Here is a 57,671-nt window from a genome sequence, read left to right on the forward strand (position 1 = left end):
CTGCGGTAGCCAGCGGGGCGTGGTATGTGGCTAACCGCGACAAGCGGGCGGCAGACGCAGAGAAAAAAACCGCGGAGCCGGCCCCGGATTTAACCGGCGTGATAGACCGGTCGTTTGATAACAAGGCGCAGCAAAACGCCATTATCCAGGGCCAGATGTCCCAGAACGAGATGAAAAAGGATTTTGAGGAGCTGAAAAAAGAACTCCAGATGCTCAACAAGAGCCGCATGGATGACCAGAAGCGCCTGGGCGATCTGGAGCGTGAAAATGCGCAGCTGCGGGAGAAACAGAATGCGCAGGCAAATACGCCGGTGGCACCGCCGGCGGGCTGCCCCACGGGGGAGCCGCGCCCGAATACCGTGAACGTGCCGCCGCCGACCCAGTTCTATCCGGGCGGGCACGCCTGCGGCCACCCAGGTGAGCTACAACACGATGCCGGCGATGCAGGCGCAGAGCGGGATGGATACGACGACCTTCAGTTATGAAGCCCCGGTTAAAAATGCGTTCCCTTATATCCCGTCCGGCAGCTTTGCCAAGGCGATGGTGATCGAGGGGGCGGATGCCAACGCGGCTGTGACCGGCCCACAAAATACCGCGCCGATGCAATTTCGTCTGACCGGCCGTGTGCAGATGCCCAACGACAAGGTGTATGACCTTACCGGCTGCTTTGTGAATGCGGAAGCCTACGGGGATGTCTCCAGCGAACGCGCCGAGGTGCGCACCCGCAGCATCAGCTGCAACATTGGCGATGACGTGATTGACCAGAAAATTGCCGGGCACGTGAGCTTTATGGGCAAAAACGGCATCAAGGGCCAGGTGGTAATGCGCAACGGAAAAATCCTGGGCTGGGCATTTGGTGCTGGCGTGCTGACGGTATCGGACAGGGAATGCAGAGCGTTGGCTCAACTGCTGTAGGCATTGGCGCTACTGCCGATGTCAGCGGGGGAGATGTGGCCCGCTCCGGTCTGGGCGCGGAGCCAGCCAGGCGGCAAAGACGCTGAGCGAGTACTACATCAAGCGTGCAGAGCAGTATCACCCCATTATCCCGATTGGGCTGGCAACGAGGTGACCGTGGTGTTTCAGGACGGCTTTCAGCTGATGACGTTGGCTGAACAGAGTGCCGCAAAGCGAAAAACCAAAAGCGCGGCGCAGGAAGCCAGCATGTCGGCTGCTGAAATTAAGCGCGAAGCAGTCAAGCAGGTAGACCAGCTTAACCTGGGATGTGGTGCCCACGATGCCGCCGATGGCGCAGAACTGAGGAGTCATGATGAAACTGATTGCGTTTGCCGTACTGGCCGGTGTCACGGCTGTGCTTACCGGGTGTGCCGGCGTTGACAGTGAGTTCGAGTGTAACGCCACCACGTCTGATCGCTGCATGACGATGGAGCAGGCCAATGAGAAAGCGCGTCTGGCCACCGAGGGCGCAGCGGGAAAGCCGGCTGCGACCGCGCTGCCTACCCTGGTTAACCCGCCGGGGCGGTGCGCCCGGTAAGCCGTCCGGTCGCCTATACCCGGCCGGTCTCGCCCGCAGCGCCTGTAGTACATCCGGCACCGGTATCGACGCCGGCCCGCGGCCGCTGACCCGCGTGAGTTCGGCCCACTTCAGCGCACCGCCCTGCCGGCCCCCAGCTGCGCCCCCGCCGCTGCCATGATGCGGCGAAGTACGTCCGGTGCGCACCGCCGAGCGCACCGCCAATGTCTGGATAGCGCCGTATGTCGATACCCAGGATGTGTTTCACCAGCCCGGCCGGGTCTCGTTTGTCCTGACGGCACCCGCCTGGCATATGCCGGCCGTTATCGAGTAAGGGAGCGTTATGGAGCGTATTGTAGGCGCGATCAACCGACTGATTGCCGGTTTCCAGACCCCGGACGGGCCGTTCAGGCTAACCGCACACTGGGGCAGATGAACTACCCAAGCTCAGCAGCATGTTGCCGTACCGCTTTTACGACAGCACCACCGGGCTGTTTATCAATAAAACCACCGTGGGTTTATGCTGGAAGCCCAGCCGCTGATTGGCGCGAATGAGCATATTGTCAAAGTGCTTGATGATCTGGTGCGTACCAAACTGCCGCGTGGGACGCCGATTACGTTTCACCTGATGTCGAGCAAAGCGGTAGGCCAGCAGATTGAGGACGGCTAAAAGACTTTCGCTGGGCGGGGAAACACGCCGAGCGTTTTAACCATATCACTCGCGCCTATTATCTGCGGGCGGCCCAAAACCAGTTCAATAGCCCTACCGGTCTGCCGTTGACGCTGCGCCACTACCGGCTGTTTATCTCTTTTTGCACCAAGCAAAAACGCCGTGATGATACGCAGAAGACGGAAGTGATGCACCTGATGAAGGTGCTCCGCGCCACGCTGGAGTCCGCCAAGATAAGCACCCAGGTGGTTGAACGGGAAGCGTTTGTCAGTGTGTTGTCTGAGATAACCAATCACAACCCGGACACGCTCACCCCGCCGGTCGTCAAAGTGAATGACTACGATGAACTTAACCGCCAGTGCGTCGATCGCACCCTGGATCTGATGGTGACACCGGACAACCTGTTGCTGGGGCTGTCGCCACCGGGCAAACCGGCGACTACCGCCCGCGTGATGAACTTTATGGTGGAGAGCAACCCGGACATCTTTATGCTCTGGCAGGGCGGCGACAACATCAGCAACCTGCTTAACCCGGATTTGACCATTGCCAGCCCTTTGTGATGACTTTTACGCTGGAAGCGGAAGACCAGGTGAAACGCAGCGGGAAGCCACCGGGCGTTATCTGGATCTGGATAAAAAGGCCAACAGCACGTACGCCAAGCTGTTTCCGAGTGTGATCAATCAGGCTGCCGAATGGAAGGCGCTGCGTGAGCGTCTGAACGGCAACCAGTCCTGCGTGGTGCGCTACTACTTCAACATCACCACGTTCTGTCAAAACAGCGATGAGGCGGCGCTGGTCTGTGAACAACAGGTTATCAATACCTTCCGTAAAAACGGCCTGACCCTGTATTCACCCAAATATATGCAGATGCGTAACTACCTGGCGATGTTCCCCTTTATGGCCGGGGAAGGGCTATGGGATGACATTAAGTCCAGCGGGCGACGTGCCGGGCAGAAAGCACGCAGGTGGTGAACCTGCTGCCGGTTGTGGCGGACAACCGCCTGGGGCGCAGCGGCCTGCTGGCACCCTCTTACCGTAATCAGCTGGCGTTCCTGGATCTGTACAGCGAGGGCATGGGCAACACCAATTACAACATGGCAGTGACCGGCACCTCAGGCGCAGGGAAAACCGGGCTGGTGCAGCCCATTATCCGCAGCGTGCTCGACTCCGGCGGGATCTGCTGGGTGTTTGATATGGGCGACGGCTACAAGTCATTTTGTGAAAACGTGGGCGGCACTTACCTCGACGGGCGCACACTGAAATTCAACCCGTTTGCCAATATCACCACTATCAGCGAGTCGGGTGAGCGTATCCGCGACCAGCTGGCGGTGCTGGCCAGCCCCAACGGCACGCTCGATGAGGTGCATGAAGTGCTGCTGCTGGAAGCCGTGATGGCCGCCTGGCAAAGCAAGCAGAACAAAGCACGTATCGATGATGTTGTGGATTACCTGAAGGATGCACGGCGAAACATAGCCGGTGACCAGTCTGAACGCATTGTGGGGCGCATGGATGAAATCATTAAGCTGCTGGGACATACTGCACCGACGGCATTTATGGGGATTATTTCAACAGTGACGAACCCTCGCTGCGTGATGACGCGCGGTTTGTGGTGCTGGAGCTGGGTGGGTTGCAGGACAAGCCCGCGCTGCTGGCCGCGGTGATGTTCTCGCTGATTATCTATATCGAAGACAAGATGTACCGCTCCCCGCGCACGCAGAAAAAGTGCTGCGTCATTGATGAAGGCTGGAAGCTGCTCAACTTCAAGACAGCCAAGGTGGGCGCATTCATCGAAACCGGCTACCGCACCGTGCGGCGCCACTTGGGGTCGTTTATCACCATCTCGCAAAACATCAAGGACTTTGCCGCAGACGATGCATCCAGTGCCGCCAAGGCGGCCTGGGGTAACTCCTCCTTTAAAGTCATCCTGAAGCAGGATGCAGCCGAATTCAAAGCCTATAACCAGCGCGATCCTGACCAGTTCGGTGAAATAGAGCGGCGCATGATAGGGCAATTCGGCGATGCGAAAGACCAGTGGTTCAGTTCATTTATGCTGCGCATTAATGACATCACCTCCTATCACCGGCTGTTCGTTGATCCGCTGAGCCGGGCGATGTTCAGTTCCCAGGGCAAAGACTTTGAGTACATCCGGGCGCTGCGCGAAAAGGGCACCGATATCCAGGATGCAGTGTATGCGCTGGCAAAGCGTAACTTCCCTGATGAGATGGAGGAGCTGGAAGCATGGCAGATGTAACCCATACCCCGCAGACCGATATGCAGCTGCCGGAGACGGCAACCGCACCGGCATCACAGGCAGAGCCGGCTGCCGCCTCTCGGTCAAAACGTGCCCGTTATCTGAAATGGGCCAGAGTAGGATTCTTAGTTACAGCATTCACAGCACTTAATGCCGGGATCTCGCTGTGGCTTGTGCAGGCACATTCGCCGACCGTGGTCGCGTTCAATATGAAAGGCACGCTGGATGCGTTTATGGATCAGTCTGCCAAAGCCTCGCTGAGCGATGCCCAGGGTGCCGCGCTGGCGAGCCGCTTCAACACGGCCATGACAGAAAGCCTGACCGCGTACCAGGCCGATCATCAGGCGCTGATCCTGGTGCAGCCGGCAGTCGTCGGCGGTGCACAGGACATCACGGCGGAAATCCAGCACGACATCGCCCGGCGTATGCGGGGTGCCCAATGAAAATGTGGAGGGTTTTCCTATCAGGCATCCTGTTGGTTACCGCAACGGCGCAAGCCAAAGATCTGGGCACCTGGGGCGATTTGTACCCCATTACCGAGCCAGATTTACTGACCACTATCCACGACCGTCTTGAAGCGATGGAGGAGAGCGGGGAGCTGGCCAAAAAACAGGATGAGTTTAAACAGCGGGTCATCGAGCACACGTTACGGCCCACCCCGGTGAACGGGCTGGCGATTGCGCAGAAAGACCGCACCTGGTTTGTTGACCCGACCTTTACCGTCTCCCGGGACATCAAGGATGCCCGCGGCGTGGTGTTTGCGCACCGCGGCCAGAAGGTGAACCCGCTGGAGAGCGTACCGTTTGTGCAGACGCTCTATTTTATCGATGCCGATGATGCGCGCCAGGTGGCCTGGATGCGGCACAGAAGCCTGCGACCGACATAGTGAAGGTGATCCTGGTGAAAGGGGACATTCGTGAGGCGACAAAGGCGCTGGACACGCGCATTTACTTTGATCAGGACGGGGTGCTGACGCAGAAATTCAACCTCAAAGCCGTGCCAGCCCGCGTGACCGCCGCCAAGGACGGGAAGCGCCTTCAGGTGGATGAGTTTGCCGTGGAGGGACAGCCATGAAACGCCTGATGTTGTGCCTGGTGCTGATGTTTGGCATGAACTCGCTGGCACAGGCCGCTGACCCGGAATGCGAGGGGCGGTTTGTGAACCCCATTACGGATGTCTGCTGGTCGTGTATTTTTCCGTTGTCTATCGGCAGTGTGGCGGTGTCATCCGGGAGCGTGCCGGACACGGCCAACCCGTCCAGCCCCATCCAGATTTGCCCGGTAGGCATTTTATACCGTGTGGGGCTGGCGATTGGTTACTGGGAGCCGATGGCGCTTACGGACGTGACGCGGTCACCTTACTGCATGGTGAACCTGGGTGGTTTCAACCTGAACGTCGGGAAAATCGGCACCGGCACGGCCGGCCAGAGTGACAAACCCACGGCCGGCGCGTTCTATCACGTCCATTGGTACAAATACCCCGTGACCTACTGGCTCAACATCATTACCTCACTGGGTTGCCTGCAATCCGGGGACATGGATATCGGCTATCTGAGTGAACTTGATCCGATGTGGAATGACAGTTCGCTGTCGCTGATTATCAGCCCGGAGTCGATGCTGTTCGGCAACGTAATAGCACAGGGGGCGTGCGCGGCCGATGCGCTGGCCAGCGCCGTCAACAAGCCGCTGGATTACCTGTTCTGGTGCGCCGGCTCCCACGGCAGCATGTACCCCTTTACCGGCTACACCTCCAACGAATTCAGCCCGCTGCAATCCTCGGTGCTGCTCTCTGAGCGTATGGCGTTCAAGCTGCACCGCCAGGGGCTGATCATGAACTCCATCGGCAGGACACGGCGGTGTGTTACGAGTACCCCTCACCGATTATGCCCAAAGAGCGCTGGCGCTATCAGATGGTGAACATGTACCCGGATGTGGCCCAGTGCCACCCGGTAGGCCAGACCGTGATGCGTTGGGAAGCCGGTCATAACCCGCCAAACAGCCGCAAAAACTTCGGGTATCTAATGTGGCGTAAACGTAACTGCGTCTTTTTATAGGAGGGAGACATGAAACACATTTTCGGTGTGATGGCAGCGGGCCTGGTAGTCAGCAGTGCATGGGCGGCTCCCTCTGAAACACAGGATTTTATCAACCAGCAGATCAGTGCCGGCGAGTCAGTGCGGGAACATGCGCCGGCCCTGAACTTCTCCCCGGCCCCGGCCACCCCGTTGAGCGGACAGGACGGTGCCTGGTTGAACAGCCTGAAACAGCGCCGGCAACAGATGCAGGCCGCGGGTGGCGAGGAGAAGCCGGTGCCCAAGGCGCTCTACTTTGTGTCGTTCTCTATTCCACCGGAAGGCGTGAAGACGCTGATTGAGGATGCGGCACGTTTTGGTGTCCCAGCCACCTTGCGCGGGCTGATTAACAACGATTTCCGCCAGACGGCGACCGCGATTTTTGATTTGGTGAAAGAGGATAAGCGCGGTGGGGTGCAGGTCGATCCCACGGCGTTTACCACTTACGGCATCAAAGCGGTGCCAGCCCTGGTGGTGATTTGCCCCGGCACCTATGACCGGGTGTCAGGGAATATCCGTCTGGCGCAGGCGCTGAAAAAGGTGGCGGAAGAGGGCGAGTGCGCAGATGTGGCAAAAGCGCTGTTAACGGCGGCAGGTGAAGAATGAGGACGGTGGCCGGGGTGATGATCATGCTAATGCTTGCTGGCAGCAGCCGGGCCAACGGTGACTATGACGCGGGCAGCCAGTACGCGGGTAGCGTGCAGAACAAAGGCACCCAGGCGCTGAGCAATTTTAAGCCAGCCGACACTCTGCCGAACTATAACGCCAGACCCAGCGAGAGCGGCTACTACGGCGGCGTGACCACGCCCAGCACCAACCTCGATACGCAGGGTAACCAGGTGCTGACCAACAGCGAGGCGGGGAAGGCGGTGACCAGCTCGATGCTCAATAATCCGGCCGAGGCGATTTCGATGGACGCGCCATTTATTGCCGCCGGCACGGATGCGCAGAGCACAGCGGAGAGCGTTACCAACGGCACCTTTGATAACTGCACGGCGGCGTCCGTGAACAAATCGGTCTTCACCAACTATGTCTGTGAGCGCGATACCAATGTGTCCCAGACCTGTACGCGTACCGCATCCATCACCGGGCATTACGAAGATTCGACCGAACTGCGCACGCTCACTATTGACTCGTCCTCACTGCGTTTTGTCGTGACCAACGGGCAATTCATGGTGTCCTACCCGATGCTAGCTGGACAGGTGATGAGCGCCAGTATCAGCTATTCCTGGAAAAACCTGGCATTTGGTAATTCGGCCTGGTTTATGACCGTCACGGCCCTGGGCCAGCGCGTGGCAATGAACAATGAGAGCGGCAGCGCGAGTCTGCCCATCGGCCAATCCTTTGCCGAAGGCGAGGGCATGCCGATTGTCGTGCTTAACCGGGCCGGGGATGTCGCCAGCACCGCCACTATCTGGCAAAACAAAAACATGAAGTACCACTTTGTGCTGACTCTGATGGTACGCGTCGCCACAAAAGCCTGGGTGCCCACGGTGGCCTGGTCTGAAAACTGCCCATTCGATAAAGCACAGGGCGCGCTGACCAGCACGGAATGCACGGTTGCCGGCGGCGATCGCAGCGTGGTGGTCGATGGGAAAACGTACACGGTACACAGCGACTGCTGGGGCTATACGGATACCTACCGTACCCAGACTGCGGATGAAGGTAGCTGCGCGCCTTATGTCAATAACGCCGCCTGCACACTGGCTACCCGCCAATGTGCGTACTCACTTGACGGCTTTTGCCTGCATGAGAACGCCACCTACTCGTGTGAAACCAAGGTCTCCGGCAGCGGCATGCTATGCGGCGGGCAGTTTTTCTGCACGGACGGCTCCTGTGCGCAGGTTGCCTCCGGCAATACCAATGACTTCAAAACCGCCATTTCCCAGCTGGCCGCCGTGGCCGCCGCCGGCAAGGATGTGGCTGAGCTGAACGGTATCAACGTGCGCGCTTTTACCGGCAACGGACAGTCCTGTCGCAAAGCGTCAGCCGGTTTTAACAACTGCTGCAAAGGCGGGGGCTGGGGCAGTGATGTCGGGCTTGCCCACTGCAACAGCGAAGAAAAGGCTCTGGGGCAGGCCCGTGAACGGTTACTGACAGTAGATGTGGGTGAATATTGCAGCACCAAGGTGCTGGGCGTATGCGTTCAGAAAAAGCGCGCCTATTGCGTGTTTGAATCCAAGCTGGCGCAAATCGTCCAGCAGCAGGGCCGGCAGTGGCAGCTGGGCATCGGGTTCGGTGACCCGGAGTCACCTGACTGCAACGGCATCACGGTTGAGCAGTTACAGGCCATCAATTTTGAGAAACTCGATTTCTCGAATTTCTACGCTGATCTGGAAAACGGCTCGGCTATTCCTGAAGACAATGCGCTGATTGAGCGGGTGAAATCGCAGATTGCCGCGAAAGTGGAGGCCGGGACGCAATGAAAAAGACGCTGTTAATGCTGCTGGCGTTGTCTCTGCCCGCCCACGCGCAAGATGCCCCAGACACGACGCTCACCGACCCGCAGGGCTGGCACTGGTACAACGAGCCGCAGGAGGAAGAGGAGCCGGAGGCAACCGCCCCCTCACCGGCACCGGCGATGTCTGCGATGGAGCAAATGGCTGACCTTCAGAAGAAAACCAAAGAGTCGCTGGCGATAGCCATTATGGAGCCGACCGTGGAGAACTTCGCACGCTTTAAGCGCTATCAGGATTTCTGGACGGAGCAGGCCGGCAAATTCAGCATGGTGGCCCAACAGTCGATGCTGGCGCACCCGGAGCTGGACTACAACCTCAAATACAGTCACTACAACGGCACGGCGAAAACCCAGCTGGCCGCCGATCGGGCACAGGAAAAGACGGCCATTGCACAGATCGCCTCCCGGTACGGGGTGTTTTTCTTCTACCGCGGCAAAGAGCCGATGGATAACCAGTTGGCGCAGGTAGTGAAAAGCTTCAGTGAGAGCAACGGCATCGCGCTTATCCCGGTGTCGGTTGACGGCATGCTGAGTTCGTCTTTGCCCAATAGCCGGTATGACAGCGGGCAGGCGCAGCGGCTGGGCGTGTCGTTTTTCCCGGCCATGTTCCTGGTTGATCCCAAAGGAGAGCGCATCCAGCCGCTGGCCTATGGCTTTATTTCACAAGATGACCTGGCCCGGCGTTTTTTAAACGTCGCCACCGGTTTCAAACCTAACTTCTGAGGCGCGGATGATGAAAAAAAGCCTGTTAGCCCTGTTGTTGCTGTCTTCACTGGCCCATGCCTCTACCTGGGAGGAGATCGCCGCGCTGGACGCGGAAAAAAGCGCTGTTTCAGCACAGCCGGCCGCGCCCGCCTCAGTCTCTACCACCGCAGCCCGACCGGCCCGCTGGCTGCCGCTGTCCAATGGTCAGCGGGTAAACTTGGCTAACTGGAAAGTCGTGGTGTTTATCCAGTCCAGCTGCCCCTACTGCCATAAATTCGACCCGGTGTTAAAGGCCACGGCTGAGCAGCATGGCTTTGAGGTGATGGCCTTTTCACTCGATGGCCAGGGGGACCCGACGTACCCGTCTCCGCTGATGGCCACGCCGGAGGTCATGAAAGAGTTCTTTGCCGGGCTACCGGTCGCGACCCCGACGACATTTCTGGTCAACGTGAACACGATGGCCACCTTCCCGCTGTTGCAGGGCGCGGTTGAGCAGCCGATGTTTTTAAGCCGGCTTGATGAGGTGTTTCTGTTTGCCCTGCAAGGAGGCCAGCAATGAAAACGTGGAAAGGCATGGTACTGGGGGCGCTGCTGGTCACGCCGGCGGCGATGGCCGATGTGAACAGCGACATGAATACCTTTTTTGGCAAGCTGGGCTTTGAGAGCAACACCTCCTCGCCACAGGTCTGGCAGGGGCAGGCCGCCGGCTACGCCAGCGGCGGCTCGCTGTATGCGCGCAGTTCGGTCAAACAGGTGCAGCTTATCTCGATGGCGCTGCCGGATGTGAACGCCGGGTGCGGCGGCATCGATGCCTACCTGGGGTCGTTCTCATTTATTAACGGCGAGCAGTTCCAGCGTTACGTGAAGCAGATCATGAGCAATGCCGCCGGCTATTTCTTCGATCTGGCCTTGCAGACCACGGTGCCGGAGATGAAACAGGCCAAAGATTTCCTGCAAAAGATGGCCTCGGACATCAACAGCAGCAATATGTCTTCGTGTCAGGCGGCGCAGGGTATTGTCGGCGGGCTGTGGCCGCGTACCCAAGTCGCCCAAACCAAGGTCTGCCAGGACATCGCCGGCGAATCCAACCTGTTCTCTGACTGGGCGGCGTCACGCCAGGGCTGCACGGTGGGCGGGGAATATAACAGCGTCACGGATAAGGCCGGTGCGGCAGAGAAAGATCAGGTGCTGAAAAACAAAAACCTGATCTGGGATTCCCTGGAGAGTAACCGGGTGTTTGACGGCAACCGCGAGCTGAAAGAGTTTGCCATGAGCCTGACCGGGACGCTGATTTTCAACAGTGAAGGCGGCATTACCCCGCTCTCCCCGCTGACCACCAACCAGGACATTCTGACGGCGATGATGAACGGCGGCAGCGCCAAAATCTATGCCTGTGATACCAGTGATCTTTGCCTGAACCCCACGCTGAGCACGGTCACCATCAGTGCCGCCAATGCGCTCAACGGCCAGGTGCGCGCCATGCTCACCAGTATCCAGAGCAAAGCCATCACGGATGAGGCGCTGACGGAGAAAGAGAAGGGCTTTATCTCGTCAACCAAGGTGCCGGTGCTGAAGTATCTGGTAGACCCGCAGTCACTGGGGGTGGCGAACACCCTGCTTTACCAGCTGGCCGACTACATTAGCTATGACATCCTGATGCAGTATATGACGGAGATGATCCAGCAGGCGCGGGTGATGCTGGCTGGCAAAAACTATCCGCAGCCGGCGATGGATGTGCTTCAGGCAAGCCTGACTGAAGCGGGCCAGAATATTGCGCAGATGCAGACCCGCGTGCAGGTGCAGCAGGACGCGCTGATGGTGGTTGACCGCCAGATGAACTACATGCGCCAGCAGGTTTCCAGCAACCTGCTTACCCAGTATCAGGACAACTACCGCTTCGGGGGCTACTAATGGATACCATCTACACTATTTCCGGCGGCGCATGGTATCGCGACTCGCTCAATGCGGTCGCCACGTTTATGCAGAGCAGCGGATGGGAAACCATTGCCTCGATTGCCGGGACGCTTTCTGTGGTGGCGACCGCTATCGCGTACATCAAAGGGCGTGACCTGATGCTGTATATGAAGTGGATGGGAGCACTGGTGCTGGTCACCAGCGTGCTTATCAACGTCAAGCGCCCGGTGCAGATTATCGATTTGTCCGCGCCCACCGAGGTGTATCAGGTGGATAATGTGCCGGTCGGTATAAGCGGGCCATTCAGCCTTATCACCTCTATCGGGCATAACCTGGTTGAAGCGTATGAGTTGGTCTTTCACCAGCCGGATGCACTGAGCTACAGCAAAACCGGGATGCTGTTCGGCGCGGATTTGATGGGTAAGAGCACGGATTTCCTCTCCACCAATCCGCAGATCACCGCGCTGTTTTCCAGTTACGTCCAGAACTGCGTGGTGGGTGACATAATGCTCAATCACAAATACACCCTGTATGAGCTGATGAACACCACCGACCCCTATTCACTGATTTTCTCCCGGCCCAGTCCGCTGCGCGGCGTGTTTGATACCACCGGCACGTTCCAGACCTGCGAGTGGGCTGCCGCCCAGCTGCAACAGGTCATGGGGCTGGATACGCAGGCCGGCGGGGAAACCTACAGCTACTACGTGCGCCGTCTGATGGGCGGCCGCCCGGATGCGACCCCGCTGTTTGCGGAGCTGATGGGCGACAGTTACAGCTACTTCTACGGGGCGAGCCAGACCGCCAGCGATATCATGAAGCAGAACGTCACCATGAGCGCCCTGCGTAAAGGTATTTCCAGCGTGGCCTCCCGCAGCGGCGATACGGCAAGCCTGGTTAATCTCTCAACAGAAACCTCGTATTCCAAATTGCGCATGAGTCAGGCGACGGCAGCCGACATTGCCACCCGCCAATTACCTATCATGCAGACGGTGCTGATGGGCATATTGATTGGGATGTTCCCAATAGTGATCGCACTGGCGCTGATTAACGTGCTGACGCTGAATGTGCTGATGGGCTACGTCTACAGCATCGTGTATCTGCAAAGCTGGCCGTTGCTGTTTGCTATTCTCAACAATGCCATGAACTTCTATTTGCAGTCCGATACCGCGCAGATGGCCGTAACGCTCTCCAACCTGTCCCGGCTTCAGCAAGTCTATTCTGACATCGGCACCACGGCAGGCTGGCTGGCGCTGTCTATCCCGTTTTTGGCGGCTGGTATTGTCTTTGGGATGCACAAGGCGGTGTCGCAGGCGGGCAGCTACCTGGGGTCAGCGATGCAGGGAGCCTCGACCCAGTCGGCCTCGCAGGCGGTGGACGGCACCTGGGCGTTTAATAATATGCAGACCGATAACGTCAATGGCTTTAAATGGGACACCAACTCGTCGTTTGCTAATGGGCAGATGACGTCACAGACCGGCAGCGGGGCGATGAAGACCATTACCAATGACGGCAACTCGGTCTATAACGCGGCTCCGGCCATGTCGAAACTGGCAACTGACATCAACTTCGGACATACGGCGAGTGCAACGGCCCAAAGGCTAGCCAGGGAGAGCCAGGTGGAAGCGGAAAGTTCACTGTCTGGCTTTAACCATACCAGCAATACGGCTTATAACCAGGCGAAACAGTTCTCCAGCCAAGCCGGCAACAGCTCTACGGTAACCAGCGGTGCAGACAGTTCACAAGGAACATCAGAGACTCAGGGCGTAAACCAGATGCTTTCCGCAGCGCAAAGCTATGCCGAACGTAACCATATCAGTGAGTCCCAAGCCTGGAATGAGCTTATGGATAAAACAAGTCGTGGTCAAATTGGTGCGGGCATACAGGGAAGTGTCAATTTTAACTCTGATCGACATATTCTTGGAAAGATTGGAGGGTTAGCGACTGGTGTTGCTGGACAAGCTGATGTTCATGCAAAAGCAGATTTAACAAAAAGCAGTGGTTCTTCTGATAACACAAGCAACTCTGCAAATCGTGCAAATGATAATTCAGCCGATCACTCCACCCAAGAGGCTAAAGACTTTAAGCAAGGAATGGATGCCGTGCAGAGTTATCGTACTAACCAATCAGGTAGCCATGCTAATAACCAGGCTAATTCCTTGCTCGAACAATTGGGTACAAGTTTTAGTGTAGCTGATAGTCAGTACCAGCAGTACACAACCAGTCTAAACCGTAGCCATGAATACAGTCAGATGGCATCAGCATCTGATACAACTAGTGCTTCTGTTCAAGGAAATTATGCACAAGAGTTTGTGCATTATGTACAGGAAAAACGACCAGAACAGGCAGATCAGATTCTGACAAACACTGAAAATGAAAGTATACGTAGTGAACGCGAACAACTTGCTGGTCAGTTTATGGAGGAAAAAATGCGAGGTCGAGTTGAAGGGCAATATAACTCAGATCGTAATAATTTGAATGATGGGTTGGCATCAGTAGAACAACCTAGTATGAATAATATCTCCAGCGCTTACCAAAAAGGTGAAGACGAAATCAATGAGCGGGCTAGCTCTTCTAATATTCGAAGTGATAGTGCTACTCAGGTAGATGCATTAGTAGATAAAAGTAATGAGAAGATTGCTAACTCTAATTCATATATCGATGAGAGCAAGCATGATATACAGGCTGAAAAATCCGGTTTGAGTGCAGCACATGCTATGGCTGAAGGGGGGTTTAATAAAAGCTATGGGAAAGCGATGGCAGACCAGGGTGAGGAAGATCCACAACTGAAAAAAGCAAAAGATCAGATTATCACTCAGTCTGAAAAACTTAATAATGAATGAAAGGGGGTGCTATGAAAATAACTAATGAAATTATTGAGAATGACATCAAAGAAATAATCATTTCTCTTTCGAAAGAGAAGGTTGAAGTTCCTGCTTTTTTAGAATGCATTAAGTTTGGTGGCGGAGTAATGGTGGGTATGACAGTTTGGCAGTTTTTTGTTGCTTATCCGCATATGAGCGGTGGCAAGATGGATAGGTTATTTGCATGTGCAAGCATAGGGTTCACCCTAGTGCTAGGACTCATTGTTTTCTTGTCGTCTTTTTCATTATCCGCGAAGTATCTGTCTATCCCTAAAAAAATTAGAGATCAAAGTGTAATTATTAAAATGTTAAAAAACAAAGTTTTAATTTTTTCACTGGCGTGGGCGTTGGTCAATGTCATTGTGGGGGTTTCATCAATAAGCCTTCACTTAGATCCTATGTTTGGCTCTAGTGTAATTCAGTTGATCACATTGCTTTTATTCTATTTTTTATTTTTGTTAGATATCAGTAGGTATGATATCTCCATTCTTAGCGCTCTGATAAAGAGATGGAGGGGTGGGGAATCTTTAAAGAGCTGACGCCAAAATAACCTAAATTTTCCATAAGATTGGGTTTGTGCATAAATCTGCACAAGCCCTCCCTTTGCCTAAGGAATGTAAATATGAGTCTTAAAGCCCGTGATGTGACTCAGGGCGGCCAGGTCACATTTATGCGTATGCGCATGTTTTTAGAAATAAATAACATTATTTCCTATTGGGCCATTATTCTTCTGGCGCTGTTGACGGTAGGCTCGTTGTTAATGCGCATGAGTATGCAGAATATAAAAAATGGCGCTATGTACTGGTGGGTAAAAAGCCTGCACCCTATGATGCGGCATATGACCCATGAGCCAACTTACCAGCTCGATTATTACGGTAAAACCCTCAACTATACCGGCACGCAAATACTCAGTGATGCGTACACCACCTATTGTGGAACGATGTTGATCCAAGAATTGGTGATCAGCGCATTGATTGGATTTGCCATTATTACCGCGGGCGGGATGCTTTTTTACTGGTATTTAGGCCATACCGGCAAAAAGCAGAGCCAGGATGAAATCCTGGGCGGCCGGGTGTTGAGTGAAGATCCCAAGGCCGTTGCCAGCATGATGAAAAAGCAGGGCAAAGCATCTGATATCAAAGTCGATGCACTGCCGATCGTTAAAGACAGTGAAATCCAAAACTTTGCCATGCACGGCACCGTGGGTTCGGGTAAATCACAGCTTATCCGCAAGTTCTTGGAACAGTGCCGGGAGCGCGGCGATTTGGTCATTATCTATGACAAAGGCTGCACCTTTGTGCGCGAGTTTTATGATGAAAAGACCGACATCATCCTGAACCCCTATGACACCCGTTGTGCCAACTGGGATATGTGGGCCGAGTGCCCGACGCTCTCTGATTTAGAGACCGTTGCTAATACCCTTATCCCAATGGGTGCGTCTGAAGACCCGTTCTGGCAGGGATCAGCGCGCACCATCTTTGCAGAAGGCACCCATCGCCTGCGCAATGACAAAGATCGCTCCTACAACAAGTTGCTGCGTACCCTGCTGGCGATCAACCTCGACCAGCTGCGCCAGTTCCTAGCCGGCACACCCGCTTCAACCCTGGTAGACGGTAAAATTGAAAAAACCGCTATCTCTATCCGCAGCGTACTCACCAACTACGTCAAGGCGATGCGCTACCTCCAGGGCATCGAAAAATCCGGCAAGCCGGCCTTCACCATCCGTGAATGGATGAAGGGCGTTAAAGACGGTGAGAAGAATGGCTGGCTGTTTATCACCTCCAATCAACGCCATCATGAGTCCCTGAAGCCGGTGATCTCCATGTGGCTCTCGATTGCGGCCAACAGCCTAATGTCGATGGGCGAGAACCGCCACCGCCGCGTCTGGTTCTGGTATGACGAGCTGAAATCCCTGCATAAGTTGCCGGGTCTGCCGGAAATCATGGCTGAGGCCCGTAAGTTCGGCGGCTGTTTTGGCCTGGGGTTCCAGTCTTACCCTCAGCTTGAAGAGGTGTATGGCCGCCAGGCGGCTGAAGGTATGTTTGACCTGCTGAACACCAAATTTTTCTTCCGTTCACCCAGTGCCGGCGTGGCGCAGTTCGTGGAGAAAGAGCTGGGCGAGACCGTGCGGCTGAAATTCAGCGAGCAGACCAGCTTTGGTAACGACAAAGTGCGTGACGGTTTAAGTTCCGGCAAAGACGAAGAGCGCGTACCGGTTGTCTCGTACAGCGATGTGCAAAACCTCCCTGACCTTGCCTGCTTCATTACTCTGCCGGGGGCTTACCCGGTGGTGAAAATGCAGCTGAAGTACGTGAGCCGCCCGGACGTGGCGGAAGAGTTTATTGAGCGTAAGGTGCAGGACAGCCTGGATGAGATCATCGAAAAAGAGCTGGAAGTGCGTGACAGCGACAGTGCGCTGTTCAACGGGCTGTTTACGGCACCAGCTGCGGCAACCGAGCCGGCTGAGGCAGCGCAGTCTGCGGCTCAGCAACCGGCAATACCTGCCGTAACCTCCACGGCCGCTCCGACCGTTGAGGAACCGCAAAAAGTATCCGTTTCCCAAGGCGCACTCTCTTCCCCCGCTATTGAAGAAAAGGTGAAAAAGCCTACCCGTCAAAAAACTGTCCCTGCAAAAACAAAGAAAAACTCTGCAACAGCAGCAACAGCAGCAACAGCAGCAACAGCAGCAACGGCAGCAGCCACTGCGGCTACAGGGAGCACGGGAGGAAGGGAGAATGAAATGTCCATGAGCCGCCCGGATGGGGTCACGGAGGATGGCGAGATCGTAGATGAAAATGCCTACGCCTCCTACCTGGAAATGATGGACGGGGAAGAAGAACAGGGGGGGACGACGACCACACGCAATGCGCGTACACAGGAAGCCGTGCGCCGGGAAGAGGTCAACATTAACCACAGTCGCCATGAGCGTGAATCGCATTCCATTGACATGGAGGATTACCTGCCATGATGAGCTTCAGCACCATTAAATCTGCCGGCGGTGCCGCCGGCTATTACAGCGACAAAGATAACTACTACGTGCTAGGCAGCCTGGAGTCCCGTTGGGTAGGCGAAGGGGCAAAAGCGCTGGGGCTGGAAGGCCGGGTAGAGAACCTCGATTTAACCAAGGTACTGTATGGCCGCCTGCCGGACGGCAATTCGCTATCACGCATGGTAGACGGCAAAGAGACGCACCGGGCAGGGTATGATCTGACGTTCAGCGCCCCGAAAAGCGTCTCCATGATGGCATTGATTGCCGGTGATGAACGCTTTGTCGCGGCGCATAACCGGGCCGTTGAGATTGCAATGAAAGAAGTGGAAGGGCTAGCCAGTGCCCGGATCACCGATAACAAAGTGATGAGCACGGAACTCACCGGCAATATCGTGGCGGCGCTCTTTAACCATGATACCTCCCGTGATCTTGACCCCCAGCTGCATACCCATGCTTTGGTGGTCAATGCCACCTTTGCCGAAGGCAAATGGCGGGCGCTGGCCAGCGATACCAAAGGCAAAAGTGGTTTTTCGGAAACGGTACTGGGCAACCAGGTAGCCCTGGGGAATATCTACCGCCATGCCCTGCGGGAACGCGTAGAGGAAATGGGTTTTAAAACGCATGACAGCGGCAGGAACGGTCTGTGGGAAATGGATGGGGTGCCGGTAGAGCCGTTCTCTCAGCGCAGTCAAAGTATCCGCGAGGCAGCCGGTGAAGAGGCATCGCTTAAGTCCCGTGATGTGGCGACGATGGACACGCGTAAAGCGAAAGTCGCCGCCGACCCGACATTGCTAAAAGCGGAATGGGAAGAAAAACTGAATGCCACCGGGTTTGATCTCCGTGCCTATCAGGCGCAGGCCAAAGACCGTGAGCAGGCAGCACCGCAAGCGGCAGCCCCATCCGCTCATGCGCTGTCTGGGACGCCCGGCAGCCAGCCGGTGCCCGTACCCGTACCCGGTACGGCCAATCCGGCCAAATCGGTTGATATGCAGACGGCGGTGAGCAATGCCATTTCATTACTCAGTGATAACAAGGTGCAGTTTACTTACTCAGACGTGCTGGCAAAAACCGTGGGGCAGTTGCCGGCTGAGCCGGGCGTGTTTGTAGCCGCCCGTGCCGGCATCGACCGGGCGATTGAGCAACAGGCCCTTATCCCGCTGGACAAAGAGAAGGGCATTTTTACCTCCAATATTCACCTCCTGAATGAGCTGAGCATCCACACACTGGCCAAAGAAATTAAAACCAACCATAAGGTGCTGACATTCCCAGAGCGGGCCACCGAACGAACCGCGCCCTATTCCGATGCGGTCTCGGTGCTGGCGCAGGACAAATCGCCGATTGCTGTGCTGTCCGGGATCGGGGGAGCCTCTGTGCAACGAGACCGGCTGGCCGAGACGGTAGGCATGGCGAAAGAGCAGGGGCGTCACGTCTCGGTATTAAGCGCCGATAACCGCAGCCAAACATTTCTGGCGCAGGATACGCGGCTGGCCGAGCACCTGTTACCGCGTTCAGCCCTCAGTGCGGAGATGAGCCTGCCGGTACAGAGCACGCTTATCGTTGACCAGGCTGAAAAGCTGTCGCTTAAAGATACCCTGCTGTTGCTGGAGCACGCGCAGAACCAGTCGGTCCAGCTGCTGTTTATGGACACGGAAAAACGCAAAGGCACCGGGAATGCCCTGTCAGTGCTGAATGAGGCCGGTGTAAACCGCTATCGCTACTACGGCAGCACCCAGGCCACGGCACAGGTTATCAGCGAACCCGATAAACGGGTGCGCTATCAGGCCCTGGCGCAGGAGTATGCCGCGCTGAAAACAACCGGCGAGCCGGTACTGGCGCAGGTCAACGGCGTGCGAGAGCAACAGACGCTGACCGCCTCTATCCGGGATGCGCTGCGGGAGAAAGGCGCGCTGACCGGCGAAGATAAGGCCGTGAATGTGCTTCAGCCGGTGTGGTTAGACAGCAAGACCCGCCATCAGCGCGACAGTTACCGGCCGGGCATGGTAATGGAGCGTTGGGACAGCGAGGCTAAATCCATGACGCGCTACACCATTGACCGGGTCACCGAGATGTCCAATACCCTGACGCTTAAGGACGCCCAAGGCCAAAGCCGGGTAGAGAAAATCAGCAAACTAGACAGCCACTGGAGCCTCTATAAAGCCCAGACGCTCAGCGTGGCCGAAGGTGACACCTTGCAGGTGTTGGGGCGTGAGGAGAAAGGGGCGTTGAAAGCGCGTGACCAGGTACAGGTCACCGGCGTGTCAGACACTGGGTTAACGGTAAAGCACAACGGCACTACGCTGACGCTGGATACGTCGCGGGCGCTGAAACTCTCGCACGGCTATGTAGAAAGCCTGGGGGCCACGGTGGGCGACACGCACAAGGTACTGGCGGCGACCGCCGCGAAAGACCTGAGTGAAGCCGGCCTGAACGGGCTGGCACGCAGCGGTGAGTCCGTGAGCCTCTATACCGCCCTGCCGCAGGAGAAAGCGGAGGCACGCCTTGCCGGCAACCCGCTGTTTAAGATTGCCAGTGAGCAGGTGAAAACCCTGGCCGGCCGCGACGATTTAGACAGCGCCATGCAATTCCAGCGTGACAGCCTCTATACGCCGGTTGAGCAGTCAGTGCGCCTGGGCACCGGGCGGGCCATGCAGGAAGACATCGTGTTCAGCCGGTTGGATTTAGTCGGCGGCTCCCTGGGCTGGACGCCGGGGATCACGCTTGAGGCGGTAAAAGCTGAGGTCACCCGACAGGAGAAAGTCGGCGACCTGATTGTGGTCAGTAACAAGGCGCTGAAAGGTGACGGGCAGGTGAAGTATGTGACGCGGGAAAGCTATGAGATGGAAAAGGCTATCCTGCGTACCATTGCCGAAGGCAAAGACAGCGTGGAGCCATTGATGGCCGCGATCCCGGCCAACACGCTTGATGGGCTGACGTCCGGCCAGCAAGCCGCCACCACCCTCATCTTAAACAGCCCCGACCGATTCCTGGCCATTCAGGGGTATGCAGGTGTGGGGAAAACCACGCAGTTCAAGGCGGTGCTGGGTGCGCTGGAGACCCTGCCTGAAACAGATCGCCCGGAGGTGATCGGTCTCGCGCCCACCCACCGGGCCGTGCATGAGATGCAGGATGCGGGCGTCAAAGCACAGACCCTGGCCTCGTTTTTGTATGAAACCCGCCAGAAAGCGCAGGGAGGCGAAACCGTGCGTTTTGACAACACGGTGTTCCTGATTGATGAAAGCTCCATGATCGGCAACCGGGATATGGCGGACGCGTACAAGCTGATTGCGCAGGGCAACGGGCGGGCGATTGCCAGTGGGGATAAAGCCCAGCTTCAGGCCATCGACAGCGGTGCGCCGTTCACGCTGCAACAGCAGCGCAGCGTGGCGGATGTCGCCATCATGAAAGACATCGTGCGCCAGACGCCGGCGTTGCGCCCGGCGATTTACAGCATGATAGAAGGCCAACACGGTCGGGCCATCGGGGAGATACGCGCCGTTACGCCGGCGCAGGTGCCGCGTGAGGCCGACGCCTGGGTGCCGGATGCATCGGTCATGGAATTTAAGACGCAACAGCGGGCGGATAAAGAAGACCGCCTGCTAGGAACTCTCGGGCCGGCATCGGATGAAAAAAAAGAGGCGGAGGCTGCCGTGTCCGGGCGGCCAACGGATGTCATTGAGGCCATTACACAGGACTACACCGGCCGCACGAAGGCCGCCCGCGAGAACACGCTGATTGTGGCGCACCTCAATGCTGACCGGCATGAGATCAATAGCCGGGTGCATGAGGCGCTGTTTGAAAAAGGGGCGCTGGGCAGCCTGGAAAAACAGGTCGATATTTTAGACCCCGTTTCTGTGCGCACCAACGAACTGCGTTCGGCAGCCGGCTGGGCCGGGCACCAGGACAAAAGCGTGTTGTTGGATAACACCTACTACAGCGTTGGTAACACCGACCTGAAAGCGGGCACGGTTATGCTGCATGACCAGGAGGGGAACACGCGCCTGTTGTCGAACTTTGAAAACAGCACCCAGGATATCTCACTCTTTGAGAACTATGCGCTGAAGGTCAGTGTCGGGGACAAAGTGCGCTTTACCCGGTCGGACAAAGAGCGGGGGCACACTGCCAATACCCTCTGGGAAGTCAAGGCGCTGGACGAGAAGCAGATCACGCTCACCAATGGCACGCTGGAGAAGACGCTGATGCCGCAAACCGAGACGGCAGACCGGCATATTGACCTGGCCTACGCCATTACCGCCCACGGCGCACAGGGTGCCAGCCAGCCGTTTGTGATCGCCCTGGAAGGCACCGAGGGCGGCCGCCGGCAGCTGGCGACCCAGCAAGGGGCTTATGTGGCGCTGTCGCGTGCCAAAGAACACGTTCAGGTATACACGGACGGGCTGGATAAGTGGCTCAAACAGGTTAACGACTCGCCGTCACGCCGTTCGGCGCACGATGTCCTGCATGAAAAAGAGGACTACTCGCGGGGCGTCGTGGACAAGCTCCTGGCCACCGCCAAGCCGTTATCTGATACCGGCCTGGGGCGCAACCTGCTGAAAACCAGCGGCCTGGAGGGCGACTCTCAGGCCCGGTTTATTGCGCCCGGCCGTAAATACCCGGCCCCGCACCTCGCGTTACCGGTGTTTGACCGCAACGGGCGGCAGGCCGGGGCCTATCTCGATGAAATCACACAGAGTGAAGGCGGCCTTGCAATGGCGGGCAAGCCCCGGCTTATCGGCAGTAACGAGGCGCAATTTGCCGCGTTGCAGCACAGCCGGGGCGGAGAAGTGCGCATTGCCGGCAGCATGGAGGAGGCGCTGACCCTGGCCCGGCAATACCCGGACAGCGGCATTCTGGTGCGCCTTTCCGGCGAAGGCGAACCCGTTAATCTCAAGCGCATCCTTGGCGGCAACACCGTGATTGACCCGCACGCGCTGGATAAGGCCGGCAAACCCCAGGAAGACCCCCTGCCGTTTATCCCGACCGAGGAAGTCCGTAAAGCCGAGGAAGAGGCGAAGAAAGCCGAGGCGGCAGTGAAACAGCAGGCCTCCCAGAAACCTGATGACCCGTTTGCCGCCATCAAAGCGGCCGCCGGCAAACCGGCGCAGGAGAACGATGAGAAGCCGTTCCCGGAGATGCTGCGTCATCCAACGCACGATCCCATGCGGGATGCTGTGCGGGAAGTCGCCAAAGCACACACCATGACCGAGCGTTTGCATCAGGTAGAGCGGGAAATCGTAAAAGAAAAAACGTTGGGCGAGTGATTCACATCAGGCGGGGCCGCCACCCGCCTGAAAATAACAAACGCAGCATTAACAACGATGTAAACCGGTAACCAAATATTGCTGTGCAGGGCCGGAATATGACGTAGCTCAAAAACACGTCAAAAAATGCAGGGAAGATCAGGAAATTATACGCAGTAGGCGGGTAACGGACAGCGTTTTTGAACTTGGCAGAACAGAGACGACTGAGTATTATCTATTGCAGAAATAGGAAAGCCCCCCGGCACACTGGTCTGTATCTTGGCGGAACGTACCAGGGCGACGGAGGGCTTAGGCATAAACCTTGAAGGATTATAGCGCATGAAAGCTCTAAAACAACACCATTCTGCCATAAGTGCAGGATGGGGTGATTGAACAGACTCAATCTTTAGCCTTTTCAGACCGTCCTGAGACGCACCCTGACCGCAAAACGCGGCGAGGGATAGCCAATGCGCTGCGTCGGGGCCTGCCTAAAATCCACCGCCGGCACACGCCTGAATTTACCGGCACCGTGCCGCGCGGTGCCGCCGCCAAAATGGTGGCTCGTCTCAAAAACCATGACTGGACGCGGAATCATGATTTGATCACGCTGCGCCAGCGCGGCTATATCCCCTATACCCGGCGAAACGATCCGACGTTTGTGCCCAAGCCGATGCGTATCACCGCCCGCCGTGAAAGCCGGGAAGCGTTGACCGCGCTGAGCCTGGCGTTGGCGGCCAACTGTGATTACAACCCGGAAAGCGATTACGCCTTTGAGGTGATGTGCTCGTTTGAGGATATTGCCAGGGCGATGGGCGTGCTGCATGTCTACGAAAACGGGCGCAAAGCCTATGACGTGGCGCTGAACGCGCTGTCGGTGCTGGAGCAAATGGGCACGCGGGATAACCCCTATATCGTGGTGAAGCACGATCAGGACAGTGACACCGGCCAGAACAAGGCAATGCGCATGTGGCTGGGGCCGCGTTTCTTCACCTCGCGGGGCATAGCACTGGAAGACGTCCGCCATACCCTGCATCAGTACCGCCAGTGGGCGATTAAAAACGGGCTGTCTGAGACACTCAAGCAACGGTATCAGCGCCACCTGATGAATATGGCGCGGCACGGCATCGATATCGTGCGCAACCACGCCCTGAAAAAGCTGCTGATCAAACTGCGCCGGCAGGTGGTCAGCCCGGAACTGCTGCATGTGAAGGAAAGTACCGTGGTTGACCTGGAGCGCGAGCTGGCAGTACGCCAGGGGCAACGTAAGCCGCGTAAAGCCCGGCCGTTCTGGGATGCGTTTGTGCGCTGGGAGCGCACGGTGGCCCCGATCGAGAGTAACCGTCTGCAAGCGGCGCTGGCCGCAGAGCATCCGGGCCTGAAGCAAAAAGATGCCGAGAGCTTCTACCGGCTGTTGCTGGAAAAAGCCGGGATACGATAACGCCCTCTGATACCCGCCTCGATAACCTCCCGCGCCTGCCGCGGGTTTTGTGCTGCCTGATGGGCAAAAAAGGCTGCGTTTTAAGCGTTTTATTGTCCTCCTGCTTTCACAGAATTACCGCAAAAACGGAACTTCAGACAACGGCCTTATCCAATGTCGTCCTGTTGATGATAAAGCAGCCAGTTAATTTCGAAAGCTTGTTGTAACTAAGGTTAGTTTCGAACGTTGCTCCATAACAAAACATGTCCTTTAAAAAGGAGGTAGGACGGCGTTGCCCTGTCCTGCCGTCCAGGGCTGCTAAAGTTCCTCCCGACGCGTTGCGCCGGGCAACACCAGGTGTGACAAACTACCCTCAGGTAAGATGAATGCCTCGCGGAAATTCAATGCCACTGCGCCCGTAAGTGCCGGCACGCCGTCACTAACGTGCCGTAAAAGATTTCCCGCACTCCGTGCGACAAATCAACGGCACAAGGCCGCAGAAAAGCTCCTGTGCTGCTGACAGGCCGCTAGGCTTAGCAGGGCAGGGGGGTGAAGGGGGATCTGTACAATTGCAGCCGCCTGCGGCGGGCCTCCGCCGGCATGAAACCTCTGCGTTATCTCTTACCGGGGTTGCCGGCTTCCTTTGTTCGGTGCCACACTGGGACTCCTCACTGTTATCAGAAAAGGATGCACCCATGACAGACACGTTTGAGCAGGCCGAACAGAAGACCCTGAAATTCTGGTTGAGTGCCCAAAAATCAGCCGGGAAAAAGAATATTCAACCCAAAGGATTTGTTATCCGGTTCCCGAACGGCGAGCGAGATCTCTTTTATAGCGCACAGGGTGAGTGGCTCGCCGATCTTACCCAGGCAAAGAGTTTTGAGCGGCTGGAAGAGGCTGGGGCGTTGTGTGACCAGCTTCAGGAAGACCCGGACCAACTCCCGCAAGGCGAGATCAATCCGATAATGGCCGATTTCGGTATCCTGCCGCACCTGGACGTGATGTTCTGGGGAATGGCGAGTGAGCGCGCCAACTACCTTCGGGTTCTCTGGTAAAAAGCAAAGGCCGGCATCGCAGAACGGGCGTCCGGCTGTGCAATCAGCCGGCCTGGGCTTATTTTTCGGGCGATGACCAATAACGGCGCGACATCACCAAACAACCGCCGGCAGTAAGCGTAGCCCTGCTCCGGCGACTTACCACATGGGTAGCTTTAAAGGAGGCTTGGCGTATAGAAATGCCTTTGCTATTAGTTTAGATTTTAATTGATATTAATGTTATCTGCCAGGCTTGATACAGGTGATAATGGCGGAAATAAATCAAGAGGGAAAGTGATGACGATAAATATCCCAAAAACTTTGTATAAATACAAAAGTTTTAGTGTTGATAGTCTTGATCTTCTTGTAAGTGATAATCTGTATTTTTCTGACCCAACGAAATTCAATGATCCATTAGATTGCAATCCCTCATTACGAGATGATATCAATAATGTATCTAAGCTGAATAGAATACTTCATACTTTAGTTAAAGACAACCATGAAAAAGAACTTGGAAAGGCCGCTGCAAAAATAAAATACAAAGGCCCTAAGACCCTAGAAAAAATAGAAAAACTAAGTGAAATTGAAGCTAAAAATTTAATTAACGAAATATCCGTTGATGTCAGTTTATTCGGTGATGACCATTGCGAAAGCATAACTTACCTTATTAAAGAATATCTCATGAGTAATTATGCCGTTGGCGTTCTTTCATTGTCGGAGAATTATAACTGCCCGTTAATGTGGTCGCATTATGCTGATCAACACAAAGGATTTTGCATCGGATATGAAATCTTGGAAGATAGGTCTGCTGTGATTCATCCAGTAGATTACAGCGGAAACCGTTTTATTACAACAAGTCAGGTCTATGACATGCTGTTCGGTATTAGCAATAGCATCAAAAAAACCGCTAAGGAAGAAATTAAAAAAGTAATCCTGCTGAATAAAGCCCGGCCTTGGGAATATGAAAAAGAATACAGGGTTATTGGTGAACAAGGCTTGCAGCCATCTTCATTCCGATTAAAAGATGTCACATTTGGTCTGCGTTTTAACGAATCAGCTATGTTTTCTGTTATGAGGGCGCTAGAGCAAAGAACAGGAGATGTTAACTTTTACAAGGTTTCCATTAGTGAAAAATCTTTTGATTTGGAACGTAAGATTATTAGTTTAGGCAATGAGGAGTTTGTGCTATACCCGAGAGATAATCAAGGGTTTCAATGTCAAGATGAAGATTTAGAATAATTTCCTGTTCATGAAAATAGCCATAGTATTAAATATCAAAACAAATTTTTGCATATAATATCTGTGACCAATCGCCGACTAAGAAAAAGTATATTTTGGATTATAGATAGCTAACGAGTTTTTGGGAATGTGCTCTAATAGGCTTACGACTGCTTCTTGTTCATAGTAAACAATGGGATATACAGTTTCCTAAGGCTTTGATAGCCTATTGCCGCCTATGTAGCGGAGTTCCCGATATGACTGAAAAACGCCCTATCCTGACCCTGAAACGCAAAAAACCGCCTGCGGCTGACGCGGCCACGCCAGCGGCTGCATCTGTCACAGTGAAACACCGCAAAACCCTGCCGCCGCTTGAGAAGAAAATGCGCGTTCAGGAGCCGGCCCCCACGCCCGCTCAGAAGAAAAAGAACAAGCCTAAAGTTCTGCGCCTTCTTGACCATGATGAAGCCCTGTCTACGCTCTGCGCTTACTGGCCTGCCCTGTTCTCTAAAGACGAGGTCAAACTGCTGGCCCTGCATATCTTTGGTGATCTGCACCAGGCGCAGATTGACCGAAATTTACCACTCTCCGGCAAGCAGCTGCGCCGCTGCATCAAAACCTACGTCCTGTCACCGGCCTACCTGCACGCCACCCAGGCAGGGGCAACACGGTATGGTATCGACGGACGGCCAGCGGGTCAGGTCACCGAAAAAGAACAGGCGTGGGCCGAGAAGCAGCTGGCAAAAAGCGCGGCCCAGGCTAACGCTGCGGTAACAGAAGGGCAGGCTTAATCAGCAAAAAAGCCCAACACTGGGGTGATCTCTTGGTTAACGCGTCCGGTCAGCTCCAGAAAGCGCCGCCACAGGCCGTAGGGGATAGGCTGATCGCCGTTCCTGAAGGCCCGGATACGCCTGTCTCCGTTTTTGGAATGCAGGCCCAAAAGGTGCGCAATTTTTTCATCACTGCGGTATTCAGGAAACGTCAGTTTAAATTGCTCAAACCATGTATTGATAAGATCGGCATGGGGCGGCTCCCAGCCATTTTCCTGGGTCGCGAGGTGTGCAGTACCATAAGGGGCTGCATCAAAGCCCGGCAGGGCGTCATAGTGCGGCGCAGAGAGGTTTTTGCGCAGCAAGGCGCAGCTTTCCTCAACACGTTGCTGATAGACGTACATTCGCTGCTCCGGGAGTCCCGGCAGATCAATTTCCATAACTTCACCTCAAAAAGAACCCTGCCTATCCAGAGACAGGCAGGGCGATGTTTTACTGACGATACCCGTGCCGGCGCTCCAGTGTTCTGAGTAACAGATCAAGCTGGATACCAGTCAGGGCAGGAATACGCACCGGCCGGCGTTTGGTGTTTCGCTTTACCAGATGCTTGCTGGATGCAATAATTTCATTCTGCGTCATGGAGATTCCTTCGTAATTGGCGCGCACTCAATACAACGTTGCCGCGTTGTACTGGGCGTGAGGGAGGGGGGCTGGCCCCCTCTCCTTAGCGCTGGTTCAGACCGATAGCTTTCACGTCTGAAACCCGGATGTTTACCAGACTCAATGTCCCGGTCGCCAGTGGTTCCCACCTGCCCCGTTCGTGAAGATGCATCAAGCAATACCTCAGGTAATCTGCCAGCACGATATCTGTCCGCATCACCTTAATGCCGATGTGTTCACGGTTGAACTCGCAAGACACACTGCCCACCGTTTTTAAAGAGCCTCGCCGCACTAACCAGAAATCTGCCTCAGGAAAGTCCGTGCGAATGGTAGCCACATCTGAAAGTTTCATTCGATCCCTTATCGGGGGCATAGCCCTCTCAGGAACGAGCGGCTTTCAGCGCCACCGTGAGATATATAATAGGATAAAATATCCTAATTTGCTACATTTTTAGTCGTATTTTGAGTGTTTTTTAAGGCTGAAATGCGCATTGGAGGTGGGTGCGTTGTCCACAAATCCACATGAGAAATAGCCAGTGAAGCCAGCGGCCAGCAAGCCGGCTGGCGAACGAGAGTGCCCAGGCTGCGTATGCAGCCTGGGTTCGATTGTGGAGTTGTGGGCAATGTTAGCGAGATATTAATGACGGTTTTACTCAAAAAAGGTAGCTAATTCGCAAATCTCAAAATATGAAATCTTATTCAATCCATTATCTAAATTAAACTTACGCATAAGAGTAAAAGTTGTAGAATAACACTCATCAGCCTGACTTGGCCCTGGTATTACTTCTGACATCTTGCTCGGTTCGTTATTCCTAATGAAATGCTTTATGTCTGCAAATATATAATCTCTGCACTTATCTAATCTGTAACCAGGGAAGGTTCTGATAGAAGTGTGTTTCAAAACAACTGAAATATAATGAGCAAGATCAATTTCGCTTGTCCACTGTCCTTCATATATTCTTTGATTATGATAGCCATCAAATTCTTCTAGTATCTCATTTAAGCTATCATATTGCGAGTAAGACCATTTTAATTTAATATTCTTACTTTTAAAATCTACAATGGCATTTCCATCTAGAAAAGCAAAGATATTTTCTCCTCTAGCCAGTCGATTGTATTGATAACTAGAAGTAGAATAAAGACCCATTAAAAACAAAAGTGTAATAAGGTCAACTGGTCTCGTTTGATGTAAAAGGACTGATTCTACTCTATCATACCAAAGCGTGACAGTTCTAAGATTCATTTTAAATCCATCACTGATGATTGTCATAAATTCAATAATGTCATCAATTCTAGAGTTATTGTTCTTTAAGTATATGAAGTTAGCGTCATCTAGGGAAAATTCCACAAATACATTTGAATTGTAAATTTTCTCTTTGATGAATTCCTCCCTACTTATTTCTTTCAAACTTACTGTTCTTTGAAAGAACCTGTCTAAGTAAAGCTGAGAGTTAAACCCCTCACCATAAATGGCCTTAATTGAATGCTGTAATTGCTCTTTATCCGTAGCAACTACAAAAACAACACCTTTAATATCAAACACATGCTTAATGGTCTCTAGCATCTCTATAGCATAGGTAGGCCGGCATCTATCTAACTCATCTATAAAAACAAAAAGTGGAAAGTGATAACTATTTGTTGAAGTTTCGATAACACTATTTAACCATTCAGAAATTGATTTTTTAAACTCCTCAATACTTTGATTTGCCTCTTTATGAGTATCAATGGCTTTCTCCACTATTTTCGAGCTTATTTCGGAGAAAGCATCGCCGTCTATAACAGTATCAAGATCGTCAATGTCAACAGCCAGATGTTTTTTTATTAATGCTTTAGTAATGTCAGGTGCTAATGACTTTACTAGGTGCCATGATTTACTCATTAGCGGTTTTTTAAAGAAATTCTTATCTGTTTTTGATATTAATGAAGATTGAATTTCTGATATAACATCTAGAAAAGGATCTTTCGAATGGTCGTTTTTCCAAGCGTCAATATAAACCGTGGGGAATTTGTTCTCAATTTCTGATTTCCAATTTCTTAGAAACCATGTTTTACCTCCACCCCATCCAGTGTTTATATTTAAAACGTAATTACTTTCTTTTCCTTTGTTTACCAAGAACTTTGTTAGAAACTTAGCGTGCTGGCTCCTTTGAAGCTTGTCTACTCCCAGCCCCGCAGTGGGTGATGTATCCCATTTGAATGGGAGTTGTTCGACTATTTCTATGGCGTTGTTTTCCATTATTATATCCCATGCTCAGAAGATGATTAGATATCAAATTATTTTGCTTTTCGATATTCTTGTGACTGTACTTACGGAAACTCCAGCTAGCCTGGCGGTGTCAGCAATGCTATGGCCACTCTTTCTTAATGTCCTCACTAATTGATGTTTATCATCGTTTGCAGGCCGGCCCTTATATTTTCCACTCTCTTTAGCCTTAAGGATGCCTTCTGCCTGGCGTCTCCGTCTGTCCTGGTAATCCTTACGAGCAATCGCTGCCAACATGTCCAGCAACATACTGTTTACTGCCTTCAACATAGCGTCTGTAAAATCATCAGCTGTATGTTCGGATAATGCCATATGGCTTGTAGGTAAATCGAGGCTAATGATCGATAGACGTTTTTCACTGATAAGGGCTTTCAGAAGTTGCCAGTTTTCTTCAGATAGTCGTGAAAGCCGATCTACTTGTTCTATCAAAATGGCATCGCCCTGGTTTGCATCCTCAAGTAAACGTAGTAGCTCGGGACGCTGGAGTGAGGCACCAGATACATTTTCTACATACCATCCGGCAACTCGCTGCCCTTTACTCTCTACGAATTCTTTCATGCGCTTCTGAGCACGATGTGCGTCCTGCTCTTGAGTTGATGCTCGCAGATATCCGAAAATGTACATAATTTAGCCGCCATATCTTTTTTAAGTTATTTCATAAATTTTATATCATTTAAGTTATCTCATATCTAACTTTATACCTTGTTTTTACTATGTTCATTTAGGTATACCCTAATTGCACATGGCTTGTATCCTTACTACTTTAATGGTTTTACTTGATAAGTATTAGCTTGCTAATAGTATTAACCTTTTCATGATTGATTTTGTTTGCCTGTACTAAATCGACCGGTTTCGTACATGTAGTATAGAGCCTGTCCGAAAGTTAGTGTTTTTAATTTCGGACATGCATTATAATAAGTACCCCTATTTCGTACATAAAGTAACTACATGTCACGAGTTTTTGCCTACTGCAGGGTATCAACCCTCGAACAGAACACTGAAAACCAGCGTCGTGAAATCGAAGCGGCCGGCTTTGCCATCAGACCCCAGCGACTGATTGAAGAGTACATAAGTGGTTCAGTCGCGGCTGCTGAACGCCCAGGATTTGTGCGTCTCCTTGATCGAATGGAAAACAGTGACGTTTTAATCGTAACGAAGTTGGATCGCCTCGGACGCAACGCCATGGATATCCGAAAAACCGTTGAGCTGCTTGCTGCGTCAGAAATTCGAGTTCACTGCCTGGCGTTGGGGGGGGTAGACCTAACAAGTCCGGCCGGAAAAATGACCATGCAGGTAATTTCTGCAGTCGCTGAATTTGAACGTGATCTGCTGCTTGAGCGTACGCATGCTGGTATTGCGCGGGCTAAGGCATCCGGAAAACGTTTCGGCCGCCCGCCGGCTCTGGATGACGAACAAAAGAAAGTGGTGTTTCTGCGTCTTAGTGAAGGGAAGAGTATCAGCGCGATTGCCCGCGAATTTGACACCACACGGCAGACCATTCTTAGAGTGAAAGCGATAATGGAAAACGCTGATGCTCGTTCATAAGTTGCTTTTCTGTGTAGGTCCGCTTTATGCCAGAAGCGGACGTTAAAAATTCATAATGGTTCATTAAATGACAGGGAAGAATGTAGAACAAAGCTTACATATGCCCTGTTCTGAGCGCATTCAGCCAGTCGGGACGACTATTGCTGAGCGCAACTAAAGCTGCTGATTCCCAGTCATACTCAACCGCTCTGAACTCTGCTTTCCATAACCCGTTATGTTGCTCCACAATTGCATAGCGGGCATGGGGAGAACCACTTTCCATTACATGCGCAAAGGGGGTGTCATCATCATAAGCCTGCAATCCTACGCTGCCGGGGTTGACAATGAATCTGCCGTCAGACAGCCGCAGTTTTCGGGGGATATGCGTATGGCCGCACAGGATCAACGATTCGCTTCTGCTTTCAATAAGCGCTAAAACGCGCGCCTCCGACGAGGGCTGCACGCCTGAAGCAGTGACCTCTTCAAGAAGATAAATGAGGTCGTCACCCGGTACACCGTGCACCATCAGAATGTCTTCATTAAATGTTAACTGCGCCGGCAGGTTTTTTAGCCACTCCCAATGCGCAGCGTGAAGGCTTTTAAAAGCATGGCTGTCAGATAAGCTCATATCTGACAACTCCTGTTCGAGGAGTTGTCGTTCGTGATTACCTCTTATAGTTGGAATGTTAAGAGACATCAGCCTGTCAGCGGTTTCCGCAGGGAATAGCCCTCCCGAAACAATATCGCCCAAATTCAGAATTTGATCGACCCTCTGAGGTTGAATGTCCGTTAGCACAGCATCCAGCGCCGGAAGATTCCCATGAATATCTGATATCACTGCCAGTTTCATACTGCTTTCCCTTTAAGTTAATCTCACAGATTCATTCACCTGAGCGGCCTGCAAACCGGATAAAGACACTGTCTGCAACCAATCTTTCTCGGAAAATAACGCGGCGTCTGTCCTGATGCATTGCTCAGGCAGCTGAGTAGTTAGCTGAAAGGTTGCCAAGGAAATTCTGCGCTGTCTGGGATGTGGATGCCGGTATCATGGCTGTTCGTCGCTGAGCTGCTTTTCAAACCTGTTTGTCGTTACGCTGTCAGAGCGCCATCATGGCGCTCTTTATTTGAGATAAAGCAGGTGCCGGAGCTACTGTGCTCCGATGAGACTGAGATAAAAAGACAGTGTGAACAGGGAAAGTATGGTCGAAATCAGCACGCATCTTGACGTGGTGACGGCCTCACGACGGTAAAATTCTGCCAGCATAAAAGGACCGGTGCCGGTGGGTAGTGCGGCAAGCAGAACAGCAGTCTGCGTCAGCAGCGGGGACAGATGAAACACGCTGGAAGCAAGCCACCAGGTCAGTAACGGCTGAACCAGCAATTTCAGTACAACCAGCATGGTCACCGTAAAGGTTTCCTTTTCTGCCTTACGTGATGGCTTTCCAGCCAGAAACAGCCCGAGCGCAATTAGAGCACAGGGTGAGGCTGCCCCTCCCAGCAATTTCAGAAAGACATTAACTGAGCCAGGGACGCTCAGGCCCAGCGCCGGGAAGATGACAGCGATAGCAGGTGAAACAAGAAGAGGATTGCGAAGAAGTGATTTTGCCACCCGGGCAAAAATAATACGCTGTCTGACCTCTCCCTGCAGCCCCGTTTCGATAATGATAATGCCTATCCCGAACAGCACAGAGACGGTCAGGATCGTCGCAATAAGCGTAGGCGCGAGCGAACCATGGCCTAAAAATACCGTCACAAGCGGGAAGCCGATAAACCCCGTATTTGCATAACCTGCATTCAGGGCATCTATAGCCGCGTCCGCAAGATGACGGGTACGGCGCAGCTGTATCACGATGGTGAGGAAAAAGACGGCCATCATCCCAATGGAAAACGCCACGATGAACGCGGGCTGCGCCAGGTCGGCCCACTTTGCACTGGCAATTATGTCGAACAACAGCGCAGGTAACGCCAGATAAACGACAAAACGGTTTAGTTCTGTAAGGGCATTTTCTCCCAAGATCTTCAGTTTCCGCGCAAGCCAGCCGGCCAGTATCAGTGCAAATATCGGCAGTACTACATTAAGTGTGGAGAGCATATGAGTGATTCGTTCGTAAAAGCCCTACTTTAGGTTGCACTGCCTATATAATCTAATGCCTTTTAAACGCGTTATTCATACCTTAAAGGCATCGGTTGCAATGACAGATTTACGCCAGCTGCGGTATTTCCTTACGCTCAGCGAAACGCTCAATTACGGCAGGGCAGCGGAGCGATTAAATATCACCCAACCCCCTCTGAGCCGGCAGATTGCCGGGCTTGAGAAGATGCTGGGCGTTAAGCTGTTTAATCGCCATCACCATGGCGTTTCTCTCACAGCGGCGGGTGAAGCCTTTCAACAGGAGGCGAAAACGGTAATGGCTGCCTATGGTCAGGCCTGTCGCAATGCCAGGCTGGCAGAATGTGGTGAAAAAGGCAGTCTGTCGGTGGGCTTCATGATGCATGCTGCTTACTCAACGCTTCCTGACCTGACGCGACGTATGGTTACAGCCTTTCCTGACGTAAAGTTACTCTTGCATGAAGTGACGCCCGGTACGCTCGTGAAAGACGTTCTCGACGGCATATATGATACTGGCGTGGTATTTCATCCCGGTTCGGTTCACGGCCTCGAACACCTGACCATGAGGCATGAGAGACTGTGCCTGGCCGTTAACTCACAGCACCCGCTCGCCAGGAAAAGAGTTATCGGAGCCGCTGACTTTCAGAACGAACCGCTCATTGTCACCCCTCATGCTGCAGCACCAGTGCTCAGGGATATGATTGACTTATTCTTACGTCATCAGGGTATTGAGCCCTATTACCGTTTAGAAACCCAGCTGCAGCAGACGATAGTCAGCCTTGTGGCAGAAGGCCTGGGCATGGCGCTTGTGCCCGAATCGGTAAAAAAACTCAGCTACGCTGGCGTGAAGTATAAAGAAGTAGCCATGAGTCCAGGCATTGAACAGGTTCTGATATGGCGCAAAGGTAACACTAATCCGGCTCTGGCATTATTCGTAAAGCTTGCCCGGCATATTTTTGAAAATGAGATACCGGCAGAAAAAAAATGACAGCTTTAGCATTCCTTTCCCGGTGTTCAGGCGATCTTTCCGCAGTGACCGGAAAGTGCGAAGGCTCACCAAAGTCCCGGATTACGCAATACAGATCACATTTCTGAGCTGTCATCCGGCGTAACAGCGGCCTGACATTGACCCTCCGTGAAGGTGAGTGATAGTTTTGTGGCAAGGCATTAAGCTTGTTACCGTTCGGCGGGCAAAACGTAAATGCAGCAACAGGATTAACCTCCTGGCTGTTTTTATGTTTTGCCCGTTTTTGTTTTCCTGGAGTTGGCGATGCTCATTAGACAAATCCTTAATAACAACGTCGTCAGCGTTACCGACACTAAGGGTACAGAGTTCATCCTGACCGGTAAGGGGCTTGGTTTTAATGCGCAGGCCGGCCAGGACGTGGACATTGCGAAAGTGGAAAAGACGTTCCGGCTTCATGATGACCGGGTGTCGGATCGTTTTAAGGTATTACTTAATGAAATACCGGTAGAGGTTATTCAGCTGACGGATGACATCATTTCTCTGGCAAGGAATGCGCTTGGGGCGAGGCTCAGTGAAAGCCTGTATGTTTCTCTGGCCGACCACCTGTACTACGCGCTTGAGCGCCACAGGGAAGGTCAGGACATTCGCAATCCGCTGGAATGGGAAGTTCGCAACTTTTACCGGAAAGAATATCTGGTCAGCCGACAGGCGCTGGCGCTCATAGCGTCACGTACCGGTCAGCTTTTACCTGACGCCGAGGCCTGCAGCATCGCGCTGCACATCGTGAACGCCTCAATGAATACGCCAGACGGGCAGGTAATGGAGATCACGAAGCTGATTTTTCAAATCCAGAATATCGTCAAGTACTGGTTTGGCATCACGGCCGATGAGCAGAGCATCAATTATCAGCGCTTTGTCACGCACCTGAAGTTTTTTGCCCAGCGCGTGATGAACGGAGAGGTGCTGGATAATGATGATGAGGAGTTATTCTCACAGATGCCTGAAAAGTATGAAAAAACGCTTGGGTGTGTTAAGGCAATAAGCGATTTCATACTGAAAAATTACAGCCACACTATGAGCAGTTCTGAAAAGCTTTATCTGACGGTGCACATCGGTAACGTCGTTAACCGTCACAAACATTCCATTTAGGCTTGTTACTGTTAAATCAGGCAAACCCCAGAGGAAGCAAGGTGCCCGGCCCCGTTGCCCGGCAGTTGTTTACGGGCATTTTTCGCCCTGAATCTGGAGAATCAATCAGTGGATTATCAGCAAACCGCACGCCGCATCATCGATTTTCTTGGTGGTGCTTCTAATATCAACTCCGTCTTTCACTGCATTACGCGGCTGCGTTTCAGCCTTAAAGACAACGACAAAGTAGCACGTGACCAGTTGGCAAACCTTGACGGTGTTATGGGTGTCAATCTGTCAGGCGATCAGTTCCAGGTCATTATCGGTAATAAAGTCACGCAGGTTTTCAAGGCTATACAAGAAGAAATACCCGCGTTGGCTATCTTTGATAGCAAAGAAGAAGATGATGATAAAAAGCAGAAAAAAAGTCGAAATCCTGTTTCACGGGCATTCGAAATTATATCAGGAATCTTTTCTCCCATCATTCCGGCGATTGCCGGCGCAGGGATTCTGAAAGGTGTACTATCACTCTTCGTTACGCTGGGGTGGGTTGCGTCGACCAATCAGACCTATCAGATAATGGTTGCGATCAGCGATGCGGTGTTTTACTTCATGCCTATGGTGCTGGCGTTCAGCGCGGGACTAAAGTTTGGTGCCAATCCTTACCTGTCTGTCGCGCTGGCCGCAACACTCTTTCACCCGGCACTTTCCACGATGTTCAAAGCAGGTGAACCGGTTTTCTTCGCGGGCCTCAGCGTGTCACCGGTGTCCTACGCAAACTCGGTCATACCTATTGTGTTGTCAGTGTGGGTGCTGAGTTACGTTGAGCGTTTTTTTAACCGCATCATCCCTTCATCCGTCAGAACGATGTTTTCCCCTCTTCTCAGCCTGATGGTTGTCGCGCCGCTGATGCTGATTGTGATTGGCCCGGCGGGTATTTCAGTGGGTAATGCGCTGTCGGGCGGGATTATCTGGCTGGTAAATAACATGGGCCCTTTCGCCGGTATTATTGTCGGCGGAACACTTTCACTGATGATCATCACAGGTATGCACTACGTTCTCGTGCCAATCATCATCAATAACATTACGCGCCTCGGCTACGATCCGATAAAACCTATAATGTTTGCCGCGAACTTCGGTCAGGCCGGTGCGGCATTTGGCGTCTTTCTTCGCTCCCGTAGTAAAAAAACCAAATCGCTGGCGTTATCAACTTCATTCAGCGCGTTAATGGGCGTCACCGAGCCCGCTATGTACGGCATTAACATTCGCTTTAAAAAGCCTTTTGCAGCAGCACTGATTGGTGGAGCTGCCGGTGGATGCCTTGCAATGACGATGGGCGCTAAGGCTTATGCTTACGCTCTTGCTGGCTTATCGGGACTCCCGTCACTGGCAGGCGAGGGATTCGTGTGGGCCCTTGCGAGCATGTGTCTGGCATTTGCAGTAGCAGCAGTAGTGACGTTCGTGCTGGGCTTTGAAGAGCAAATAGAACAGAGCGTACCGGCAGATCCTACAGCTTCAGCATCCGCCAGCGGCACAGCCTTTTCACCGACAGCCCCCGTTAAAGCAGGAGTCAGTCCAGTCACGGTTAACGCTTCAGAGCAATTGTTCGCACCATGTTCTGGGCAACTCACGCCGCTGAGCGAATTGAGTGATCCCGTGTTTGCCGATGAGGTTTTCGGTAAGGGCATAGCCATCGTTCCCGTAACAGGGGAACTGGTATCACCGGTTAGCGGGCGAGTAGGCTCAATTTTTGCCACGAATCACGCCATAACGCTCGAAAGTGATTCAGGTGCAGAGATTCTGATCCACATCGGTATTGATACGGTCAAACTGAACGGGCTGCACTTTACCCGTCTGGTTGAAGACGGTGCAGAAGTCACCGTCGGACAACCGCTTATCACTTTTGATCTCAAAGCACTAATCTCAAAAAACATTGATCCCAGCGTGATAGTGATTGTGACGAATACCGAAAATTACGGCGACATTAGCCCGGTATCAGAGGGAAGTGTGGATTCTCGCGACGCATTTTTGAAACTGACAGCGACAGCTGCATAAGGGGAGAAATAATGGCTTTTTCAAAATCATTTCCGGATAATTTTTTGTGGGGCGGAGCTACGGCGGCTAACCAGCTGGAAGGCGCTTTCGATGCAGATGGCAAAGGCTTGTCCGCTTCAGACGTCTTTATCTTTGATGAGAATGCGCCAAAAGAGCGCTGGTTAGATCAATGGGCGGGCATGACTCATGCGCAGGTGGCAGAAGCACAGGATCAGCACAGCAAAAAATACTACCCAAAGCGCCGTGGTAACGACTTTTATCATCGTTATGAAGAAGACATCGCGCTTTTTGCTGAGATGGGATTCAAATGCTTCCGTATGTCGCTGGCATGGACGCGCATTTTTCCGCGCGGTGATGAGACTACGCCAAATGAAGCCGGTCTGGCATTCTATGATCGGGTATTTGATACCCTGCGCCGCCACAATATCGAACCCGTTGTTTCACTTTCGCATTACGAAATGCCGCTGACGCTGGTCACCGAATATGGTGGATGGACCAACCGTAAGGTCATCGATTTTTATCTCTCATTCGCCAATACCGTTTTCCAGCGCTATCGCAGCAAAGTGAAATACTGGATGACGTTTAACGAAATCAACTGCGTTAAACACCACCCTTACGTCAGCGTTGGCGTCATTGAAGAAAATCACCCGAACCTGGAACAGGCTAAGTATCAGGGAGCACATCATCAGTTTATTGCCAGTGCACTTGCGACAAAAGCCTGTCACGAGATTATCCCAGGTTCAAAAGTCGGATGCATGATTAGCTACCAGATCCTTTATCCACATACCTGCCATCCGGATGACCTGCAGGCCTGTGAAGAGGCGCAGCGCGTATCCCTGTTCTTCAGTGACATTCAGGCACGCGGCGCATATCCGGCCTGGAGTGATCGCCTGTTCGCAGCCAAAGGAGTATCGCTAATTAAAGAGCGCGGTGATGATGAGATATTGCGTCTGTACCCGGTTGATTTCGTATCTTTCAGCTATTACATGTCCAGCACCATCAGTGCACATCCAGAAAAATTGGAAGGCGTTCAAGGAAACCTGATAACCGGCGGCATCCGCAACCCGCACCTGCCAGAAAGCGACTGGGGCTGGCAGATCGATCCAAAAGGCCTGCGACTTGCCCTCAACCAGCTTTACGACCGCTACCAAAAGCCGCTGTTCGTAGCAGAAAACGGTCTGGGCGCGGTAGATATTCCGGATGAGAATGGCGTGATTCAGGATGACTACCGTATTGACTATCTGCGGCTGCACATTGAGCAGATGAATGAAGCCATCAGCGATGGGGTTGATCTGTTTGGTTACACCTGGTGGGGACCAATTGATATGGTCAGCGCCAGCACGTCACAAATGTCTAAGCGCTACGGTTTCATTCATGTCGATCAGGATGACATGGGTAACGGAACCCTTAAACGCTCACGTAAGAAAAGTTTTGGCTGGTATAAAAAAGTCATAGCTACGAACGGAAAAGACCTTAGTAGTTAACACTACAAAGCCCTGGCGGGACTGTGCTGTCAGGGCGTCTCATAATTCCGCCCGGATGCCACCCGGCCCTACTGTGCATTATTTCCGGGTACGGTCTTTCACCCGACGGCGATATAATGCTGGATTCATGTCGGCCATCCGGCTGAAGACCCTCCTTAAACTGCCCTCATGCGCGTAACCTGAATCAGCTGCGATCTGCTTAATAGTTTTAGCGGATGTTTCAAGCGCCAGACTAGCCCTTTAACACCTGATTCTGTCGATAAACTGTTTCGGTGACTCACCAAAAAAATATTCGCTATCGTACCTGCTCAGCCGGGAGAAGAGCCACACGTTCATCCTGCTGTTTTGATTACGGCAAAAGGTATTCAATTCTGTACGTTATGAGTTCAACTCACCTCTCATAGCGCACACATGAAAACATGTAAATTTTACATTTGCGCTTCACGCCCTGAGACATTCAGCATTTTCATCAAATGATTGCACTACGTGAATTCTTATGAAAATCCCATGTGATTCCCACAAAGCCTAAAAATTTGGCCAGGTATACCCCAAAGTCACGGCCAAAACTTACCCTTTTTCGCTTGAATGTCATGACCTATATGTCATACTACTACATGTCATAACTTTTAAGTCATGTGTGATTAACAAATGTACATTTTTGCATACTTACGAGCATCGACTCAGGAACAGGATGCTGAACGGGCAAAAAAACGCCTTCAGGAGTTCGCAACGGAACGTGGCCATCGTATCGCTAGTTGGTTCGTAGAAAATGTCTCTGGTGCGTCTCTTCAACGGCCTGAGCTAATGCGGCTTCTTGAAAACGCATCACCAGGTGATGCATTGCTTATCGAACAGGTAGATCGGCTTTCACGCCTTGATGAAGCTGGCTGGCAAAAGTTGAAAGAGCTTATAGGCAATAAAAATTTGTCAATAATTAGCCTTGATCTTCCAACAAGCCATGTAGCGCTCGAAAGTCATAAAAGTGATGATTTCACAGCAGTAATGCTGCGGGCTATCAACGCGATGATGCTCGATATGCTTGCGGCCATTGCTCGTAAGGACTACCAAGACAGGCGGCGCCGACAAATTGAAGGGATTTCTAAGGCTAAACAACAAGGCAAATATAAAGGCAAGCAACCCAACATACAGCTGCATGAGAACGTAATCAAACTGCGGCTTCAAAAAGGAATGAGTATACGAGAGACTGCATCAATTTGTGGTATTTCAGAGCGTCAGGTCATTAGGATAACCAATTATCATCGTGATAAGAAACACTTCTATTTGGATGAGGAGTTATGAGCATGGGTCTTATTATTTTATTTTAGAATCTACTTATCTGCTTAGCTAGCATGCATCTTGGTTTTGTTATCGCAATCGGAATTAATAAGAGCAAAATTGCAAAACGAACTGGTATAGTCTTAGGGCTGATAATTGGCATTAGTATTGTTTATTGGTCGCATAATCAGATGATAGAAGATTGCACTAATATCGAATCGCTTAGCACAGGGCTTATGTGTGCGGGTTATTCTGGTGCGAACAGTTAAAAATTTAGCTTGAAAATGTGGCTATTTACCATAAATAAAAACAGATGCGCTCTTATTACTATGTGCGCAATTGACGCTTGGTTTTAAAGCATTAAATTCAATGGGTTAGCTGCAATTTTGCTTCGTGGTGTTATAACCTGATGTGCTTTTTAATAGGCTCACAGCCAGTTACTGCTTGGCTCAATAGCTTAAAAATCATTTAATACGCTAATGCGGAAATTATTTTCATTAAATAATTACGATATGGAAGCAGGCATATACTTTTCACAGTCTTATAAGTAGATAATTAAACCGACCATATTGCCTGCTATTGTCATATCAAAATATATTACCAAAGCATGAGGCCAATGCCACAATTTTCCATGTAAAGAGATTTGCCTACAATTTCGTTTTTGTAACCAGTTGCCCTTAACTCTTTTTCATTACCACTAAGGGTTACTGTTGCAGATGTGCCACGACATGTTTTGCCGGAAATCTGCATGTTGAATTTTTCGATAATGAATCTTTTATTTTCCTCTATCTTTATAGTTAGAGTTGGTAAGCCCTTCCCTTCTCGGATTGTTATTGTGTTTCCAACAGTTGTGAGATCCCAAACGCTATCGTGATCACATTGCCATTCGTTTTTAACTATTTTCAAAGTTTGTCTGCCTTGGCTATCCCATATTTGAGCATTTAACAAAAAATGGTTGTCTTCTTTCTCTATTGAAATTATATCGTGTCCTAATACACTAACTGGAACATCACATTCCACAAAAGTTGAACCCCCTAAGATGACTGTTGGATGTTCATCACAAAAATACAAAAGATCTTTAACAATACCCTCGGATTTTGCTTTTGGGGTCAACATTTGTTTTTTTACCATATTTTTACTTATTTGACCGCCTGTGACCTTTTGATGACAAGTTGGACATAGGAGAGTTATTCCCTCTACTGTATGAGATCTAGCTTCGACATAAACAGGATCTACATGCTCATATTGTATAATTGGTAAAGCGCAAAATATGCAGCCAAAACCGTCTCTTTGTCTAACTTCCCTTCTAACATCTTCAGGTATATACCTTGGTAAATTGAATTTATTAACTCTAGTGGTTTCTGACATAATCTACCTCATAATTTGATATTTTATATTAGATCAACATAAAAGAAACTCTATAGGTTTCTTATGTATTCCTTAATGAGTCATTAAGGGTTTCTATTGGAAATCCTATGGATTTCCCATTTCATCGGGCATTCATACCATTGTAGGAGGGTATGTACTACAAAATCAAAAGAATCATATTGTGCGGGGGTAAGCTTTCCGCTAGTTAATGGCACTTCTCTCTGGCTCAGCTAAGTTGTGTTTCTGCCCCGTTGGCAGATGTCACTTACCGATTTTCAGGTGCGAATGTTCAAATAGCGCCACGCTGGCCCGATACATTCTTGACTCTGTTATAAGAATAAATCCGTTATCAACCATCCAATCTCGCATTTCCTTCAACTCTTTCTCAAGCGTTAGCAGATCCTCGAATTTAAAGGTACTTACCCTTCCTGCAACACCTGCCGCGGAACTATGAGGAATATTGTCATTCTCTGCTGCATCTTTATATAGTTTGTAAGCATCGCCACTAAATTGAGGCTTACCACGCTCATCCTGGGAAATTTGCATGTCTAGACCATACTCTCGCTGGAGATACAAATTAAGGATATTAAGCGCCGTAAATTCTTCACTAAATTGTGCAGGTGCCATTTCGATAGCCAATACGCGGATCATTCTGTACATGACAGGCAAAGGAAAAATAGGCGCTGGCTTAAGAGTAAACGTCATACATTCTCCTGATATGAAAGGTGTTTACTATTCAGCTAATTGAGTAACCGTTTGGGGTGTAGCCATTACTATACACCGCCATAGAGAGACACTAAAGGACTGCGCCAATAACTCTTGCCACTATTACTAAAGATGTTCTTTGGATTTCCATTGGGAATCTATTGGGAATCCTTTGGGAATTAAAAAGGTTCCCAATAGAAACCTAATGAGAACCTTAAGGGCTTTTTGGCTTTTAAGACAGCAATCGTACTATTTAAAAATCCACTAATTTTAACTAAGCACATTGCTCCCCTTGCCGTTCTTACAAGGCACCGTCCCTTTCTAGCTTTTCGCGCAGCGCTTCTAGAATATAGTTGGAAAAATCTAAGCCAGTCTTATTGTTATCTCTCAATTTTTGATGAGCATCGAAATAGGATGTGGGTATCGCTTTAAGCGTTTTAGTTCTTACTTCACGTTTTGCAGGCGTCGGCTCATCAGTTTTTGAGTGTACAGGATTAACCTGTAATTTCGCCTCGCCAACACCATCTGCTAATGCAGTTTGGTATAAAGAAACTTTATCTTTTTTCACAGCATTCACCTAAATATTCTTTAGTGGTTCCGATGGATTTCTATTGGAAATCTATTGGACTTCCATGGGGTATCCAATGCATTTCCTTTGACTATTCTTCTACTTCTAGTAAGGCTCTGATTTCACCAACTAAGCCTTTAACCTCTCGACCGGCTGGAGACGCTCTCCCATGTTTTATTTCTGTGATCCCCATACCGCTGCGTAAGCTCTCCTGGAAACCATATCGACCAGTACGATAAGGCAGTCTGTTCTCTAGACGCTTCAGGTGCCGGCACTCTGAAAGTAATTCATCCATCTCTGGGAAATGTTTTTTGGTGGGAGGCGTTTTGCACATCAATACATGGGCTTGAATATTAATACCCATTTTAGTCCCGACCTCGTCAAGTAACTGGTCGAATGTCGCCAAGCCAATCAACTCTGTAGGTGAGTCATTTGCAGGCACGATGACCAGGTCAGCGACAGCGACTGCGGTACGCGTCAGATCAGAGTCAAAACCACCACAGTCAATATAGACAAGGCGCCCAGCCTCGTCCTGAGTTCGGATATAGTGAAGCAACGACTTTGTTTCATTGAAGGTTTGTACTTCGCGCTTCTTCTCATCTGGCCGGAAGCGGTTCAGGATGCTGATCCCTTTATGAATGTCTAAATCAATAACATCATCGGCAGCGATCTCGCCCAAAATGTGTACTGAAGATGTTGTCTTACCCGAACCACCTTTCTGATGTGCAATAACTAAAACTGGCATGTTATTCTCCTCTTGGATTCCTAACATGCATCCTACATGGTTCCTATAAATTCACAATGGAAATCTTAGAGAAATCCCTAGGGTTTACTTTAGGTACATATGAATGTGATTATATTTCATTCCATTTCTTTTAGAAGGGGCGTGATTATTGCCCCTATTTGTTATCGGGATATCGAATCCAGATAGCGTTTCACTTCCCTAATTTCATCATCACTGTACTGCGCTGGGATCTCAAAAAAACGGATATCCGCTTTGTTGCAGGCTTCACGTTTGACTGCATCCCGCTTTTCAGCATTGCCTTGGTAATGGCCTGTGCCCTGATACTCCACCACGGCACAGGGGTCGCCCCAGGGATTGATAATGGCAAAATCCACGCGCTTGCTGTTGATGCTCTGATAAGCACTGTCGTCCTTTGAGCTGAGGAGTTCTCCCAAGGAGACCTGAGGAAACACACGGTAGGCTCGGTGATTGTTAGACAGCATCCTTTCCAATTTGCAGAACAGTGCATACTCACTTTTGTTCATAATGCGACGTTTCTGAAAGGCGTTGTTGGTAACGAAATAGAGCTGATCTTCATGGTTAGAGACACTCCTTATCCTTTCGGTAGATACACTCCTTGTCCTTTCGACACTCTTTGTGCTTTCGGCAGGTTGGCGCTGGCCAGACCGAGGAGTTGGTTTAGGTTTCTTTGCCCTGACCAGGATAAAGATAAACGCAGCAACGATCAGAAACAGCCAGTATTTCACTTCCATGATCAATAATCTTCTGAATAAAAGACCTGTCTATCATCCACGTATCTGCCTGTTTTTCAATCATAGCGCTGGGTTTAAAGATGAAACATCCCGCAATTATCGGTAAAATAGGCACTTATCTGAGCAACTGTTAACCAGCTTACGGCATATATCGCAGCCCGCCCAGGGTGTGAGACACTTATGCAATATCACCTACGAGGTTTTTAATGTGTCTCAACAAGAAATTAAGCGTGAAAAGGGGGAGTTAGGCCATTTCGCCTGGTGCCTTCTGGTGGCGTTAAAATTAGCGCAGCAGTCAGGAAAAGTTACTAACAAAACCAGTGAGCACCTGTTTGTTATGGGGTGGCTGGCTAACGCGCAAAAGTACAAATTATTTTCGCGGGCTGTGGCCTCGGATATTCTGTGGCTGCAAAGTGAAGGCAAGAAAAAGGGTGCCAAGGCCAATCTCATTGGCAATGCAGATTATTGGTGGAAAATTCACTCAGGGCAGGTGGCGAATCAGGATGACCTGTTCCGCCTGACCTACTTTATTGAACGGGCACAACAGGCTGGCTGGCAGAGCGAATTGGTCGATGACAAAGACTGGATGGATGAGAGTTACTCTTACCCCAAAAAACAGACGGTTTACATGCGTAAAATGGATCTCATCCATGCCTATGATGACAATATGAAGCGCCTGCAACCCGTCGAGATGCGGTTTACAGGCAACGTAGTGGCTCTTTTACCGGCATTAGCCCAGGCATATCTCCACTATACGCAACCTGTTGAAGTCGGTCACTACATGCAAATTGAGATTGTGGACTGAACCTTGTAGGTCTGACAGGGCACCGGCTGCCATATAGGGCGCCCTGGCTCCCCCTATCAGGGACTATATGGAATAGATTCGGGAACGAGGTAGAGCACCTCTGCCGCTGAATGCCTGAGCCATGAGTAACCACTCACCACCAATGCTACGACTAACATTGTAGCTATCACCACATACTTCCTTAACATCTGACCCCAAAATTAAGCTTAAAATTCATAGAAATAATTAAAGACACCGATCATAACAGGCTAAAACCGCACTTTAAAATCTGACTTTTGGCAGATCTGTCCAGCGGGTAGTGTAGGCAGGTGACAGCATTTCACGTTTCATCTGCCAGCTGGGTTCAATGCCCTGTCCCGCAAACCAGACCCGTCCAAGACCCGTATGGTTGATTTTATCGACCACGTGCATCAGGGCTTCGCTATTTGGCCGAGGAGCATGGGCATCGAACAGGTGCAGCTGAGCCACGCCGCTGGGCGAGAAGTCGTTGAGCATCACGCCGGCTTTGGCATAGTGAAAACCAGGGCGCCACAGACGATCCAGAATACGCTGGGCGGCCGCCACAATATCGCGCGTATCCTGGGTAGCCGTCAGTAATTTTTCGGTGCCGGCATTGCCATATTGCGGCTCATCGGCATAGGGGGAAGTACGGACAAACACGGTAATGTGCCGGCAGAACTGTTTCTCCTCACGCAGCTTCTCTGCGGCGCGCTCGGCATAGCGGCAGATAGCCTGCCGCATGTCATGCTCCTGTGTGATGCGCCGGCCAAAAGAACGCGAACAGACAATTTGCTGCTTGGCAGGGGCATTGTCTTCCAGGGCAATACAGGATTCGCCACGCAGCTCCCGCACGGTACGCTCCATGACGACACCGAAATGCCGGCGAGCAAATCCTGTATCCAGGTTGGCTAATTGCAGGGCCGAGTGAACCCCCATGCTTTTTAGCGTCCTGGAGAGCCTGCGGCCTATTCCCCAGACATCTTCCACATCAAGCAGGGACAAAAGCTTGCGGATGCGCAATGGATCAGTCAGTGCCACAACACCTCGCGTCGCCGGCCAAGTCTTAGCAGCATGGTTGCAGGCTTTAGCAAGGGTTTTGCTGGGTGCGCAGCCCACGCCCACGGTCAGGCCGGTATGGGCATACACCTGCTCGCGTACCAGGCGGCCAAATGCCTCATAGGGGAGGCTGGCCTCTATCCCCGTGACATCCATCCAGGCTTCATCGATTGAATACACCTCCACTTTCGGCGCCAGCGACTCCAACACTGACATGACGCGTGCGCTTAAGTCCGCATACAGTGCGTAATTGCTTGAAAAAACCACTACGTTGTGTTGCCTGATCAAATGCTTGATCTGGAAAAGTGGGGTGCCCATTTTGATGCCGGGGATGCACCTGGCGGCCGCATTTCTGGCAATAATGCAGCCATCATTATTACTTGCGGTCACGACGGGACGCCCTTTCAGATCGGGCCGGAATACGGTCTCACAGCTGGCATAAAACGCATTGACGTCTGCGAGCGCAAACATGGTCATCGTCCCACACTGTGGATGATATGCATCACCTTGCCGAAAATCTCCAGTGTGTCCGGGTCAACATACAAGGGAGGGAAGGCCGGGTTCATGGGGAACAGCCCAAGGCGGGGACGTAGCATCAGCCGCTTGACGGTAAACTCACCGTCTACGGCCGCAATCACAATATCACCGTGGCCGGGTTTTTCAGAGCGATCAACAATCAGCAAATCTCCACTGGAAATGCCTCCCTGTGACATGGAGTCGCCCTCTGCACGGACAAAGTATGTTGCACTGGGATGGCGGATGCAGTACTCATTCAGATCCAGGGTGCGCTCCACGTAATCAGCCGCGGGCGACGGGAAACCTGCCTGGCAACGCTCCAAAAACAACGGGATAGCAAGAGCAGGCATTTCTTCGCCTGGCTGATAAAACGGGCTGCTGATTGTCATATTGAACCTCCTCTATTAACTGTATATTTATCCAGTATATGAGAAAGTTACTGATTGAAAAGACACAGGGCCGCTGAGTGCGGTTAAAATCACCGTATTCTCCACTTTCGGAGCACGACAATGAGTTTTAATTTGGCGGCAAAGCCTGATGCTGAACGAGAAAAGGTCAATGTGGATCTGGCGGCCAGTGGGGTTGCCTATAAAGAGCGGTACAACATGCCGGTGGTGCCAGAGCTGGTCGAACGTGAACAGCCTGAACATCTGCGGGCCTACTTTCGCGAGCGTGTGCAACATTACCGCCAGATCTCGGGACAATTTGAAACCCTGCCCTATGAGCCGCCAGCGCCTAAACGCTTTTAGAGCAGAGCAGCCCAGGGTAACTCCTGCTTTACAGCATGCCCCTCATCGCCGCGTTACTTTTCGCAGGCGTAGACTAGATGACCAATGACCATCCAAAATCCTGAAGGACAGAGGCCATTGGCGCTGGTATAGCACCGTTATGCGTGGCTGGCACCGCCGCACGCTTGATGATGCCATGACCTTGATGCACGCAGCATGTCAGCCATGAAAAGGGCCACCGAAAGGTGGTTTTTTTTCGCCTTCGTAAACTAATGACAAATTCATGTTGTCATGTATTGACAAAGGGGGCGTGCAAAATCTATCCTGTTTATGAGGCGGCAAGATGCTGGTCTATTAGGCAGCTTAGAAAGTGCTCCTCAGAAATTTACCCTTATTTTCAGTGATACAGGAGAAGGTTATGCACGCGTGGATCATCACCAAAGATGTGAAAAAAGGCATTCCCATGAACACCCTGGGGCCACAAAAAACCTGCTGTAAGCTCGAGGACGTTGCAAGCTTAGGTATCCCTTTCCGCTTGCTGGATGAAGGCTTCTGTACCTGCTACGAGGGGGTGTTTCTGGGGCAATACACTGACCGGGCTGCTCCGCTGCTGGAATTTCCAGTGCAGGCCGAAAAAGTGGTTCAAATCCAATATCGGCAGGAGTCTGGCGAATGGATGTAAAAAAACTGACGAATAGTGCCAGGCAATACCTGCATTTTGTGCCGTGGGTGATGCTGGTATGCACAGAGAATGCAGAGGCAAAATCCGCTGAACAGGGCATTGCCCTGTATTACCTGGGGCCTTTGCTATGGCTGATAGCCATCTTTCTGCTGATCTCTCTGATTGTCACCTTCTTACTCTGGATGAAGGAGGAGGTTCGAAAGGAACGGGAGGAATGTGCTCGACGGGCTATGCAAACCAAGGCGCATAAGCGGCATCTGAGGCGTCATGGGCATGACACTGGCAAAAGCAATTCAGCAACATAAAGGGCAGCCTGTGAGTTCGACCGCCCTGTTTAGAAGCTTGGAAGGCTATGTGATTACCGTATACTGAGCAAAATCGTTGAGCCGGATACACATAGCGAGGAAGCATGACAAACCAAGAGAAAACGATCACGCAAGAGGAGTGGGACAAGCTGTCGCCAGCACTGTACAAGCTGAGTCGCCAGACCGCAGATATTGTCAGGGCCGTATTGGTAGAAGGGCGTCAGGGCATTGATGTAGCAAAGGAGCACAACGTATCACGCCAGGCAGTTTATGCGGCGGTAGCCCGTGTCAGAAAGATTATGGAAGCAAAAGACCTTTCTGTTTTGGAGCCTGTATTGGTGTGGTTACCACCAGACAAGGCTAAAGAAGTCAGAGCCATGGCTAAGCAGTACGAGAAGAAGTGATTAGTTGGTCTTGTTACAAGAAAAGTAAAAATATTTGCCAGATTGAAACGTATTCCAACCTCTCTTAAGCACAAGATTTACCTCCTGGCCCCCTTCGGCTCCTGACCGGCAGGCCGGTCAGTCGTCAAGCCCCACTGCGCTAACCGGCAAGCCGGTAAGCTCCGCCGAACCCCTGCGGGTTTCGGGCCTGCCGGCTAGGGTCTGATGGCAACCCCCAGGTCAACCCCGTGCAGCTGGCTTGCGCCAGCGCGTTCACTGGCCATGCAGGCATGGCCGCTAAGGCCCGGCCCGGCGTTGCCGTTCCGGGGTGTCTGCACGTTGTGTGTCCGGTGGACTCCGTCTCACTGTGGCCCCTCGCCCCGCTGAAATCTGCCCCAACCGCGGCCCGCGTCAACCGTCCCGTCTGCACCCGTTCGCACTCGCGTTGCTCGCTTGCGCTGCGGCTTTGCCGTGCCCGTTGACCCGTGCCTTATCCGGCCGGGGCTGTTTTCGCGGTTGCGGCGAGGTTCCAAGTGAGACATCCATCCACCTACAGGAGAACACCAACATGCAGACACACAACGTCAACGTCAACACCGCGACGAAGGAATCCAGTGAGACGGGGTTAACCCCCACGGGCTTTCCCATGCAGCGTATGCAGGACATCTACTACGTGATCCCCACTGGGGAGATGAGTGTGGAGCACTTTCTGGCGCTCTATACCACCGTGGTGAAAAACGGTCAGGACACGCAATCCATCGAGGCGCTGGACGTGCCGGGGTGTCAGCGTCTGACGCTCATGAGCGATCACTGCCCGGACACGTACCAGCTGATGCTGAAAGAGGGTCGCCCCATCGCTGCCTGCGATGAGCTGGCCATGACAACCTGGCGCATCGGCTGAGGACACCATCATGAAAACCTACCATCTGACATCGTTGTTTGATCGCCTGTGCCACCAGCTTCACCAGCCTGGCCTGGCGCCAGAGCAGGGCGAGGCCCTGTATCGCAAAATCCTGCGGTGGCAGGAGATCCGCGCCTGCTATCAGGAGGACGTGGGAACCGACAGGCTCAACCCCCAGGCGCGCCTGATGAAGTACCTGCTGATCGCCCGGAGCTGTGAGAACCGGCTGGAGTGGTGCCGGCTGGATGATGCCGTCATTGAGGCGCTGGTTGAGATCAACGAGAACACTTACTACGTCGTGCGGTTCCATTGGGGCAGTGGGGGCGTGACGGCCTGCCGGTATTGTTTCAACGGCACGGGCTTTGTGTGCGGCAAACGGATAGAGGGACTGGCAACGGTGCTACGCCGCGTGAAATGGGAGGTGCGGCCATGCTGAGCACAATTCCTCTGGCTTCACACGAGGACATCGCGGAAATAGGCCAGACCCTGACGCTTCTGGCAGGGCAACCCACCAGCAATGCCCAACGCCGGGCACTGGCTGCACAGGCACTGCGGGCATTTGTGCACGCTGCGGACACACATGATGAGCCGGTTGAGAGCAACATCCAGGATCTGATGATTGACCTGCTGCATTTGGTAAACCACCTGGGCCTGCGTCTGGATGACCCCACCCGCGCTGAACGGCTGCTGAGCGCGTCAGGGCTGCTTTTTGAGCTGGAAGTCAACGATGAGGAGAAAAAACATGGATAAAGCGACGTTTAAGCAGAGCCTGGTACTGATCACGCTCGATAACGATGAACAGGGGTTGTTCCTGAACGGGACATTCATCACCTGCACAGAAGAAATGCAACTGCCTGATCTTGGTATGGTGGCCGAGCAGATAAGCAAAGCCCTCACCAAGCCATGTGTGAACCTTCACGCCCCGCGGCCAGACAATGAGGAGTGGGGCTGGCACGATGTGGAGGACATGTTGACCAGCGGCCGGGCAGTGGTCACCATTATCGTCGCCCGGCAACGAGACAGGCTGGCCATCCATTTCTGTTCACACCGCCGGCTATGCGGGGCGGACAATGACCTGTGGTTCCCGTTGAGTGAGGCGCAGCCGTTATTTGAGCAGGTCGAACACATCCTGTGCCTGCATGGGGTGGCACATAACGTGATACGGGTGGAGCCGCTGGGACAGGGGGAGGAAAATACGGATTACAGGGTGGTGTATAACCTGCGGTAAGAGAAAACCGGCAAGCAGGCTTGCCGGTGCTCCCGCCCCTGCACTGTGCGACGAGTCGGGGCAACAGAGACACACACTGACCGGAGTCAACGATGCCCCGTTATCATGCCACCCGTGGCGTGGCAGGTAAAGGGGCCATGTGTCCGGGGAGGGCCTCCTGGTCGATAAAGCATAGGGGGTGATACCTGAGGGCAGATTGACCCACCAGCCGCCAGGGGCGGCCAGCCGTGCCTGCGGCACGACTGCGCTAGCGGCATGCGTCTGGGGCCACGGTGATGACGCCCATTGGGCCTATCCTGCCCGTCTGAGCCTATCTGCCGGCCTCGCCTTTCGTCGCCATGACCTGGGCAGTTTACCGCCCCATACGTCCCGGCCGCCGGGGGCGGTCAGCCGCGCCTGCGGCACGACTGCGCTAGCGGCACGCGTCTGCGGCCACGGTGATGACGCTTATTGGGCCTATCCTGCCCGTCTGAGCCTATCTGCCTGCCTCGCCTTTCGTCGCCATGACCTGGGCAATTTACCGCTCCATGCGTCCCGTCCGCCGGGGGCGGTCAGCCGCGCCTGCGGCACGACTGCGCTAGCGGCACGCGTCTGCGGCCACGGTGATGACGCCCATTGGGCATACCCTGCCCGTCTGAGCCTATCTGCCTGCATCGCCTTTCGTGCCCATGACCTGGCCTGCTTACCGCCCCATACGCCCGTTGCAGGGCCTGTGTTGCCCACCGTGGCGGGATGCTGTCATTGGGTCTGGCTGGGCAGGGGGTGCTCCTCGGCGGCTGTTGGGGTGACCATCTCAGGTCAACGGCCCACCCCCAAAAGGCATGGCCCCCTTCGGCGCCTGACCGGCAGGCCGGCCAGTCGTCAGCCCCACTGCGCTAACCGGCTGTGCCGGTAAGCTCCGCCGAACCCCTGCGGGTTTCGGGCCTGCCGGCTAGGGTCTGATGGCAAACGGCAAGGCTCAACCCCGTGCAGCTGGCTTGCGCCAGCGCGTTCACTGGCCATGCAGGCATGGCCGCTGATGACCGGAACGGCGTTGCCGTTCCGGGGTGCCTGCATGTTGTGCCCTCAGGGGGTGTCTGTCCCTCCGGTGCCTCGCCCCGCTGAAATCTGCCCCAACCGCGGCCCGCATCAACCGTCCCGTCTGCACCCGTTCGCACTCGCGTTGCTCGCTTGCGCTGCGGCTTTGCCGTGCCGGTTGACCCGTGCCTTATCCGGTCGGGGCATATTCGCGGTTGCGGCGAGGAACTCGGAGAGACAGACATCAACCCACGGAGGATACCAACATGCAGGCACAGAACGTCAACGTCAAAACCGCAGCGAAAAATCTAAAGAGACAGGGGGAAACCCCCACGTCAACACCCGCTTTCGCCCGTCATATTGGAGGCAGTATGCAAGACATGATCCCCAGCTATCACAATGCCAAAGAGCGCATCACGTGCTACACCGAGTTGGTGAAAATCACCGCCATTGAAGGCCCGGAGATTTTTCCGGGCACGAAGGCGCTGGCCCATAAGGTGACGGGCGAGCGGCTGACGCGTGACGGTGAGCCAACAGGGCACCTCCTGACGTTCCTCGCCCCGCTGGGCAGGGGGGTGGAAGGGGGGCGATTTCTTAGCCCGTGCCGCTATTACGATCATGAGCCGACCGACGTGTTCATCAACGATGTGCTGGAAGTCATCCTCGACGAGGTGACCAATGACGCCACCGGCTGCACCGAGTTCGATCTGGTTGGCTCTTGTTTTGCCATGAAGTATTTCTCCGATCCCGAGATACGCAATGATCGCCTCTGGCCTGAGTGCTACTTGAACCCGCCCTCACAGGAGGAGGACGCCTTCTTCTGACTAACGCGGCGGCAGGCTTCCCCTGCCGCTGTTAACCGGTGCGCGGCCGGCGGCCGGGTGCGCGCTGCCAGCCCCTCACGGCAGGGCCACCCGGCAAAAGAAAGGGAGCGGCTACGCCGCTCTCTTTCGCCTGCCCCGTGTGCCTTTTTACCGTAGCGGAAGGCGATGCGGCGCTCTGGAGCGGTGGCCGGGGGAGGGGGTTCTCTGTCAGGTCAAGGTCTGGCAGGTCAACGGCCCACCCCCAAAGGGCATGGCCCCCTTCGGCGCCTGACCGGCAGGCCGGCCAGTCGTCAGCCCCACTGCGCTAACCGGCTGTGCCGGTAAGCTCCGCCGAACCCCTGCGGGTTTCGGGCCTGCCGGCTAGGGTCTGATGGCGAACGGCAAGGCTCAACCGCCACGCGCGACTTCCTGGCTTCGCCAGGCGCGCAAAGGCCGGGGACGCTACACTTAGCTCAGCCATTAACAGGAGGTGTGATGAACGTTAAGACGCTCTATGCCAACAACAGGATCGCCTTTCCAGTGGGGATTGTGCTGGCCGTGCTGGGCCACCTGTTTCTGTATACCACCCATGCCATGGCACTGATGTATGTGCCGTGGGTCTGCTGCCTGATTGCCATGCTGTTCCACTACGGTGATCCCAAGCCGCTGATGGTGAAAAGCGGCCTGCGGGCCATGGTCACCGCCCTGCTGGCTCTGGTCGTGTATATCACTTACGTGCTTGCTACAAGGTAAGCATGCCCATGGCCCTGACAGGCGTGCCCGGCGCGCCTGCTGTTTCCTGCCCATTGATTGCCCATGCTGTGTTGCGTGCCCCGTGTGATCCCTGTCCGGGCTGATGCCTGCTTGCCGGGTCGTCGTCGTGTCTGCTCAGGTCAACCGCCTGAACGGCCACCCCCAAAGGGCATGGCCCCCTTCGGCGCCTGACCGGCAGGCCGGCCAGTCGTCAGCCCCACTGCGCTAACCGGCAAGCCGGTAAGCTCCGCCGAACCCCTGCGGGTTTCGGGCCTGTCGGCTAGGGTCTGATGGCGAACGGCAAGGCTCAACCCCGTGCAGCTGGCTTGCGCCAGCGCGTTCACTGGCCATGCAGGCATGGCCGCTAAGGCCCGGCCCGGCGTTGCCGTTCCGGGGTGTCTGCACGTTGTGTGTCCGGTGGACTCCGTCTCACTGTGGCCCCTCGCCCCGCTGAAATCTGCCCCAACCGCGGCCCGCGTCAACCGTCCCGTCTGCACCCGTTCGCACTCGCGTTGCTCGCTTGCGCTGCGGCTTTGCCGTGCCGGTTGACCCGTGCCTTAACCGGTCGGGGCATATTCGCGGTTGCGGCGAGGTTCCAAGTGAGACATCCATCCACCTACAGGAGAACACCAACATGCAGACACACAACGTCAACGTCAACACCGCGACGAAGGAATCCAGTGAGACGGGGGGCAAACCCAGTGGCGCTGGCCGCCAAGGCTGATTGCACGCGCCATGCGCATTGTTTGAAATTCATCCGGCGGCATAGTGTAAAGCAGGCCGCCGGGATATACTGATAGCAGGGATACAGACAGGCTGTGTCCCTGCCCGAAAAGGGTAAACCAATGTCGGTCACTGACATGAATGAACTGAACATCGCCAAAATCAACGCGGAAATTGCCAAGCAGATGGCAGAAACCAGCAAGCTGATGGCAGAAACGAAAAAGCTCCATGCCGAGGCCGTTAAATATAACCGTGAAACTTTCTGGTATCCGCTGGCAATTTCCAGTGGCATCATCGGTGCGGTTGTGACGGTAACTACGCTGATCTTTAAACTCTTGGGCGTCTTATGATGCCGGGGGAGGGGGCGCCCCCTCCCTTATCACCGCACATCTGACCACCCTGTGCGCCGCCGCCCTCCGGTCTGTGCATGGCTGTAAGCCCGCCTAAAACACGGGCAGCCCTGCGGGCCGGGAAAAGCCGGTGCTGACGCACCGGCCTTCTCCCTTCGCCTGCGCTGATCTCCTCCTGGCTTCCTGTGCCTGCTGCTTCTCCTCCTGAGGGAATGCCCCTGACTGTGATGGTGCATCTGCCGGCGTGTTCTCCTGCGGCGGGATCGCCACTGTTCTCTTTACGGCAACAGCAACAGCCACCCCCTGGCCCCCTTCGGCTCCTGACCGGCAGGCCGGCCAGTCGTCAAGCCCCACTCCGCTAACCGGCAAGCCGGTAAGCTCCGCCGAACCCCTGCGGGTTTCGGGCCTGCCGGCTAGGGTCTGATGGCAACTGCCAGGTCAACCCCGTGCAGCTGGCTTGCGCCAGCGCGTTCACTGGCCATGCAGGCATGGCCGCTGAGGCCCGGCCCGGCGTTGCCGTTCCGGAGTGTCTGCATGTTGTGTGTCCGGTGGACTCCGTCTCACTGTGGCCCCTCGCCCCGCTGAAATCTGCCCCAGCCGCGGCCCGCATCAACCGTCCCGTCTGCACCCGTTCGCACTCGCGTTGCTCGCTTACGCTGCGGCTTTGCCGTGCCGGTTGACCCGTGCCTTATCCGGCCGGGGCTGTTTTCGCGGTTGCGGCGAGGTTCCAAGTGAGACATCCATCCACCTACAGGAGAACACCAACATGCAGACACACAACGTCAACGTCAAAACCGCGACGAAGGAATCCAGTGAGACAGGGGGCAAACCCCGTTTTTATCCTTCTGCTTATGAGCCGGGAGTTTCGCTGCGTGAAGATGTCTATCAGACGCAATTTTACCTTGAGGTAGAGGGGCAATATACCTTACCGGAAGATGATTCCGAGCCGGGTTCAGGCAAACGGTACTGCTATGGCGAATGGGAGTTTGGTGCGTTTACCAGCCTGCGCGACGCCGTGCGCAAGATTGAAGCGATCTATGCCCAATGGAAAATCAGCGGGTACAAAACCGATCTGTGCCAGCTGGTTTACGGTGTTCCAGATGGTCACTCTGGACGCTTTGCGCCTGAATTCGTGCGCATCCTTGACCGCCATAACGATCTGGCGCTGGGCGCGGTGATTGATCAGGAGGTGCAATGGGTTACCCCAGTGGCGACGCTGCGCGATTTTGTCGAGGTGATGAATAAAGTCGACTCTTTAAATTACGGCTGGCCTGAAACACGTCAGGAAAAAATACTTGGGCTTTCTCTAATCCATTCGCGTTACTGGAAACATGAAGAAGTCAACGCCCTTATTAACCGCACGGCATCACCCGCCTCTAACGTTTTCTAACTCAGGAGAAAGTATCATGGCAACTTTAGCTTCCCGTTTTGGTTATGTTAATCAGATCCGTAAAGACCGTCCGTTAACGGATGATGAATTGCGCTATGCCGTGCCAAGTATTTTTTCAGAAGAAAAACATGATTCACGCAGTGAACGCTATACCTATATTCCTACCATCACCTTGTTGGACAATTTGCGAAAAGAAGGTTTCCAACCTTTTTATGCCTGCCAGACCCGCGTGCGGGATGCTGAGAAACGCGGGCACACAAAACATATGCTGCGTCTGCGTCGGGAGAACAATATCGTGGGTACTGAGGTGCCGGAAATTATTCTGCTCAACAGCCATGACGGGTCGAGCAGCTACCAGATGATCCCAGGCATGTTTCGTTTTGTCTGCTGTAACGGCATGGTATGCGGTACGACATTGGGCGAAGTTCGCATGCCCCATAAAGGTGATATTGTCAGCCAGGTTATTGAAGGTGCCTATGAGGTGCTGGGTATTTTCGATAAGGTCGAAGCCGGCGCCGAACAGATGAAATCCATTAGCCTGAATAAGTATGAGCAGGAAGCTTTTGCCGGTGCCGCATTAGAATATCGTTATGAAGGCAGTGAGGTTATTCCGGTCACTGAAACCGATGTGTTAAGGCCGCGTCGCTGGCAGGATGATAAAAATGATTTGTGGACGACTTACCAGCGTGTGCAGGAAAACATGATAAAGGGTGGAATAAATGGGCGCAATGCGAAAGGCAAGCGAACCCGAACGCGAGCGATTAACGGCATCGATGGCGATATTAAACTTAACCGTGCCCTGTAGTCACTGGCTGAGAAAATGCAGACGCTGAAAAGCTGAAAACCCCTGCAATCAGGAAAGGCCGGATATAGTCCGGCTTTTTTTGTTGTTGCGGTGTGCTTGCGTCTTTGACCCGATACTGTGACAGGGTGAAATACCGCGCCTGTTAAAGCCAGCCCCCATTGAGGGGGCCGACTTTAATTCCCCTGCCCGCCCCAACGAAAATAAATTTCCGTTGTACCGCTGTCCCCAAAGGGGACGCCCTGGTTAGAAAAAACTTACCCCCATATTCACAATCGACGTTTTTTTCGCTTGCTCCGCGAAAAAAACCGCTCCCGTTCGCTTTACCCCTTGGTGGGGGTAAAACTCACTGGCTTTATCTCATGTGAATATGGGGATAAGTTTTTCGAACTCTGTCAGCGAGGCGTTTGTCTTTGTGCCTTGAGCGATATATATGTGTTATAAATTTTCCTCGCATAACTGTTGCGACGTTCTACCTGTCGCGGTGCAGGGTCGAACCCGGCATTGTATGCCCCCACGGCATTCCAGTTCATCCCCCAGCGTTTAAAGGCCAGCGCCA

The 57,671-nt window shown here is 52.9% G+C and carries 54 protein-coding genes and 4 pseudogenes (1 of these 58 running past the window's edge); 41 read left to right on the forward strand and 17 right to left on the reverse strand.

What is annotated here, in order from left to right; all coding sequences use genetic code 11:
* Positions 1-485 (forward strand): annotated as a pseudogene (locus C1N62_RS23680) (hypothetical protein); the annotation flags it as partial.
* Positions 460-915 carry a TrbI/VirB10 family protein gene (locus C1N62_RS23685; RefSeq protein WP_370465633.1) on the forward strand — a complete coding sequence of 152 codons (456 nt, stop codon included), beginning with the start codon at positions 460-462 and terminating at the stop codon, positions 913-915. The pseudogene C1N62_RS23680 and the gene C1N62_RS23685, both read left to right, overlap by 26 nt.
* Before the next feature lie 117 nt (positions 916-1,032).
* On the opposite strand, the gene C1N62_RS23690 is transcribed toward C1N62_RS23685, so the two are convergent.
* Positions 1,033-1,266 carry a hypothetical protein gene (locus tag C1N62_RS23690; RefSeq protein ID WP_370465634.1) on the reverse strand — a complete coding sequence of 78 codons (234 nt, stop codon included), beginning with the start codon at positions 1,264-1,266 and terminating at the stop codon, positions 1,033-1,035.
* On the opposite strand from C1N62_RS23690, the gene traV reads away from it, so the two are divergent.
* The 19 genes and pseudogenes from traV to C1N62_RS22600 all read left to right on the forward strand — a co-directional run bounded on the left by traV (position 1,265) and on the right by C1N62_RS22600 (position 27,087).
* Positions 1,265-1,492 (forward strand): type IV conjugative transfer system lipoprotein TraV, encoded by a 228-nt coding sequence (gene traV, locus C1N62_RS22505; protein ID WP_240775868.1) that lies wholly within the window; start codon positions 1,265-1,267, stop codon positions 1,490-1,492. The two genes, C1N62_RS23690 and traV, sit on opposite strands and share 2 nt — an antisense overlap.
* Positions 1,493-1,670: 178 nt before the next feature.
* On the forward strand, positions 1,671-1,805 hold the full coding sequence (locus C1N62_RS22515; RefSeq protein WP_137765962.1) for a TraV family lipoprotein: 135 nt from the start codon (positions 1,671-1,673) through the stop codon (positions 1,803-1,805).
* A gap of 9 nt (positions 1,806-1,814) precedes the next feature.
* Positions 1,815-4,392: pseudogene (traC, locus tag C1N62_RS22520) on the forward strand (type IV secretion system protein TraC).
* A complete protein-coding gene (gene trbI / locus C1N62_RS22525) occupies positions 4,380-4,835 on the forward strand; it encodes a type-F conjugative transfer system protein TrbI (protein ID WP_240775869.1) in 456 nt (151 codons plus the stop codon). The pseudogene traC and the gene trbI overlap by 13 nt, the downstream one beginning before the upstream one ends.
* A gap of 2 nt (positions 4,836-4,837) precedes the next feature.
* Positions 4,838-5,466, forward strand: a pseudogene (gene traW / locus C1N62_RS22530) (type-F conjugative transfer system protein TraW).
* Positions 5,463-6,445: pseudogene (gene traU, locus C1N62_RS22535) on the forward strand (conjugal transfer pilus assembly protein TraU). Before traW ends, traU begins: the two co-directional pseudogenes overlap by 4 nt.
* A gap of 9 nt (positions 6,446-6,454) precedes the next feature.
* Entirely contained in the window at positions 6,455-7,069 is a 615-nt protein-coding gene (gene trbC / locus C1N62_RS22540; RefSeq protein ID WP_137765963.1) for a type-F conjugative transfer system pilin assembly protein TrbC, read from the forward strand.
* Positions 7,066-8,889: a type-F conjugative transfer system mating-pair stabilization protein TraN gene (gene traN / locus C1N62_RS22545; RefSeq protein WP_137765964.1), complete on the forward strand. Its 1,824-nt coding sequence runs from the start codon at positions 7,066-7,068 to the stop codon at positions 8,887-8,889. The genes trbC and traN overlap by 4 nt, the downstream gene beginning before the upstream one ends.
* Positions 8,886-9,644 carry a type-F conjugative transfer system pilin assembly protein TraF gene (traF, locus tag C1N62_RS22550; RefSeq protein ID WP_240775870.1) on the forward strand — a complete coding sequence of 253 codons (759 nt, stop codon included), beginning with the start codon at positions 8,886-8,888 and terminating at the stop codon, positions 9,642-9,644. Before traN ends, traF begins: the two co-directional genes overlap by 4 nt.
* 7 nt (positions 9,645-9,651) lie before the next feature.
* Positions 9,652-10,185, forward strand: a complete 534-nt coding sequence (gene trbB / locus C1N62_RS22555) for a type-F conjugative transfer system pilin assembly thiol-disulfide isomerase TrbB (protein WP_240775871.1) — start codon at positions 9,652-9,654, stop codon at positions 10,183-10,185.
* Positions 10,182-11,537 carry a conjugal transfer pilus assembly protein TraH gene (traH, locus tag C1N62_RS22560; RefSeq protein ID WP_168195938.1) on the forward strand — a complete coding sequence of 452 codons (1,356 nt, stop codon included), beginning with the start codon at positions 10,182-10,184 and terminating at the stop codon, positions 11,535-11,537. Before trbB ends, traH begins: the two co-directional genes overlap by 4 nt.
* Positions 11,537-14,380, forward strand: a complete 2,844-nt coding sequence (gene traG, locus C1N62_RS22565) for a conjugal transfer mating-pair stabilization protein TraG (protein ID WP_137765965.1) — start codon at positions 11,537-11,539, stop codon at positions 14,378-14,380. Before traH ends, traG begins: the two co-directional genes overlap by 1 nt.
* A gap of 11 nt (positions 14,381-14,391) precedes the next feature.
* Positions 14,392-14,940: a hypothetical protein gene (locus C1N62_RS22570; protein WP_137765966.1), complete on the forward strand. Its 549-nt coding sequence runs from the start codon at positions 14,392-14,394 to the stop codon at positions 14,938-14,940.
* A gap of 83 nt (positions 14,941-15,023) precedes the next feature.
* On the forward strand, positions 15,024-17,369 hold the full coding sequence (gene traD, locus C1N62_RS22575) for a type IV conjugative transfer system coupling protein TraD (protein WP_137765967.1): 2,346 nt from the start codon (positions 15,024-15,026) through the stop codon (positions 17,367-17,369).
* Positions 17,366-22,648, forward strand: a complete 5,283-nt coding sequence (gene traI / locus C1N62_RS22580) for a conjugative transfer relaxase/helicase TraI (RefSeq protein ID WP_137765968.1) — start codon at positions 17,366-17,368, stop codon at positions 22,646-22,648. The genes traD and traI overlap by 4 nt, the downstream gene beginning before the upstream one ends.
* Before the next feature lie 364 nt (positions 22,649-23,012).
* Positions 23,013-24,065: a Replication protein gene (locus tag C1N62_RS22585; RefSeq protein WP_168195939.1), complete on the forward strand. Its 1,053-nt coding sequence runs from the start codon at positions 23,013-23,015 to the stop codon at positions 24,063-24,065.
* A gap of 674 nt (positions 24,066-24,739) precedes the next feature.
* Positions 24,740-25,099, forward strand: coding sequence for a hypothetical protein (locus C1N62_RS22590; protein ID WP_137765969.1), 360 nt, complete (start codon positions 24,740-24,742; stop codon positions 25,097-25,099).
* A 276-nt stretch (positions 25,100-25,375) separates the two neighbouring features.
* Positions 25,376-26,317, forward strand: coding sequence for a DUF2971 domain-containing protein (locus C1N62_RS22595; RefSeq protein WP_168195940.1), 942 nt, complete (start codon positions 25,376-25,378; stop codon positions 26,315-26,317).
* Positions 26,318-26,640: 323 nt separating this feature from the next.
* Positions 26,641-27,087: a ProQ/FINO family protein gene (locus tag C1N62_RS22600; protein ID WP_168195941.1), complete on the forward strand. Its 447-nt coding sequence runs from the start codon at positions 26,641-26,643 to the stop codon at positions 27,085-27,087.
* On the opposite strand, the gene C1N62_RS22605 is transcribed toward C1N62_RS22600, so the two are convergent.
* The 5 genes from C1N62_RS22605 to C1N62_RS22620 all read right to left on the reverse strand — a co-directional run bounded on the left by C1N62_RS22605 (position 27,084) and on the right by C1N62_RS22620 (position 30,613).
* Positions 27,084-27,506 carry a hypothetical protein gene (locus tag C1N62_RS22605; protein ID WP_137765972.1) on the reverse strand — a complete coding sequence of 141 codons (423 nt, stop codon included), beginning with the start codon at positions 27,504-27,506 and terminating at the stop codon, positions 27,084-27,086. The two genes, C1N62_RS22600 and C1N62_RS22605, sit on opposite strands and share 4 nt — an antisense overlap.
* Positions 27,507-27,558: 52 nt before the next feature.
* A complete protein-coding gene (locus C1N62_RS23270; RefSeq protein ID WP_168195942.1) occupies positions 27,559-27,705 on the reverse strand; it encodes a hypothetical protein in 147 nt (48 codons plus the stop codon).
* 85 nt (positions 27,706-27,790) lie between these two features.
* The gene (locus C1N62_RS22610) at positions 27,791-28,078 is read right to left on the reverse strand and encodes a hypothetical protein (RefSeq protein ID WP_137765973.1); all 288 of its coding nucleotides are present in this window, start codon (positions 28,076-28,078) and stop codon (positions 27,791-27,793) included.
* Between the two features lie 297 nt (positions 28,079-28,375).
* The gene (locus tag C1N62_RS22615; RefSeq protein WP_137765974.1) at positions 28,376-29,962 is read right to left on the reverse strand and encodes a P-loop NTPase fold protein; all 1,587 of its coding nucleotides are present in this window, start codon (positions 29,960-29,962) and stop codon (positions 28,376-28,378) included.
* 33 nt (positions 29,963-29,995) lie between these two features.
* Entirely contained in the window at positions 29,996-30,613 is a 618-nt protein-coding gene (locus C1N62_RS22620; protein ID WP_137765975.1) for a recombinase family protein, read from the reverse strand.
* Positions 30,614-30,937: 324 nt separating this feature from the next.
* Here C1N62_RS22620 and C1N62_RS22625 point away from each other — a divergent pair, with 324 nt between their 5' ends.
* The gene (locus C1N62_RS22625; RefSeq protein ID WP_137765976.1) at positions 30,938-31,534 is read left to right on the forward strand and encodes a recombinase family protein; all 597 of its coding nucleotides are present in this window, start codon (positions 30,938-30,940) and stop codon (positions 31,532-31,534) included.
* Between the two features lie 94 nt (positions 31,535-31,628).
* Here the strand turns inward: C1N62_RS22625 and C1N62_RS22630 are convergent, their stop codons facing one another.
* Both C1N62_RS22630 and C1N62_RS22635 read right to left on the reverse strand, forming a co-directional pair.
* Positions 31,629-32,363: a metallophosphoesterase gene (locus tag C1N62_RS22630; protein WP_137765977.1), complete on the reverse strand. Its 735-nt coding sequence runs from the start codon at positions 32,361-32,363 to the stop codon at positions 31,629-31,631.
* Between the two features lie 297 nt (positions 32,364-32,660).
* Positions 32,661-33,605 carry an AEC family transporter gene (locus tag C1N62_RS22635; protein WP_137765978.1) on the reverse strand — a complete coding sequence of 315 codons (945 nt, stop codon included), beginning with the start codon at positions 33,603-33,605 and terminating at the stop codon, positions 32,661-32,663.
* A gap of 100 nt (positions 33,606-33,705) precedes the next feature.
* Between C1N62_RS22635 and C1N62_RS22640 the strand changes: the two genes are divergently transcribed.
* From C1N62_RS22640 to C1N62_RS22655, 4 genes are all read left to right on the forward strand, one after another.
* Entirely contained in the window at positions 33,706-34,611 is a 906-nt protein-coding gene (locus tag C1N62_RS22640) for a LysR family transcriptional regulator (RefSeq protein WP_137765979.1), read from the forward strand.
* Positions 34,612-34,893: 282 nt separating this feature from the next.
* Positions 34,894-35,739 (forward strand): BglG family transcription antiterminator LicT, encoded by an 846-nt coding sequence (gene licT / locus C1N62_RS22645; protein WP_137765980.1) that lies wholly within the window; start codon positions 34,894-34,896, stop codon positions 35,737-35,739.
* A 108-nt stretch (positions 35,740-35,847) separates the two neighbouring features.
* The gene (locus C1N62_RS22650; protein ID WP_137765981.1) at positions 35,848-37,773 is read left to right on the forward strand and encodes a beta-glucoside-specific PTS transporter subunit IIABC; all 1,926 of its coding nucleotides are present in this window, start codon (positions 35,848-35,850) and stop codon (positions 37,771-37,773) included.
* Between the two features lie 11 nt (positions 37,774-37,784).
* Positions 37,785-39,257, forward strand: coding sequence for a glycoside hydrolase family 1 protein (locus C1N62_RS22655; RefSeq protein ID WP_137765982.1), 1,473 nt, complete (start codon positions 37,785-37,787; stop codon positions 39,255-39,257).
* Positions 39,258-39,335: 78 nt separating this feature from the next.
* Here C1N62_RS22655 and C1N62_RS23695 read toward each other — a convergent pair whose 3' ends face one another.
* Complete coding sequence (locus C1N62_RS23695; RefSeq protein WP_137766022.1) at positions 39,336-39,488, reverse strand: helix-turn-helix domain-containing protein; 153 nt, start codon at positions 39,486-39,488, stop codon at positions 39,336-39,338.
* A gap of 417 nt (positions 39,489-39,905) precedes the next feature.
* On the opposite strand from C1N62_RS23695, the gene C1N62_RS22665 reads away from it, so the two are divergent.
* Positions 39,906-40,556 carry a recombinase family protein gene (locus C1N62_RS22665; RefSeq protein WP_137765983.1) on the forward strand — a complete coding sequence of 217 codons (651 nt, stop codon included), beginning with the start codon at positions 39,906-39,908 and terminating at the stop codon, positions 40,554-40,556.
* A 573-nt stretch (positions 40,557-41,129) separates the two neighbouring features.
* Here C1N62_RS22665 and C1N62_RS22670 read toward each other — a convergent pair.
* The 5 genes from C1N62_RS22670 to C1N62_RS22690 all read right to left on the reverse strand — a co-directional run bounded on the left by C1N62_RS22670 (position 41,130) and on the right by C1N62_RS22690 (position 44,670).
* The gene (locus tag C1N62_RS22670) at positions 41,130-41,900 is read right to left on the reverse strand and encodes an HNH endonuclease (protein WP_137765984.1); all 771 of its coding nucleotides are present in this window, start codon (positions 41,898-41,900) and stop codon (positions 41,130-41,132) included.
* Positions 41,901-42,161: 261 nt separating this feature from the next.
* A complete protein-coding gene (locus C1N62_RS22675) occupies positions 42,162-42,605 on the reverse strand; it encodes a hypothetical protein (protein WP_137765985.1) in 444 nt (147 codons plus the stop codon).
* A 301-nt stretch (positions 42,606-42,906) separates the two neighbouring features.
* Positions 42,907-43,173, reverse strand: a complete 267-nt coding sequence (locus tag C1N62_RS22680) for a chaperonin (protein ID WP_137765986.1) — start codon at positions 43,171-43,173, stop codon at positions 42,907-42,909.
* 91 nt (positions 43,174-43,264) lie between these two features.
* Positions 43,265-43,918, reverse strand: a complete 654-nt coding sequence (locus C1N62_RS22685) for a ParA family protein (protein WP_137765987.1) — start codon at positions 43,916-43,918, stop codon at positions 43,265-43,267.
* Positions 43,919-44,079: 161 nt separating this feature from the next.
* Entirely contained in the window at positions 44,080-44,670 is a 591-nt protein-coding gene (locus tag C1N62_RS22690) for a DUF2726 domain-containing protein (RefSeq protein ID WP_137765988.1), read from the reverse strand.
* Positions 44,671-44,878: 208 nt separating this feature from the next.
* Between C1N62_RS22690 and C1N62_RS22695 the strand changes: the two genes are divergently transcribed.
* Entirely contained in the window at positions 44,879-45,475 is a 597-nt protein-coding gene (locus C1N62_RS22695; protein ID WP_168195943.1) for a DUF2913 family protein, read from the forward strand.
* A 261-nt stretch (positions 45,476-45,736) separates the two neighbouring features.
* Here C1N62_RS22695 and umuC read toward each other — a convergent pair whose 3' ends face one another.
* Positions 45,737-47,002 (reverse strand): translesion error-prone DNA polymerase V subunit UmuC, encoded by a 1,266-nt coding sequence (gene umuC, locus C1N62_RS22700; protein ID WP_137765990.1) that lies wholly within the window; start codon positions 47,000-47,002, stop codon positions 45,737-45,739.
* A gap of 2 nt (positions 47,003-47,004) precedes the next feature.
* Entirely contained in the window at positions 47,005-47,436 is a 432-nt protein-coding gene (gene umuD / locus C1N62_RS22705) for a translesion error-prone DNA polymerase V autoproteolytic subunit (protein ID WP_137765991.1), read from the reverse strand.
* 120 nt (positions 47,437-47,556) lie between these two features.
* Here umuD and C1N62_RS22710 point away from each other — a divergent pair, with 120 nt between their 5' ends.
* The 13 genes from C1N62_RS22710 (at position 47,557) to C1N62_RS22770 (ending at position 57,115) form a co-directional block, all read left to right on the forward strand.
* A complete protein-coding gene (locus C1N62_RS22710; protein ID WP_137765992.1) occupies positions 47,557-47,796 on the forward strand; it encodes a DNA polymerase III subunit theta in 240 nt (79 codons plus the stop codon).
* Between the two features lie 397 nt (positions 47,797-48,193).
* Positions 48,194-48,457: a hypothetical protein gene (locus C1N62_RS22715; protein WP_137765993.1), complete on the forward strand. Its 264-nt coding sequence runs from the start codon at positions 48,194-48,196 to the stop codon at positions 48,455-48,457.
* Positions 48,448-48,762: a hypothetical protein gene (locus tag C1N62_RS22720; RefSeq protein WP_137765994.1), complete on the forward strand. Its 315-nt coding sequence runs from the start codon at positions 48,448-48,450 to the stop codon at positions 48,760-48,762. Before C1N62_RS22715 ends, C1N62_RS22720 begins: the two co-directional genes overlap by 10 nt.
* Positions 48,763-48,866: 104 nt before the next feature.
* Positions 48,867-49,166, forward strand: a complete 300-nt coding sequence (locus C1N62_RS22725; protein ID WP_137765995.1) for a TrfB-related DNA-binding protein — start codon at positions 48,867-48,869, stop codon at positions 49,164-49,166.
* 625 nt (positions 49,167-49,791) lie between these two features.
* A complete protein-coding gene (locus tag C1N62_RS22730; protein ID WP_206057809.1) occupies positions 49,792-50,046 on the forward strand; it encodes a hypothetical protein in 255 nt (84 codons plus the stop codon).
* Positions 50,047-50,056: 10 nt separating this feature from the next.
* Positions 50,057-50,482: a hypothetical protein gene (locus tag C1N62_RS22735; RefSeq protein WP_137765997.1), complete on the forward strand. Its 426-nt coding sequence runs from the start codon at positions 50,057-50,059 to the stop codon at positions 50,480-50,482.
* Complete coding sequence (locus tag C1N62_RS22740; RefSeq protein WP_137765998.1) at positions 50,476-50,796, forward strand: hypothetical protein; 321 nt, start codon at positions 50,476-50,478, stop codon at positions 50,794-50,796. Before C1N62_RS22735 ends, C1N62_RS22740 begins: the two co-directional genes overlap by 7 nt.
* Positions 50,789-51,274 carry a hypothetical protein gene (locus tag C1N62_RS22745; RefSeq protein ID WP_137765999.1) on the forward strand — a complete coding sequence of 162 codons (486 nt, stop codon included), beginning with the start codon at positions 50,789-50,791 and terminating at the stop codon, positions 51,272-51,274. Before C1N62_RS22740 ends, C1N62_RS22745 begins: the two co-directional genes overlap by 8 nt.
* Before the next feature lie 1,283 nt (positions 51,275-52,557).
* Entirely contained in the window at positions 52,558-53,115 is a 558-nt protein-coding gene (locus tag C1N62_RS22750) for a hypothetical protein (RefSeq protein ID WP_137766000.1), read from the forward strand.
* Positions 53,116-53,589: 474 nt separating this feature from the next.
* Positions 53,590-53,847: a hypothetical protein gene (locus tag C1N62_RS22755; RefSeq protein WP_137766001.1), complete on the forward strand. Its 258-nt coding sequence runs from the start codon at positions 53,590-53,592 to the stop codon at positions 53,845-53,847.
* A gap of 845 nt (positions 53,848-54,692) precedes the next feature.
* On the forward strand, positions 54,693-54,920 hold the full coding sequence (locus C1N62_RS22760; protein WP_137766002.1) for a hypothetical protein: 228 nt from the start codon (positions 54,693-54,695) through the stop codon (positions 54,918-54,920).
* A 766-nt stretch (positions 54,921-55,686) separates the two neighbouring features.
* The gene (locus tag C1N62_RS22765; protein ID WP_137766003.1) at positions 55,687-56,310 is read left to right on the forward strand and encodes a hypothetical protein; all 624 of its coding nucleotides are present in this window, start codon (positions 55,687-55,689) and stop codon (positions 56,308-56,310) included.
* Between the two features lie 16 nt (positions 56,311-56,326).
* A complete protein-coding gene (locus C1N62_RS22770; protein WP_137766004.1) occupies positions 56,327-57,115 on the forward strand; it encodes a DUF932 domain-containing protein in 789 nt (262 codons plus the stop codon).
* 392 nt (positions 57,116-57,507) lie between these two features.
* On the opposite strand, the gene C1N62_RS22775 is transcribed toward C1N62_RS22770, so the two are convergent.
* Positions 57,508-57,671: the 3' portion of a transglycosylase SLT domain-containing protein gene (locus C1N62_RS22775; RefSeq protein ID WP_137766005.1), read on the reverse strand. Its footprint extends 295 nt past the window's final position; 164 of the gene's 459 nt are visible here — the last part of the coding sequence; the start codon falls outside the window, past its right edge; the stop codon is at positions 57,508-57,510.

This window comes from Nissabacter sp. SGAir0207, assembly GCF_005491205.1.
Lineage (GTDB): Bacteria > Pseudomonadota > Gammaproteobacteria > Enterobacterales > Enterobacteriaceae > Chimaeribacter.

Excerpts from the sequence above, each read along its gene's own strand:
- C1N62_RS23685 (WP_370465633.1), top strand. The coding sequence starts at position 460 with ATGGATACGACGACCTTCAGTTATGAAGCCCCGGTTAAAAATGCGTTC.
- traV (WP_240775868.1), top strand. The coding sequence starts at position 1,265 with ATGATGAAACTGATTGCGTTTGCCGTACTGGCCGGTGTCACGGCTGTG.
- C1N62_RS23690 (WP_370465634.1), bottom strand. The coding sequence starts at position 1,266 with ATGACTCCTCAGTTCTGCGCCATCGGCGGCATCGTGGGCACCACATCC.
- trbI (WP_240775869.1), top strand. The coding sequence starts at position 4,380 with ATGGCAGATGTAACCCATACCCCGCAGACCGATATGCAGCTGCCGGAG.
- trbC (WP_137765963.1), top strand. The coding sequence starts at position 6,455 with ATGAAACACATTTTCGGTGTGATGGCAGCGGGCCTGGTAGTCAGCAGT.
- traN (WP_137765964.1), top strand. The coding sequence starts at position 7,066 with ATGAGGACGGTGGCCGGGGTGATGATCATGCTAATGCTTGCTGGCAGC.
- traF (WP_240775870.1), top strand. The coding sequence starts at position 8,886 with ATGAAAAAGACGCTGTTAATGCTGCTGGCGTTGTCTCTGCCCGCCCAC.
- trbB (WP_240775871.1), top strand. The coding sequence starts at position 9,652 with ATGATGAAAAAAAGCCTGTTAGCCCTGTTGTTGCTGTCTTCACTGGCC.
- traH (WP_168195938.1), top strand. The coding sequence starts at position 10,182 with ATGAAAACGTGGAAAGGCATGGTACTGGGGGCGCTGCTGGTCACGCCG.
- traG (WP_137765965.1), top strand. The coding sequence starts at position 11,537 with ATGGATACCATCTACACTATTTCCGGCGGCGCATGGTATCGCGACTCG.
- C1N62_RS22570 (WP_137765966.1), top strand. The coding sequence starts at position 14,392 with ATGAAAATAACTAATGAAATTATTGAGAATGACATCAAAGAAATAATC.
- traD (WP_137765967.1), top strand. The coding sequence starts at position 15,024 with ATGAGTCTTAAAGCCCGTGATGTGACTCAGGGCGGCCAGGTCACATTT.
- traI (WP_137765968.1), top strand. The coding sequence starts at position 17,366 with ATGATGAGCTTCAGCACCATTAAATCTGCCGGCGGTGCCGCCGGCTAT.
- C1N62_RS22590 (WP_137765969.1), top strand. The coding sequence starts at position 24,740 with ATGACAGACACGTTTGAGCAGGCCGAACAGAAGACCCTGAAATTCTGG.
- C1N62_RS22595 (WP_168195940.1), top strand. The coding sequence starts at position 25,376 with ATGACGATAAATATCCCAAAAACTTTGTATAAATACAAAAGTTTTAGT.
- C1N62_RS22605 (WP_137765972.1), bottom strand. The coding sequence starts at position 27,506 with ATGGAAATTGATCTGCCGGGACTCCCGGAGCAGCGAATGTACGTCTAT.
- C1N62_RS23270 (WP_168195942.1), bottom strand. The coding sequence starts at position 27,705 with ATGACGCAGAATGAAATTATTGCATCCAGCAAGCATCTGGTAAAGCGA.
- C1N62_RS22610 (WP_137765973.1), bottom strand. The coding sequence starts at position 28,078 with ATGAAACTTTCAGATGTGGCTACCATTCGCACGGACTTTCCTGAGGCA.
- C1N62_RS22615 (WP_137765974.1), bottom strand. The coding sequence starts at position 29,962 with ATGGAAAACAACGCCATAGAAATAGTCGAACAACTCCCATTCAAATGG.
- C1N62_RS22620 (WP_137765975.1), bottom strand. The coding sequence starts at position 30,613 with ATGTACATTTTCGGATATCTGCGAGCATCAACTCAAGAGCAGGACGCA.
- C1N62_RS22625 (WP_137765976.1), top strand. The coding sequence starts at position 30,938 with ATGTCACGAGTTTTTGCCTACTGCAGGGTATCAACCCTCGAACAGAAC.
- C1N62_RS22630 (WP_137765977.1), bottom strand. The coding sequence starts at position 32,363 with ATGAAACTGGCAGTGATATCAGATATTCATGGGAATCTTCCGGCGCTG.
- C1N62_RS22635 (WP_137765978.1), bottom strand. The coding sequence starts at position 33,605 with ATGCTCTCCACACTTAATGTAGTACTGCCGATATTTGCACTGATACTG.
- C1N62_RS22640 (WP_137765979.1), top strand. The coding sequence starts at position 33,706 with ATGACAGATTTACGCCAGCTGCGGTATTTCCTTACGCTCAGCGAAACG.
- licT (WP_137765980.1), top strand. The coding sequence starts at position 34,894 with ATGCTCATTAGACAAATCCTTAATAACAACGTCGTCAGCGTTACCGAC.
- C1N62_RS22655 (WP_137765982.1), top strand. The coding sequence starts at position 37,785 with ATGGCTTTTTCAAAATCATTTCCGGATAATTTTTTGTGGGGCGGAGCT.
- C1N62_RS22665 (WP_137765983.1), top strand. The coding sequence starts at position 39,906 with ATGTACATTTTTGCATACTTACGAGCATCGACTCAGGAACAGGATGCT.
- C1N62_RS22670 (WP_137765984.1), bottom strand. The coding sequence starts at position 41,900 with ATGTCAGAAACCACTAGAGTTAATAAATTCAATTTACCAAGGTATATA.
- C1N62_RS22675 (WP_137765985.1), bottom strand. The coding sequence starts at position 42,605 with ATGACGTTTACTCTTAAGCCAGCGCCTATTTTTCCTTTGCCTGTCATG.
- C1N62_RS22685 (WP_137765987.1), bottom strand. The coding sequence starts at position 43,918 with ATGCCAGTTTTAGTTATTGCACATCAGAAAGGTGGTTCGGGTAAGACA.
- C1N62_RS22690 (WP_137765988.1), bottom strand. The coding sequence starts at position 44,670 with ATGGAAGTGAAATACTGGCTGTTTCTGATCGTTGCTGCGTTTATCTTT.
- umuC (WP_137765990.1), bottom strand. The coding sequence starts at position 47,002 with ATGTTTGCGCTCGCAGACGTCAATGCGTTTTATGCCAGCTGTGAGACC.
- umuD (WP_137765991.1), bottom strand. The coding sequence starts at position 47,436 with ATGACAATCAGCAGCCCGTTTTATCAGCCAGGCGAAGAAATGCCTGCT.
- C1N62_RS22710 (WP_137765992.1), top strand. The coding sequence starts at position 47,557 with ATGAGTTTTAATTTGGCGGCAAAGCCTGATGCTGAACGAGAAAAGGTC.
- C1N62_RS22715 (WP_137765993.1), top strand. The coding sequence starts at position 48,194 with ATGCACGCGTGGATCATCACCAAAGATGTGAAAAAAGGCATTCCCATG.
- C1N62_RS22720 (WP_137765994.1), top strand. The coding sequence starts at position 48,448 with ATGGATGTAAAAAAACTGACGAATAGTGCCAGGCAATACCTGCATTTT.
- C1N62_RS22725 (WP_137765995.1), top strand. The coding sequence starts at position 48,867 with ATGACAAACCAAGAGAAAACGATCACGCAAGAGGAGTGGGACAAGCTG.
- C1N62_RS22730 (WP_206057809.1), top strand. The coding sequence starts at position 49,792 with ATGCAGCGTATGCAGGACATCTACTACGTGATCCCCACTGGGGAGATG.
- C1N62_RS22735 (WP_137765997.1), top strand. The coding sequence starts at position 50,057 with ATGAAAACCTACCATCTGACATCGTTGTTTGATCGCCTGTGCCACCAG.
- C1N62_RS22740 (WP_137765998.1), top strand. The coding sequence starts at position 50,476 with ATGCTGAGCACAATTCCTCTGGCTTCACACGAGGACATCGCGGAAATA.
- C1N62_RS22745 (WP_137765999.1), top strand. The coding sequence starts at position 50,789 with ATGGATAAAGCGACGTTTAAGCAGAGCCTGGTACTGATCACGCTCGAT.
- C1N62_RS22750 (WP_137766000.1), top strand. The coding sequence starts at position 52,558 with ATGCAGGCACAGAACGTCAACGTCAAAACCGCAGCGAAAAATCTAAAG.
- C1N62_RS22755 (WP_137766001.1), top strand. The coding sequence starts at position 53,590 with ATGAACGTTAAGACGCTCTATGCCAACAACAGGATCGCCTTTCCAGTG.
- C1N62_RS22760 (WP_137766002.1), top strand. The coding sequence starts at position 54,693 with ATGTCGGTCACTGACATGAATGAACTGAACATCGCCAAAATCAACGCG.
- C1N62_RS22765 (WP_137766003.1), top strand. The coding sequence starts at position 55,687 with ATGCAGACACACAACGTCAACGTCAAAACCGCGACGAAGGAATCCAGT.
- C1N62_RS22770 (WP_137766004.1), top strand. The coding sequence starts at position 56,327 with ATGGCAACTTTAGCTTCCCGTTTTGGTTATGTTAATCAGATCCGTAAA.